Annotated in this window: 54 protein-coding genes (2 of these 54 cut by a window edge); 23 read left to right on the top strand and 31 right to left on the bottom strand. The window is 65.8% G+C overall.

All coding sequences use genetic code 11. The annotated features are described in order from the left end of the window. Window positions 1–74 carry the start of an ArsR/SmtB family transcription factor gene (locus D3I60_RS01210; protein ID WP_262774249.1) on the bottom strand. Its footprint begins 286 nt before the window's first position, so the window shows 74 of its 360 coding nt (coding positions 1–74); it begins with the start codon at window positions 72–74; its stop codon lies off the left edge, out of view. Between the two features lie 100 nt (window positions 75–174). After that, on the bottom strand, window positions 175–762 hold the full coding sequence (locus D3I60_RS01205; protein WP_262774247.1) for a peptidoglycan-binding protein: 588 nt from the start codon (window positions 760–762) through the stop codon (window positions 175–177). Between the two features lie 151 nt (window positions 763–913). On the opposite strand from D3I60_RS01205, the gene D3I60_RS01200 reads away from it, so the two are divergent. Then, window positions 914–1,180 carry a hypothetical protein gene (locus D3I60_RS01200; protein ID WP_262774245.1) on the top strand — a complete coding sequence of 89 codons (267 nt, stop codon included), beginning with the start codon at window positions 914–916 and terminating at the stop codon, window positions 1,178–1,180. Between the two features lie 76 nt (window positions 1,181–1,256). On the opposite strand, the gene D3I60_RS01195 is transcribed toward D3I60_RS01200, so the two are convergent. Further along, a complete protein-coding gene (locus D3I60_RS01195) occupies window positions 1,257–1,886 on the bottom strand; it encodes a GyrI-like domain-containing protein (RefSeq protein ID WP_262774243.1) in 630 nt (209 codons plus the stop codon). 98 nt (window positions 1,887–1,984) lie between these two features. Here D3I60_RS01195 and D3I60_RS01190 point away from each other — a divergent pair, with 98 nt between their 5' ends. From D3I60_RS01190 to D3I60_RS01175, 4 genes are all read left to right on the top strand, one after another. Then, complete coding sequence (locus D3I60_RS01190) at window positions 1,985–2,779, top strand: HEAT repeat domain-containing protein (protein WP_262774241.1); 795 nt, start codon at window positions 1,985–1,987, stop codon at window positions 2,777–2,779. Window positions 2,780–2,987: 208 nt separating this feature from the next. Next, on the top strand, window positions 2,988–4,079 hold the full coding sequence (locus tag D3I60_RS01185) for a MerR family transcriptional regulator (RefSeq protein WP_262774239.1): 1,092 nt from the start codon (window positions 2,988–2,990) through the stop codon (window positions 4,077–4,079). 129 nt (window positions 4,080–4,208) lie between these two features. Further along, window positions 4,209–5,666 carry an LssY C-terminal domain-containing protein gene (locus tag D3I60_RS01180; RefSeq protein ID WP_262774237.1) on the top strand — a complete coding sequence of 486 codons (1,458 nt, stop codon included), beginning with the start codon at window positions 4,209–4,211 and terminating at the stop codon, window positions 5,664–5,666. Between the two features lie 147 nt (window positions 5,667–5,813). Next, window positions 5,814–6,299 carry an SRPBCC family protein gene (locus tag D3I60_RS01175; protein WP_262774235.1) on the top strand — a complete coding sequence of 162 codons (486 nt, stop codon included), beginning with the start codon at window positions 5,814–5,816 and terminating at the stop codon, window positions 6,297–6,299. Window positions 6,300–6,406: 107 nt separating this feature from the next. On the opposite strand, the gene D3I60_RS01170 is transcribed toward D3I60_RS01175, so the two are convergent. Continuing rightward, a complete protein-coding gene (locus tag D3I60_RS01170) occupies window positions 6,407–6,976 on the bottom strand; it encodes a MarR family winged helix-turn-helix transcriptional regulator (RefSeq protein WP_262774234.1) in 570 nt (189 codons plus the stop codon). An 85-nt stretch (window positions 6,977–7,061) separates the two neighbouring features. Here D3I60_RS01170 and D3I60_RS01165 point away from each other — a divergent pair, with 85 nt between their 5' ends. Beyond that, complete coding sequence (locus D3I60_RS01165; protein WP_262774233.1) at window positions 7,062–8,009, top strand: hypothetical protein; 948 nt, start codon at window positions 7,062–7,064, stop codon at window positions 8,007–8,009. A 270-nt stretch (window positions 8,010–8,279) separates the two neighbouring features. Here D3I60_RS01165 and D3I60_RS01160 read toward each other — a convergent pair whose 3' ends face one another. Beyond that, window positions 8,280–10,229 carry an acetate--CoA ligase gene (locus D3I60_RS01160; protein WP_262774231.1) on the bottom strand — a complete coding sequence of 650 codons (1,950 nt, stop codon included), beginning with the start codon at window positions 10,227–10,229 and terminating at the stop codon, window positions 8,280–8,282. 104 nt (window positions 10,230–10,333) lie between these two features. Here D3I60_RS01160 and D3I60_RS01155 point away from each other — a divergent pair, with 104 nt between their 5' ends. Next, window positions 10,334–11,683, top strand: a complete 1,350-nt coding sequence (locus tag D3I60_RS01155) for a hypothetical protein (protein WP_262774229.1) — start codon at window positions 10,334–10,336, stop codon at window positions 11,681–11,683. Window positions 11,684–11,695: 12 nt separating this feature from the next. Here D3I60_RS01155 and D3I60_RS01150 read toward each other — a convergent pair whose 3' ends face one another. The 4 genes from D3I60_RS01150 to D3I60_RS01135 form a co-directional block, all read right to left on the bottom strand. Then, window positions 11,696–12,661, bottom strand: coding sequence for an NAD-dependent epimerase/dehydratase family protein (locus tag D3I60_RS01150; RefSeq protein ID WP_262774228.1), 966 nt, complete (start codon window positions 12,659–12,661; stop codon window positions 11,696–11,698). A gap of 62 nt (window positions 12,662–12,723) precedes the next feature. Next, window positions 12,724–15,573: an alpha/beta fold hydrolase gene (locus D3I60_RS01145; RefSeq protein WP_262774227.1), complete on the bottom strand. Its 2,850-nt coding sequence runs from the start codon at window positions 15,571–15,573 to the stop codon at window positions 12,724–12,726. 7 nt (window positions 15,574–15,580) lie between these two features. After that, the gene (locus D3I60_RS01140) at window positions 15,581–16,609 is read right to left on the bottom strand and encodes a 3-oxoacyl-ACP synthase III (protein ID WP_262774225.1); all 1,029 of its coding nucleotides are present in this window, start codon (window positions 16,607–16,609) and stop codon (window positions 15,581–15,583) included. Between the two features lie 124 nt (window positions 16,610–16,733). Beyond that, entirely contained in the window at window positions 16,734–17,759 is a 1,026-nt protein-coding gene (locus tag D3I60_RS01135; protein ID WP_262774223.1) for a hypothetical protein, read from the bottom strand. Between the two features lie 381 nt (window positions 17,760–18,140). On the opposite strand from D3I60_RS01135, the gene D3I60_RS01130 reads away from it, so the two are divergent. After that, complete coding sequence (locus tag D3I60_RS01130; RefSeq protein WP_262774221.1) at window positions 18,141–18,944, top strand: 3-oxoacyl-ACP reductase; 804 nt, start codon at window positions 18,141–18,143, stop codon at window positions 18,942–18,944. A 202-nt stretch (window positions 18,945–19,146) separates the two neighbouring features. Here D3I60_RS01130 and D3I60_RS01125 read toward each other — a convergent pair whose 3' ends face one another. After that, on the bottom strand, window positions 19,147–19,668 hold the full coding sequence (locus D3I60_RS01125; RefSeq protein WP_262774219.1) for a hypothetical protein: 522 nt from the start codon (window positions 19,666–19,668) through the stop codon (window positions 19,147–19,149). Window positions 19,669–19,968: 300 nt separating this feature from the next. Between D3I60_RS01125 and D3I60_RS01120 the strand changes: the two genes are divergently transcribed. After that, on the top strand, window positions 19,969–20,172 hold the full coding sequence (locus D3I60_RS01120) for a hypothetical protein (RefSeq protein WP_262774218.1): 204 nt from the start codon (window positions 19,969–19,971) through the stop codon (window positions 20,170–20,172). Between the two features lie 317 nt (window positions 20,173–20,489). Here the strand turns inward: D3I60_RS01120 and D3I60_RS01115 are convergent, their stop codons facing one another. The 3 genes from D3I60_RS01115 to D3I60_RS01105 form a co-directional block, all read right to left on the bottom strand. Beyond that, the gene (locus D3I60_RS01115) at window positions 20,490–21,059 is read right to left on the bottom strand and encodes a dienelactone hydrolase family protein (RefSeq protein WP_262774217.1); all 570 of its coding nucleotides are present in this window, start codon (window positions 21,057–21,059) and stop codon (window positions 20,490–20,492) included. Window positions 21,060–21,184: 125 nt separating this feature from the next. After that, entirely contained in the window at window positions 21,185–22,768 is a 1,584-nt protein-coding gene (locus D3I60_RS01110) for an FMN-binding glutamate synthase family protein (protein WP_262774215.1), read from the bottom strand. A 146-nt stretch (window positions 22,769–22,914) separates the two neighbouring features. Beyond that, window positions 22,915–23,298, bottom strand: a complete 384-nt coding sequence (locus D3I60_RS01105; RefSeq protein ID WP_262774213.1) for a TM2 domain-containing protein — start codon at window positions 23,296–23,298, stop codon at window positions 22,915–22,917. Between the two features lie 265 nt (window positions 23,299–23,563). Between D3I60_RS01105 and D3I60_RS01100 the strand changes: the two genes are divergently transcribed. Continuing rightward, entirely contained in the window at window positions 23,564–24,946 is a 1,383-nt protein-coding gene (locus tag D3I60_RS01100; protein ID WP_262774211.1) for an MFS transporter, read from the top strand. 107 nt (window positions 24,947–25,053) lie between these two features. Continuing rightward, the gene (locus tag D3I60_RS01095; RefSeq protein ID WP_262774209.1) at window positions 25,054–25,938 is read left to right on the top strand and encodes an enoyl-CoA hydratase-related protein; all 885 of its coding nucleotides are present in this window, start codon (window positions 25,054–25,056) and stop codon (window positions 25,936–25,938) included. 83 nt (window positions 25,939–26,021) lie between these two features. Here the strand turns inward: D3I60_RS01095 and D3I60_RS01090 are convergent, their stop codons facing one another. Then, entirely contained in the window at window positions 26,022–26,723 is a 702-nt protein-coding gene (locus tag D3I60_RS01090) for an NUDIX hydrolase (RefSeq protein ID WP_262774207.1), read from the bottom strand. Window positions 26,724–26,912: 189 nt separating this feature from the next. Here D3I60_RS01090 and cls point away from each other — a divergent pair, with 189 nt between their 5' ends. Beyond that, window positions 26,913–28,409, top strand: a complete 1,497-nt coding sequence (cls, locus tag D3I60_RS01085; protein WP_262774205.1) for a cardiolipin synthase — start codon at window positions 26,913–26,915, stop codon at window positions 28,407–28,409. Window positions 28,410–28,651: 242 nt separating this feature from the next. On the opposite strand, the gene D3I60_RS01080 is transcribed toward cls, so the two are convergent. Together D3I60_RS01080 and D3I60_RS01075 are read right to left on the bottom strand one after the other, a co-directional pair. Next, entirely contained in the window at window positions 28,652–29,092 is a 441-nt protein-coding gene (locus D3I60_RS01080; protein WP_262774203.1) for a hypothetical protein, read from the bottom strand. Between the two features lie 276 nt (window positions 29,093–29,368). Continuing rightward, window positions 29,369–30,403: an agmatine deiminase family protein gene (locus D3I60_RS01075; protein WP_262774201.1), complete on the bottom strand. Its 1,035-nt coding sequence runs from the start codon at window positions 30,401–30,403 to the stop codon at window positions 29,369–29,371. A gap of 228 nt (window positions 30,404–30,631) precedes the next feature. On the opposite strand from D3I60_RS01075, the gene D3I60_RS01070 reads away from it, so the two are divergent. From D3I60_RS01070 to D3I60_RS01060, 3 genes are all read left to right on the top strand, one after another. Further along, complete coding sequence (locus D3I60_RS01070; protein ID WP_262774199.1) at window positions 30,632–31,807, top strand: CaiB/BaiF CoA transferase family protein; 1,176 nt, start codon at window positions 30,632–30,634, stop codon at window positions 31,805–31,807. Between the two features lie 215 nt (window positions 31,808–32,022). After that, entirely contained in the window at window positions 32,023–32,811 is a 789-nt protein-coding gene (locus D3I60_RS01065) for a DUF5819 family protein (RefSeq protein ID WP_262774197.1), read from the top strand. After that, window positions 32,801–34,072, top strand: coding sequence for an HTTM domain-containing protein (locus tag D3I60_RS01060; RefSeq protein ID WP_262774196.1), 1,272 nt, complete (start codon window positions 32,801–32,803; stop codon window positions 34,070–34,072). The genes D3I60_RS01065 and D3I60_RS01060 overlap by 11 nt, the downstream gene beginning before the upstream one ends. A gap of 398 nt (window positions 34,073–34,470) precedes the next feature. Here D3I60_RS01060 and clpB read toward each other — a convergent pair whose 3' ends face one another. Both clpB and D3I60_RS01050 read right to left on the bottom strand, forming a co-directional pair. Next, window positions 34,471–37,077 (bottom strand): ATP-dependent chaperone ClpB, encoded by a 2,607-nt coding sequence (clpB, locus tag D3I60_RS01055; protein ID WP_262774194.1) that lies wholly within the window; start codon window positions 37,075–37,077, stop codon window positions 34,471–34,473. 187 nt (window positions 37,078–37,264) lie between these two features. Then, window positions 37,265–38,842: a Na+/H+ antiporter gene (locus tag D3I60_RS01050; RefSeq protein ID WP_262774192.1), complete on the bottom strand. Its 1,578-nt coding sequence runs from the start codon at window positions 38,840–38,842 to the stop codon at window positions 37,265–37,267. 108 nt (window positions 38,843–38,950) lie between these two features. Here D3I60_RS01050 and D3I60_RS01045 point away from each other — a divergent pair, with 108 nt between their 5' ends. Together D3I60_RS01045 and D3I60_RS01040 are read left to right on the top strand one after the other, a co-directional pair. Further along, window positions 38,951–39,730, top strand: a complete 780-nt coding sequence (locus tag D3I60_RS01045; protein WP_262774191.1) for an enoyl-CoA hydratase — start codon at window positions 38,951–38,953, stop codon at window positions 39,728–39,730. A 33-nt stretch (window positions 39,731–39,763) separates the two neighbouring features. After that, window positions 39,764–40,696, top strand: a complete 933-nt coding sequence (locus D3I60_RS01040; protein ID WP_262774190.1) for an NAD-dependent epimerase/dehydratase family protein — start codon at window positions 39,764–39,766, stop codon at window positions 40,694–40,696. A gap of 27 nt (window positions 40,697–40,723) precedes the next feature. Here the strand turns inward: D3I60_RS01040 and D3I60_RS01035 are convergent, their stop codons facing one another. The 7 genes from D3I60_RS01035 to D3I60_RS01005 all read right to left on the bottom strand — a co-directional run bounded on the left by D3I60_RS01035 (window position 40,724) and on the right by D3I60_RS01005 (window position 48,252). Then, a complete protein-coding gene (locus tag D3I60_RS01035; RefSeq protein WP_262774188.1) occupies window positions 40,724–41,563 on the bottom strand; it encodes an SDR family NAD(P)-dependent oxidoreductase in 840 nt (279 codons plus the stop codon). After that, window positions 41,560–43,362, bottom strand: coding sequence for an FAD-binding dehydrogenase (locus D3I60_RS01030; protein ID WP_262774186.1), 1,803 nt, complete (start codon window positions 43,360–43,362; stop codon window positions 41,560–41,562). The genes D3I60_RS01035 and D3I60_RS01030 overlap by 4 nt, the downstream gene beginning before the upstream one ends. Before the next feature lie 188 nt (window positions 43,363–43,550). Then, a complete protein-coding gene (gene pheA, locus D3I60_RS01025) occupies window positions 43,551–44,489 on the bottom strand; it encodes a prephenate dehydratase (protein WP_262774184.1) in 939 nt (312 codons plus the stop codon). Beyond that, the gene (locus D3I60_RS01020; protein ID WP_262774183.1) at window positions 44,486–45,343 is read right to left on the bottom strand and encodes a glycosyltransferase family 2 protein; all 858 of its coding nucleotides are present in this window, start codon (window positions 45,341–45,343) and stop codon (window positions 44,486–44,488) included. The genes pheA and D3I60_RS01020 overlap by 4 nt, the downstream gene beginning before the upstream one ends. Window positions 45,344–45,424: 81 nt before the next feature. Then, window positions 45,425–46,303, bottom strand: a complete 879-nt coding sequence (locus D3I60_RS01015) for a DUF5926 family protein (protein ID WP_262774181.1) — start codon at window positions 46,301–46,303, stop codon at window positions 45,425–45,427. A 129-nt stretch (window positions 46,304–46,432) separates the two neighbouring features. After that, a complete protein-coding gene (locus D3I60_RS01010) occupies window positions 46,433–47,347 on the bottom strand; it encodes a GTP pyrophosphokinase (protein WP_262774179.1) in 915 nt (304 codons plus the stop codon). A 110-nt stretch (window positions 47,348–47,457) separates the two neighbouring features. After that, window positions 47,458–48,252, bottom strand: coding sequence for an exodeoxyribonuclease III (locus tag D3I60_RS01005; protein WP_262774177.1), 795 nt, complete (start codon window positions 48,250–48,252; stop codon window positions 47,458–47,460). 155 nt (window positions 48,253–48,407) lie between these two features. On the opposite strand from D3I60_RS01005, the gene D3I60_RS01000 reads away from it, so the two are divergent. Further along, window positions 48,408–49,232 (top strand): thioesterase family protein, encoded by an 825-nt coding sequence (locus D3I60_RS01000; RefSeq protein WP_262774176.1) that lies wholly within the window; start codon window positions 48,408–48,410, stop codon window positions 49,230–49,232. Beyond that, window positions 49,229–50,005, top strand: coding sequence for an SDR family NAD(P)-dependent oxidoreductase (locus D3I60_RS00995; RefSeq protein WP_262774174.1), 777 nt, complete (start codon window positions 49,229–49,231; stop codon window positions 50,003–50,005). Before D3I60_RS01000 ends, D3I60_RS00995 begins: the two co-directional genes overlap by 4 nt. Before the next feature lie 645 nt (window positions 50,006–50,650). On the opposite strand, the gene D3I60_RS00990 is transcribed toward D3I60_RS00995, so the two are convergent. From D3I60_RS00990 to D3I60_RS00970, 5 genes are read right to left on the bottom strand one after another with little or no spacing between them, the layout of a single operon-like run. Next, the gene (locus tag D3I60_RS00990) at window positions 50,651–51,247 is read right to left on the bottom strand and encodes an alkaline shock response membrane anchor protein AmaP (RefSeq protein ID WP_262774172.1); all 597 of its coding nucleotides are present in this window, start codon (window positions 51,245–51,247) and stop codon (window positions 50,651–50,653) included. After that, the gene (locus D3I60_RS00985; protein WP_262774170.1) at window positions 51,244–51,819 is read right to left on the bottom strand and encodes a DUF6286 domain-containing protein; all 576 of its coding nucleotides are present in this window, start codon (window positions 51,817–51,819) and stop codon (window positions 51,244–51,246) included. The genes D3I60_RS00990 and D3I60_RS00985 overlap by 4 nt, the downstream gene beginning before the upstream one ends. Next, window positions 51,816–52,205 carry an Asp23/Gls24 family envelope stress response protein gene (locus tag D3I60_RS00980; RefSeq protein WP_262774168.1) on the bottom strand — a complete coding sequence of 130 codons (390 nt, stop codon included), beginning with the start codon at window positions 52,203–52,205 and terminating at the stop codon, window positions 51,816–51,818. Before D3I60_RS00980 ends, D3I60_RS00985 begins: the two co-directional genes overlap by 4 nt. A gap of 4 nt (window positions 52,206–52,209) precedes the next feature. Further along, on the bottom strand, window positions 52,210–52,392 hold the full coding sequence (locus tag D3I60_RS00975) for a DUF2273 domain-containing protein (RefSeq protein WP_135541803.1): 183 nt from the start codon (window positions 52,390–52,392) through the stop codon (window positions 52,210–52,212). A gap of 37 nt (window positions 52,393–52,429) precedes the next feature. Beyond that, window positions 52,430–52,900 carry an Asp23/Gls24 family envelope stress response protein gene (locus D3I60_RS00970; RefSeq protein ID WP_262774165.1) on the bottom strand — a complete coding sequence of 157 codons (471 nt, stop codon included), beginning with the start codon at window positions 52,898–52,900 and terminating at the stop codon, window positions 52,430–52,432. A 183-nt stretch (window positions 52,901–53,083) separates the two neighbouring features. Between D3I60_RS00970 and D3I60_RS00965 the strand changes: the two genes are divergently transcribed. The 3 genes from D3I60_RS00965 to D3I60_RS00955 are packed head-to-tail and all read left to right on the top strand — an operon-like array spanning window position 53,084 to window position 54,496. Then, window positions 53,084–53,647 carry an RNA polymerase sigma factor gene (locus tag D3I60_RS00965; RefSeq protein WP_262774163.1) on the top strand — a complete coding sequence of 188 codons (564 nt, stop codon included), beginning with the start codon at window positions 53,084–53,086 and terminating at the stop codon, window positions 53,645–53,647. Further along, complete coding sequence (locus D3I60_RS00960) at window positions 53,644–54,117, top strand: hypothetical protein (RefSeq protein WP_262774161.1); 474 nt, start codon at window positions 53,644–53,646, stop codon at window positions 54,115–54,117. Before D3I60_RS00965 ends, D3I60_RS00960 begins: the two co-directional genes overlap by 4 nt. Further along, on the top strand, window positions 54,110–54,496 hold the full coding sequence (locus tag D3I60_RS00955; protein WP_262774159.1) for a hypothetical protein: 387 nt from the start codon (window positions 54,110–54,112) through the stop codon (window positions 54,494–54,496). Before D3I60_RS00960 ends, D3I60_RS00955 begins: the two co-directional genes overlap by 8 nt. Before the next feature lie 433 nt (window positions 54,497–54,929). Here the strand turns inward: D3I60_RS00955 and D3I60_RS00950 are convergent, their stop codons facing one another. Beyond that, a complete protein-coding gene (locus D3I60_RS00950) occupies window positions 54,930–55,202 on the bottom strand; it encodes a GlsB/YeaQ/YmgE family stress response membrane protein (protein ID WP_262774157.1) in 273 nt (90 codons plus the stop codon). A gap of 326 nt (window positions 55,203–55,528) precedes the next feature. Here D3I60_RS00950 and pyrE point away from each other — a divergent pair, with 326 nt between their 5' ends. Next, window positions 55,529–56,092: the 5' portion of an orotate phosphoribosyltransferase gene (gene pyrE, locus D3I60_RS00945; RefSeq protein WP_062862586.1), read on the top strand. It continues 3 nt past the right edge of the window; the window shows 564 of its 567 coding nt (coding positions 1–564); its start codon is at window positions 55,529–55,531; its stop codon lies off the right edge, out of view.

Raw genomic sequence — 56,092 nt, 5'->3', positions numbered from 1 at the left:
AGATGGTCCTCGGGGTTGAGCAGGAGCTGCTCGACGTCGTCATTGAGGGGGACGGAATCGGGAATGGAAGCCATGAGTGCAGATTACCGGACAACCGGCGTGGTCATGCGATATCCGGCACCGTGGGGTGGCCGTGGCTGTCGCAGGGTTCGGGCGGTCGGGGCTGTCAGCGCTTCAGTCGAGGGCTTCGACGTCGGCCTGCGATCCGAGGAGGTCGTCGGCCAAGGTTTCCCACTGCCCGTAGGCGTCGGGAAGTGCCGACCGCTGCACGGACTGCGCCGCTTCGGTCGGTGACATCGAATCCCAGCCGTCGATCTGATTGAGACCGGGGTTCTCGACCTCGGGGTTGATCCCATAGAACGCCTTGGACGCGTAGATCGGATCGGTGAGCTGATGGGGCTCCCCCCAGCCCTGTGAAGGACGCTGCTGGAACAGGCCGACCGAATCACGGTCGCCGGAATCCAGATTGCGCAGCGAGGACTCCTGCAGTGCCGTCATGAGGGCGATCCGGATCGCATGGTCGTCGAAGTTGCCGCCTCGTCCGACGCCGATGATGAGCCGAGCATTGTCGATCTGCTGTTCGCTGAGCTGGTTGACCGAAGCCATCTGCATCTGCCTGATCTTCGTGGACCCGAAAGAAATGGGGGAATTGAGGATGACGACGGCGCCCACGACCAGTGCCACCACTGCTGCCCCGAGCCCGATGAGGGCACCGGTGAGCACGGACCGGCGGCCCTTGCGAGATGATGTCAGACGAGGCATGAATATAACGATAATGCAACAAACTTAAGAGTGCATGGGGCAACGCCGAGGTTTTTATCACAGGAAGGTCACGGCCGAGTGGCGGTGAGGGGGCGAGCGGAGCCGAGTGCGGACCGGTTTCGAATAACCCCGCACAGCTTAGGCTTGAACCATGGTGAGAATCGTTCGGCGCAACAACCGCCCACCTCTGATGACCTGCCTCATTGTGGTCTTCTCCTTCGTCGCTGTCGGCATCCTGACCGTTGCAGGCATCCTCGTCGCCGTCATCTTTCTGTCCTCGGAATCGTCGTCGACGGGTTCATCGCCGACCTCGGACTCCTCGTCGGTCGGTTCCTCACCCTCCGATTCCGACTCGGACGGCGGCCCCGGTCCGAGCACCACTGCCCCGGTGTCCGGAGGCTGGACGAACGGAGGCTGACTCTTCGGCAGCGGCTGAGTCCCTGGTAGGACGGGCGAGGAGCATCGTCGGCACCCGTCCAGATCACCGATCCGGATCAGCCTCGGTGATCCTGCGGGGCCACCGGCTGGCGGAGGACCGTGCGCAGCTTCTCCGGCGCGGTCCGGCGAACATCGCTGAGGTAGATCTCGTGATGCTTGCCCGCCATCGTCATCCCTAACTCGGGAACGACATCGGCGTGCATATGTTCGAGGACGGGCCCTTCGTCATCGAAGGGACCGATGTGCAGGGTCTGGACGCACGTTCCCTCCCACAGCGCGTCGAATCGGATCTCGCCGAGGCGGGGCGCCGATCCCTTCGCCCGGACCGTGTCGATGACGCCGTCGACGTGGTTGGCATCCAACCAGTCCGGGACGAGCAGCATGAGCGTGAAGTCCCACGCTGACTTGTCCCGAGCACTCGTGAACGCCGCCATATCATCGGCCCACCACAGCCCCTCGAGCGGAGGCACGACATAGTCGCGGCCGAGTTCGAGCTTGCTGAGGAACTTCAGCCCATAGGCGAGCGGATAGAGGCTCTTCAGCGCCGAAGCGAAATCCGGCGAGGTGTTCGGGTCCCCGTGGCCATCGATCATGAGGTACTGCGATTCCGGCACCTCGATAAGATCGAATCGCCCCTGCTTCGCGCGGAAACTCGGCAGCGATCTCTTGAAATCGATCTTGTCCATACGAGGCTCCGCTCCAGGGTTGGGAATGAGATGAGTCCGATCCGCTTGACCTTGACACGATGTCAGGGTCTTCACTGGGTGGCAAGGAGGTGGAGACCATGACACATCCACTCAAACACCACCATATTTCCGAACCGCCGCTTTCGACAGAGACCGACAGTCGCCGGAATGACTCCAGCGGCGGCAGGAGCGACACCAGCGATCGTCTGATCGAGCCCAGAGGCCGATGGAACGACACCGGCGACCCCATGGTCGGCGCGCTGAGTGCGTCGACCCCGCAGCAGCGCCTGCAAGCGGCGATGGCCATCGGCACCCGGGCCGAGCCCCGTGACCTCGACGTGCTCATCGCCCGATGCCGCATAGAACCGGACTTCTTCGTCCGCGACATGCTCACCTGGGCGCTCACTCGGCTGCCCGCCGACGACACCGTTGCCCGCCTCGTCGCCGAACTCGACTCGCCGCTGCCGCAGGCGATCAGCCAATCCCTGCACACCCTGTCGAAGATCGGTGACGTCCGCGCCTGGCCGGCCATGGACCCGGCCCGGATCGGCACCGCCCTCATCGCCCATACCGACACCGAGGTGGCCCGCAGCGCGTGGAGAGCCGCCGTTGCCCTTGTGCCCGGTGATGATCGTGAAGAGCTGGCATCCGCCCTGGTGACGCAGTTGGGGCGAGGGGATCTCGAGATGCAGAAGAGCCTCAGCCGAGCGATTGTGGCCCTCGGCGAGGATCTCGTGTCAGTGGTCGATGAGAGGCTTCACGCAGAGGACGACACAGTGCGGGCTCACGCCATGGCGACCCGGGATATGTTCGATGACCCGGATGCCGGCTTCGCCCACGCCTTGGACGCAGCCAAGCGGGTGGTCGCACTGGGGTCCGAGGCCACGGTCTAGATCGGCACAGGGAAGGTCCGATCGTGCGTGTGCCGACGGGTGGGGCAAGCCCGCCGGCACACGCCCGAGGTCTCGGATCCCTTCCTTCAGTGCGCGGTTCCAGCACCTGTGCGAAGTCTGCCTGCGGCCGTTGTGCGACGTCCGAAAGGTCCCAGGCATCGAAGAACTTCGGAACAATGCACCCGGATGGCCGCGATTGCGGCCTAGAGTGGCTGACAGCAGAGAAGAGGTGGCAATGCTCATCGGCGAAGTGGCCCGGCGCTCCGGTGTGAGCGCACGCATGCTGCGCCACTACGAATCAATGGGCCTCGTCTCGCCCAGCCAGCGGACGCCTGGCGGCTATCGCGAGTACTCCGATGCCGATATAGGGCGCATCTTCCACATCGAGGGTCTGCGCAAACTCGGGATGTCGCTGACTGAAGTCGGTCGGGTGCTGTCCGAGCCGGACTTCGACCCCGGCACAGTGCTCGGGGACCTCATCGACCAGGCACGTGAGCGGATCGCGGCCGAGCAGCGTCTGCTCGACCACCTCCAGTCCGTCGCTCGGCTCGGTCGAGCAGACGGCGAGTCGCTCCTGCACACCATCGATCTCATGCGCTCTCTCGAGTCCGGCGATGTCATCCAACGGCACAAAGCCGCACTCGGCAGCGGAGTCGACGGAGGAATGCCGATCGAGGCCCTGTCGCAGGCGGTCCTGCAGGAGACCGTGCTCAACGCGGCCGGGGCCATGCGGTGGGCGCTCGCCCAAGCCGGTGCCGAGGCCGTGCCTCATGTGGTGATCGGAATGGACGACGCATCTGCCCAAGTGCGTCTCAATGCACTGCTGGCCCTCGACGAGATCCGCAGGACCACACCTGATGAGAAACTCGACTCACGCTCGATTTCGATGATCCGGCAGGCACTGGACAAGGGACTCGACGATGTCGACCCTGATATCCGGAGCATCGCCGCACTCACCCTCGGCCGCTCAGGTGATGAGAAAGCTGTGCCCGTGCTGCTCGACATGGCGATGAACGGACCGAGGGACATCGAGGCGGCCGAGACCCTCGGCTTCATCGTCGACGCGACCGGACCGACTGCCGACATCAGCGAACGGGTCCTCACCGAACTGCATCGACAAGCGGACTCACACGATCCCCAGATACGGTTCCGGGTGCTGCAAGTCCTCCTCGAGATCTCCGGCGGCCGCAGCAGTGACCTCATTGCCGAGCTCAGCGACGACGACAGCCCGGAGCTCGCAGCCACCGCACTCGCCGCACTCGACCGCCGCCGGCGGGAGCAGACATCGGGCAAGGAGTGAGCCTGACCGATTTCGGTCGGGCCGCCTCGGTGAGGGGGCGGTGGGAATCCGCGTTCCGACCGCCTCGGCGAAGGGATGTCGGGTCTTCCTCATTCCGGTGGCTGAGCACGGATCACTAAACTGGCCCTCATGACGACGGGCGGGACGGATGCGGCCGGTGCGGCGGTCGGGCAGAAGCGGCGGCTGAGGCAGCCGTTCGTCTATCGGCGACACCACTTCACGCCCACCGGGGTGCTCGACTACCTGTTCTTCCTGTTCGCCGGTGCGGCCTCGACTTGGCTGGCGCTGCTCATCCTGCTCAAGGGATTCAGCCTCGGCTGGTGGCAGGTGCTCACGCTGCTCGTGTTCTGGGGAGTCGTGTCCTATCTGGCTCTGCCCAGGCTGCACCGCATCCTGTCCCAGATCTATGTGCCGAACTACTTCATCGGCCGCACTCGCACCTCTGACGGTCTGCTCGGCGATCCGGTCAATCTCGCCTGGCGCGGTGAGGAAGCGCAGATCCACCATGCGATGCGCGAAGCCGGATGGATCCTCGCCGACAGCATCACTCCCGCATCGACGTGGGAGATCATCCGGTCGACGGTGACGAAGCGCAGCTACCCGCAGGCGCCGGTGTCCCCGCTGCTGCTGTTCGGCCGCCGTCAGGACTTCGCCTACCAGCAGGAAGTCGATGGAGATCCGGGCCAGCGCCACCATGTGCGGTTCTGGAAATGCCCGCACGGATGGCTGCTGCCCGGCGGACACCAGGCCGATTGGCTGGCCGCCGGTACCTACGACAAAGCCGTCGGCATCTCCCTGTTCACCCTCCAGTTCACCCACAAGATCGAAGAGAACACCGACGTCGAACGCGACCACATCGTCGACACAGTCACCCGTGCCGATGAAGCGATCGCGGTCGATCGGATCAAGGACTTCTCCACCGGATACCACTCCCGCAACGGCGGCGGCGATGCGATCATCACCGACGGGCACCTGCCGATCGTCGACGTCACCGAGGTGGTCGCCGACGAAGCCGATCACCCCGAACGCCTGGAGCTGGCTCTCGACGCCACCCGCATCTATTCCGATTCACGCAGCGTGTCCGAAGTGACGAAGACGCTGTGGCGCCAGCGCCCGCTGCAGACCGTCGTCGGGGCCGCCCTCGTGCTTGTCCTGCTGCTCTTCCAAGCGTGGGATGTGATCAGTATGCTCCTCGATTGGAACGGACTGCGCTCCGAAGTCGTCGGCTACAGCTCGGACATCGCGGCGATCAGCGACGACACGGCCACGCGCATCGTCGCTGGAGTGCTCGTCGGCGTCAGCCTCCTCATCGGGTGTCTGCAGGTCATCGCCTCGACGTCGGTGTTCCGCGGCAGCAACAGGGCCAGGCTGTGGATCCTCACGCTCTCGACGATCTCCGTGATCGTGTCGATGACGAACTACTTCACCGGAGACCGCGACCTGGCGACGAACATGTATGCGCTGACGACCATCGCCATGCAGGTGGCGGTGCTGCTGGCGTTGTCGAGCGACTCCTCCCGGATGTTCACCCGCTTCAGCACGGCAGCCCTGCGTGCCGAGCGACAGGACCGCGCCCTTGAGGACTGACGCGGAGGGCCCCACATGCGAGGAACAGGGCGGCGGGTTTCCACCAGCGAGGCCCGGGGCGGCGAGTCCGTGTATTCTGACCGTGTCCGATCCACTCCGCACTTCAGCTCGACGCCGAGGCGGGACCACATACGAAGGCAGGACTCCATGACCGACCAGACCCCCGATGCTTCCGTCTTCGATTCGATCGATCCGGTCCTCAAGGTCGTCACCGCCGAGATCGAGATCTCAGCTCCCGCCGAGGCGGTCTTCGAACTCATCGCCGACCCGCAGCGACAGCCGGAATGGGACGGCAATGACAACCTCGGCTCGGCCGTCGAGGGGCAGCGAGTGCGCGGGACCGGGGGCTCGTTCGTCACGACTCTGACCAAGGGCGTGGACCGGGAGAACCACGTCGTCGACTTCGCCGAGGGCAGGCTCATCGCCTGGAAGCCCTCCGAAGTGGGTGGAGAGCCGTTCGGTCAGAAGTGGGTATGGGAGATCGAACCGACCGGGGACGACTCGGTCCTGGTTCGTCACATCTATGACTGGACCGAGCTGCGCGATCCGAAGCGTCTGTCGCGGGCGCAGTCGACGACGGCGGCGAATCTGCTCGCCTCGCTCAAGAGACTCAAGCAGCTCGCCGAAGGCTGAGATCCGGCGCCTGGCAGACAGCCGCGGCCGAGGCCTGACTGCTTACCGCGTCCGAGTGCCCGTCCCGCCGGGACAGCAGTCCGGTCAGAACAGACGGATAGAGGCACTCACTTCGGCCAGGCGTCGGCGAGGCGCGTCAGCAGCGATGCCAGCTGTGCCCGTTCGTCCTCGGTGAATGTGCTCAATGCCTGATCGACGTTGTCACGCTGGGCGCCGCGGAATCTGTTGGTGATCGCGCGGCCCTTGTCCGTCAGCGCGATGAGGGTTCGCCGGGCATCATCCGGGTCTGCTTCGCGACGCAGCAGGCCGAGCTCGACGCCTTGGGATACGAGTCTGGACGCGCGCGGCTGATCGACGCCGATCGCATCGCCGAGTGCGCTGACTCCCAGCGCCGTGCCCGCCTGGACGAGTGAGACGAGCAGACGGATGAGCGCACGCCCACGGCCGTGTGCGGCGAACGGCCCACCGGGATGACGCTTGCCGCCGAAGGGGAAGTCGTCTGAGCTCCGTCCGCCGCCGAATCCACCGCGTTCACCAAACCCCCCGCGCTGGCCAGGGCCGACGTGCTCACCGAACCCGCCGAAGGGGCCGAATCCGCGCGGACCGCCCGGCCCGCGCCGCCACTGCAGGCGGGTGAGCGCTTCGGCGATCGCCTGAATGTCATCGTTCGTGCTCATGGTTCGATTTTACATGCCACTTGACATGCAATCGAATTGCATGTCATTCTGCATGTACATGTCAGATGACAACTAAGGAGATGACATGACTGCACACAATGACTTCAATGACGACAACGACGACTTCACCACCCCGACCGGAGGAGCTGGCGCAGCAGGTGCCGATGACCGGACGGACTCGCCGAACACCGACGAGAACACCGTCGCCGGCAGCGCTTCGAGCCTCGACTCCGATCGCGAGCAGCCGGGCGAAGCGGACAAGACCGATGCGGCGGAGAAGGATTCGGCCGCACGCACTGAGCCCGTGAGCGGTGCCGATTCCGGCGACGGCAAGGGCGATGACACCGACACCGATCTGCCGCAGCTGCTGCGCGAGTTCAGCCACGTGCTGCGTCGCGAATTCCGCTCGGCTGCGGTCGACTCCGGATTCGATCCTCGCGACTTCGGGCGTATGCGGCGAGGACGTCGCCGCTGGGATTCCGATGAGGTCGTCGCCGACGGTGCCGCCTACCCGGAAGAGCCTGTGACCTACGGTCCGCCGCGTGGCCGAGGCGGATGGGGACCGTCGAAGAACATCGATCCCGAAGAGCTGCGCCAGCGCTTCCGCGATATGCGCGACGGAGTCGGCGATCGCATCGAAGAGGTGCTCACCTCCGAAGAGTTCGAAAACCTCAAGGCCTCGCTGTCGAAGATCGTCGACAACTTCGGTTCCGACCGCCGCGGCGACGACTCGGCCCGCCACAACGGACCGCACGACCGCGAACACCCCCACGACCACGACGATCACCGAGGCGGCCCTGACCGTCACGAGGCTCATGGACCCCGTGGTGGGAACGGCGACCGTGACCGCCGCCGCGGGGGAGGCCGCGGACGGCGCGGGTTCGGCCCGAACTTCGGTCCCGGCTTCGGCCCGGGCCGACGAGGATTCGACCCCTTCGGCTGGGCCGATGAGCGCCGCAGCCGCGAACAGGAGGTGCAAGAGGCCTTCGAGCGCGGATTCGCCGCGGGCTTCGAACAGGGACGCAACTCGTAAGCGACTCCGCCGGTCCGCCCGCTGATCCCGCAAGCACGGTGAGCAGAGTGCGGTTCCGACCACCCGAGAACGCGATGCGGGCCCGCACATCCGCGCTGTCCATCAACAGAACGGCACCGTGAAACATCGACGCGATCCGGTGCGAACCTCCAGGGTTCGCACCGGATCGCGTCTGCGTCTGTGCGCCGAGACTCCCGGTGCGGTGCACTTGCGTGCCCACGACTTCGCCGCGGGCGCAGCGATCATGCGGCAGCGCGGGCCGCTGAACGCTCAGCCGCGGGAGAGCACCGCCCCGAGGTCATCAAGCACGCTGCGATCCTCGATCGTCGACGGCACTGCCGGATCGTCGACGCCGTCGGCGATCTGCCGCATCGTCTTGCGCAGGATCTTGCCCGACCGGGTCTTCGGCAGACCCGCGACGATGTCGACGCGTTTGAATGCGGCGACCGGTCCGATCTCTTTGCGGACGAGCGTCACGAGCTCGTCGATGACGGTGTCCGGGTCGGCCGCCTCGGCGGAATCCCCGAGCACGACCAGTGCACGCGGGATCTGTCCCTTCAGATCATCGTGGACGCCGATGACAGCGGCCTCGGCCACGGCCGGGTGGGAGGCGACGACCGCCTCGATGATGCCGGTGGACAGGCGGTGCCCGGCGACGTTGATGACGTCGTCGGTACGACCCATGACGAAGACGTACCCATCTTCATCGAGATAGCCGGAATCACCGGTGAGGTAATAGCCGTCGAAGGCGGCGAGGTAGGAGGAGATGAACCGCTCGTCGTCACCCCACACCGTGGCCATGGTGCCCGGAGGCAGCGGCAGCCGGATGACGATGAGTCCTTCCTCCCCGGCTGGAACGGGCTGACCGCCGGGGTCGACGACCTCGACGTGGAAGCCGGGGGTCCGCTTCGTCGAGGACCCCGCCTTGAGCGGGAACCGGGTCAGTCCCAGCGGATTCGCCGTGATCGGCCAGCCGGTCTCCGTCTGCCACCAATTGTCGACGACGGGGACGTCGCGTCCGGTCGCCTCGGCGAGGATCTTCGTCGTCCACTCATATGTGTCGGGATCGAGGCGCTCGCCGGCGAGGAATTCCGCACGCAGACTCGACAGATCGTACTTCTTCATCAGCTCGCCGTTCGGGTCTTCCTTGCGCACCACGCGCATGGCGGTCGGGGCGGTGAAGTGGACGTTGACCTTGTGCTGCTCGATGGCGCGGAAGAAGGCTCCGGCATCGGGTGTGCCCACGGGTTTGCCCTCATAGAGCACCGAGGTGACGCCGGCCAGCAGGGGTGCGTAGATGATGTACGTGTGACCGACGACCCACCCGACGTCGGACGCGGTGAACATCGTGTCGCCCGGGTGGAGGCCGAAGACGGTCGGCATCGAGAAGGCTCCGGCCACCGCATATCCGCCGGAGTCGCGGACGATTCCCTTCGGTTTGCCGGTGGTGCCCGAGGTGTAGAGGACGTAGAGCTCGTCGGTGGCCTTCACGGTCACCGGGTCGATGCCCTCGGGCGTCTGGTCGAGCAGTTCGGCGTAGTCGAGGTCGTTCTCGCCGAGTTCGCAGCGATGCTCGTCGCGTTGGACGATGACGGTGAAGTCCGGCTTGTTCTCAGCGATCTCGATGGCCTCATCGAGCATCGGCTTGTATTCGAGGACTCGGCTCTTCTCGACTCCGCAGGAAGTGGAGATGACGGCCTTCGGGGCGGTGTCGTCGATGCGCACGGCGAGCTCGTTCGGAGCGAAGCCGCCGAAGACGACCGAGTGGATCGCGCCGAGGCGGGCGCACGCGAGCATGGCTACGGCTGCCTCGGGGATCATCGGCATGTAGATGACGACGCGATCGCCCTTGGTCACCCCTCTGTCCGCCAGAGCCCGAGCGAAGCGGGAGACCTCGTCGAGAAGCTCGGCGTAGGTGATCGAACGGACGGTGTCTGTGACCGGCGAATCGTAGATGATGGCGGCCTGGTCGCCGCGGCCGTTCGCGACATGTCGGTCGAGCGCGTTGTAGCAGACGTTGAGCTCGCCATCGGGGAACCAGCGATAGATCGGCGCATTCGAATCGTCGACGGCCTTCGTCGGTTCGGTGACCCAGTCGACGTGGTTCTTGGCCTGCTCGAGCCAGAAGCCGTGCGCGTCCTCGGCGATGCGGGCCACGATGTCGTCGTAGCTTTCAGCGGAGTTCTCGATGGTGGTGTTCATGCTCCTATTGTGACGCATGGCACAGGTGTGTGCCGAGGTGGGGCACATCCTCGGGGTTCGCCAACAGCACGAAAGTGGACCCATTTCCCTGCACTCGGACCAGGAGAGGGCACAATGGGGATATGAGATTCCTGGTTGCACTGATCCTCGGCCTCGCCGTCATGTTCGGTCTGAACGCCATCTTCGACTTCTTCGCGATGGCGCGACCGTGGGGTTCGATCCTCATGGGCGTCATCGTCGGGCTGACCATGCTGGTCGTCCTGCTCATCTGGGAGGCCGTGCGCCCGACCCAGCCGAAGGGCGAATCGGCGAAGGCCAAGGCCAAGGCGCAGAAGAGCGAAGACGAGCGGGCGAAGGCCCGTGCCGAACGACGTGCCCGACTCGCCGCCGAGGCGGGAGTGAGCCTCGAAGGCATCGACGGCGCCCTGCCGGGGTCGACCGCCCGATCGTCCGAGGCGGCCTCGTCCGATGGGTCCGCCGAGGGGGCTTCCGCCGAGGGGATGGCTGCAGCCGACGATTCCGCCGAGGCGGCGTCGGGGGAGGCGACCCCCGCCGAGGGTGCGTCGGCTCAGCCGACACCCACCGAGGCGGTTCCCACTGCGAGCGAGCCCGCCGGCAGTGCGACCGCTGAAGGCTCGGACGCGGCTGGGTCCGCGGCGACGACCGAGGACGAGGAATCGGCTGGGACCAGCGCCGTTGCTGACGGTGCGGCGAACGCCGGATCGGACGAGGCGATGACCGCCGGGTCGAAAGCATCTGAGGCCGACGCGGCCGCGCACGCAGATGAGCAGAACAGTGAGACGGAATCGTCGCTGGAGTCGGGCGGAACCGAAGGCGGAGAGGCCTCGAAAGATGAGGAACGACCCACGGACTCTGCGAAGCCCGCAGTGGTGGTGAAGCCCGCACAGCCGGCAGCACCCGTCGCTTCCGCACAACCACCCGCATCCGCGCCGTCCGCCGGCACAGCCGGTGTCGACGGTGAACCATCTCAGCGCGATGAGAAGCCTGCCGCGCAGTCAGGGGATTCGTCCGAACTGCCCCCGCCTCCACCGATGCCGCCGGCATTCCCGGCTCAGCCCACCGCCGCACCACCGGCTGCGGATACGGCTGCACCACAGGCTGCAGAGACGAGGAACGGCGACATGTCCGCAGTTCCGTCGCTGAATAAGGACGACGTCAGTGACAGCGGGTCCGCCTCGGCGTCCGACCCCGAACTCGAAGGACCCGCCGAAGACCCGGCGACGCTCGACCCGGAGGAATTCGACGAATCCGCCAGCGGCTCCTCGCTCGAGGCACCGCCGACCGGTGAACCCGGAATGTCGGCCGACGCGCTCTCCGGCAAGATTCCGGACGAGATCGAGGAGTCCGCAGTCTCGGCCGAGGAAGAGCCTGCCGAAGACGAAACCGCGGACGACCAGGCTCCTGAGAGCGAGGAACCCTCGGCCGAGGAGAACAACCAGTACCGGCTCTGAGCCGGCACACCCTCAGGCGTAGTGCGCGGCGAGGATCTGCAGGCCCTCTTCGATGCTGACGCGGGGAGTCCACCCGAGGACTTCCTGCGTCCGCCGCTGATCGAACCAATGCGCGGTCGACAGCTGTTCGGCGAGGAACCTCGTCAACGGCGGTTCGTCGTCATGCTCTCCGAGCTCCCACACCTTTTCGACCGCAGACCCTGCTGCCAGCGCCGGTGCCACCGGAATGCGCAGCTTCGGCTCCGCCGCACCGCCGGCGATCGCGATGCGTGACATCAGCTCACCGATCGGCCGAGGCTGACCGTTCGTCACCACCAATGCCTCACCATGGGTGGAATCGACCGCGGTCACCGCCGCGACGATCGCCTCCACTGCATTGTCGACGAACAGGGTGTCGACCAGCGCCGCTCCCGAACCGAGCACCGGCATCCGCCCCGATCGGGCCCGGTCGATGACCCGTTCAGTGAGCTGGGCATCACCCGGACCCCACATGAGGTGCGGACGCAGGACGAGCACCCGGAAGTCGGACGAGTCCGCGCCCAGAGCAATCCGCTCACCGGCGCCTTTCGTCCGCGCATACTCGCCGCGCGCAAACTCCGGAGACGCCGGTTCGGCACCGTCGCCGATGATCGACTCACCGGTATGTGCCACCGACGGCGACGAGATATGGACCAGCCGCTGTACGCCGGCGGCCCGTGTCGCATCGACGAGTGTCCGGGTCCCGCCGATGTTCACGGCCTCGAAATCCTTGGGATCACCCATCATGGACACCTTCGCGGCCAAGTGCACGACTGCCTCGGCGCCGGTGACGGCCTGATCGACGGCAGCCGCATCGGTTACCGAACCGATGACATCGACGGCACCGTCGACCCCTGAGGGGCGACGCTGCAGAGTGGTGACCTCGTGACCGCCGGTGACGAGCGCACGCGCGACGGACGAACCGAGCAGCCCGGAGGCTCCTGTGACGGTGATTCTCACTTCAGCTCCTCGTGAACGGGGACGACGCAGATTCGGGGGTGGCGCAGATATCGGCGATGCCTCTAGACGTTTCCCCGCACCGGCCCACCAGCCAGGACGCTGTCGGCCCAGGCGGCGAGGCGGGAGCGGTCGATCTTCGAATTGTGGCGGATGTCGGTGGGGAACTCGAGTGCCACGAGCACCGCGGTCAGATCATGACCGACCGCCTCGGCGACCTTCTCCCGCAGGCGCGCCGTCAGGTCCAAGGGCGCTAGACCGGGAGACAGCGAGGTGCCCTCGGCATCGAGCACCGCCACGAGTGCCTGGGTGCCGACGGGACCGATGCCGACGACGGAGCTGCGGCTGACCTGCGCATCGGCGTCGATGAGCGCTTCGAGGCCTCCGGGCCCGACCGGTCCGCGCGGGGTTGTGACGACATGCTGCAGACGTCCCTCGAGCCACACGCGACCGTTCTCATCGATGTGGCCGATGTCGTTCGTGCGATGCCAGGTCAGACCGTGCAGATCATCACGCGCCGAATCCGCGGTGGTGCGCCACAGATTGTCGTAGCCGGACTTGATGTGGGCGGCACTGACGACGAATTCGCCGAGGCGGCCCTGCGCGGCCGCGCCTTGGAGCAGCTCATCGGCCGAACGTCCCGACTCATCGATGGGGGCCAGAGCGAGTTCGACGCCGTCGATCGGCTGCCCCACACAGACCCCGAGACCACCGGTGGCATCGGCGGCGGCTACGCCGTCACGGTCGATGTCGGTGAGCAGGAGCCCCTCGGTCATGCCATAGGGGGAGTGGATGGACGCGTTCGGGAACACCTCGGCGACGGCATCCATAAGCTCCAGCGGCACGGGCGCACCCGCCGAGAGCACGAGTTCGACCCCGGCGCACGCTTCCCGCTGCTGCTCGTCGAGCTCGCCGGCGGTCGCGGCGACATTCGTGTATGCGGCCGGGGAGGCGAAGACCATGGTGGCCCGTCCGGCGATGATCGCATCGGCGATCGCAGTGGCCGTGAGCGTCTTCGGTTTCGTCACCGACATGTCCGGAGTCACCGAGGTGGCCCCGATGGCCGGCCCCAACAGGGCGAACGGTGGGAACCCAGCCACCAGACCGGTGCCTTCGGTGACGTTGAAGGTCCTGGTCAGCACGGCCGCCAGCGCGGAGATGTCCGCATGCGTATAGCGTACGCCCTTCGCCGGTCCTGTCGACCCGGAGGTGAAGAGGATCGCCGCATCGGCATCCGGTGACGGGGTCGGCAGCTCGGCCCGGTGCGGGGCGCGGGAGAGTTCGGTCAGGCTCGTCTCCGCCTTGAACACGCGCGAGCGCACGGGCCCGAGCGGACGCACTGAGATGCGCCGTCCCGGCCAGCCGAAGGCGCGGGCCAGAGCGAGTCCGGGCAGCTCGCCGATGATCCACTGCGGATCGGCCGAGGTGATCGCCCGAGTCATTCCCTTCGGGCCGAGTCCGGCATCGGCGACGACGGCGACCGCGCCGATCTTCAGGCACGCATAGAGGGCGGCGGTGAGATTGTTTCCCGGAGGCACAAGCATGGACACCCGGTCCCCGGGCTTCACGCCGAGGTCGAGCAATCCGTTCGCGATCGACGTGGTGACGTGCCACAGGTGGCGCCACGTGATCTGCTGCGCCGGATTCTGCGCGAAGTCGACCGAGGCGATCGCCTCGTCGTCACGGCGGGCATCGAGGATCGCCGTCACCGCGCGGACCTCCGCGGATCCGTTGCCGGTGGCGGAGTCATCCGCGACATCGGAAGTCGATCCCCTCGCCGAGGAGGGCGTTTCCGACCGTGCGGACGCTGAGCCGGCGGCGGCAGGGACCGACCCCGTCGCCGAGGCTGCCGTGCCCATCCGCTCGGATGATCTTTTCGCGGGGGCCGCCTCGGTGGGGGTGTTCGCGGTGGTGGGCGCATCGAACTGGGCGCTCAGCCAGTCGAGGACGAGACCGGGAACATCGTGATCTTCGCTGACGAGGTGGGAGGCCGTTTCGAACCGGTGCACATCGGCCTGAGGCAGGCGCTGGCGCAGGTCCCGCAGATAGCGTTCGAGGAACACCGGATCCTTCGGGCCCCAGACGAGCAGCGCCGGTTTGTCGAACGCAACGATGTCCTGGCCGATTCGCTGGAGTTCGGGATCGGAGGCATGAGTGTCATCGACGGGGATATCGGCGACGAAGTTGCCGATCGCCCACCTGTCCTCTGCCCTCCGGTACGGGGCATGGAAGGCGTTCTTGGTCTCGGCATCGAGATCGCCGAGGCCCAGGGTCACGCGCAGGAACCAGTCGGTGAGCACGGTGGCCGTCGGCAGCATGGGTCCGGCCAGGGTCGCGCGCAGCGGTGCTGGCACCGGGGCGTCCTCGGGCTGGTGGACGGCCGTGTTGAGACTGATCGCCGCGGACACCAGTTCGGTATTTCGGGCGGCCCAGCCGAGTGAGAGGACTCCGCCCCAGTCGTGACCGATCGTCACGATCGGGTGGGTGGCGGATCCGGTGGCGGCCACCTCGGCGAACAGGTTTGAGACGACCGCGTCGAAATCGTTGATGCGATCGGCGATGCGACGGACCTCATTGGATTTCGGCGCCGGCATCGACTCGTGGGCGAGCCGTTCGGAGAAGCCCATCTCGAGCTGGTCGGGGGCGATGAGCCGCCAGGCGCGGCCGCCCGACTGCGCGGCGTCGATGGTGGCCTGCGCCAGCCTGCGCCACAGATACGACCAGGTCGGGTTGCCGTGGAGGGCGACGATCGTGCCCGCCGGCTCCACCCCGGCAGCGGTCAGGGCGGGCAGTGTGTCGAGCACATGGAACGCATGCGTCCCATCGGAGGTTTCCGCCTCGACGATTCGGGACCAGGCGGGGTCCCACTCGGGCAGCTGCGGGGGAGTCGTGGCCGGCCGTGCAGGAAATCTCATGAAGTCTCTACCACTCGATCTCGGTCATGGCGGTGTTGAGGCCGGAGCCGACGCCCATGCACAGGATGCGGTCGCCGGGTTTGAGGTTCTCGGCCTCACGGGACAGGGTGATGGGCAGGGAGGCGGGGCCCACGTTGCCCAGCTCCGGATAGCTCACGGGGATCCGGTCGGGGTCGAGGTTCGCGGCCTTCGTGATCGAATTCGTGTGCACATCGGAGACCTGGTGCATGACGTAGCGGTCCATCTCCCGCCAGTCCCAACCGGTCTCGTGGGCTTCCTTCCACGCGGCGACGACGAGTTCCATGCCGCCGGAGAGCAGCCCCTTCGTGTCGGTGAACATTCCGTTGTGGTCGCCGACACACAGCTCGTGATGCTGGGTGGCCGCACGGGTGATCCCGCCGAGGATGCGGTGGCCCTCCGGATGTTTGTCGGCCGGGCCGAGGACGGCGGCGGCAGCGCCGGAACCCAGGGTCAGGGACGCGAATTCGTTGAGGTACTCCTCGCGGGTGATCTCCGGACGGTTGAGGCGGCGAAGCGTCGCGTCTTGGACGCGGGAGGCGTCTTCGCCGGCGACGATGAGGGCGTATTCGATCTGCCCGGCGTCGATCATGTTCGCGGCCAGGGTCATTCCGTTGACGAATCCGAGGCAGGCGTTGGCGATGTCGAAATTCATCGCCTGCGGGCCGAGCCCGATGCCGGCGTGGACGCCGACGGCCACGGACGGTTCCAGGTGTTCACGGGTCACCGAGGTGTTGACCATCAGTCCGATGGCGTCGGGAGGGACCCCCGCCTCGGCGAGGGCCCTCTTTCCGGCCGCGATCGCACCATCGGCGAACTGGTGGGGCTCATCCCAGTTGCGGCGGGCGTACACACCGGCGACGCGTTGGAGCAGACCCTGCGGCAGTTTGAGAGATGACAGCGTATCGGCGAGGCGGTCGTCGAATTCCTGCGAGGTCACTTCGTTCGGGGCCAGGGTCTCGGTCAGGCCGAGCAGGGCCACGTTCGAGTGCCGAAATGTTGCGTTGCCATTCGCCAATTGAAGTACTCATCCCTTTTCGGGTCGTTCGTCGGTGTCGATATCGGCCGCAGAGGCGCGTGCGTAACGCGTCACGACGGGGGAATTCCGGACCTATCTTACCGCCCGGTTTCTGAGATGTTCATCAGCGTGTGAACCAAGTGAAGCCGTCATAGAGCAATCCTGTGGCGGCGAGCACAGCGATGACGGCGAGAACGAGCGAGGTCACAGTGTGCGAGACCTTCGACGTCTGGAAGCGCACGGCGCGCGAATACGACATAGGACGATCGGTGACGTTGTGGCCGAACTGGGCGAAGATCCGCCAATCCATGACGTCGACGAGCGACTTCGCGGCGAGGGTGAAGACGATGATGCAGCCGATGCCCATGAACAGCAGGAACACGAAGCCGAAGAAGCCGAAGTCCTTGAAGAACGTCACCACCCGATCGCCGATGGCCACGGCGAAGGCGGAGAAGCCGTCGCCGAAGGGCAGGGCGTCGAACGAGTCGGTGATCGTGGACAGGCTGATGTTGTCGCGCACCGTCTGCACTGACCCGATGTACATGAAGATCGACGCGGCCAGGGCGACGAGCAGGTTGATGATCGAGATCGTCGCATTGTCCGGCCAGAAGTCCAGGTGCTTGATCGTATAGGTTGCCGACAGCGCCACGCAGATGATCGCGCCCGTCAGCGCGCCGATGGTGGCCGGCAGCAGCAGGTTGTTGAAGAACACGAAGGCGACGACGGCGATGAGAGCGGCGCCGAGGATGTAGGTGAACACTGCGACGGTGTCGCCGTTGGCCGCGGTGGCAGCCCGTCGGTTGGCCTCGATCATCTGGCCGGAGTGCTGGACGTTGGCGGCGAGTTCGTTCTTCGTCGCCCGCGGCAGATCGGCATCATCGTTGTAGCCCTGCGCGTTGTAGCCCTGCGCGTTGCTGGGAAGAACGCGGGTCTCATCCTCGCTGCTCCACGGGCGACCGGACTGGTTGTAGCCGGGTTGGCCGTAGGGGTTCTGACCGTACTGAGTCTGCGGGTAGCCGCCCTGGGCGCCGCCTCCGCTGGCGGGGTTCCTGGGCTGCCATCGTCCGAGCTTCGCTCCGATGAAGTAGATGACGAAGACGACGAGAGCCGCGAGGACTCCGATGGAGATGCCGGCGCCGAGCTCGTTCATGAGGGTGACTTCCTGGGGATGGACAACGGTGGTCTTCTTTTCAGTCTATGGACTCATGCCGCTCAGAGCACGTTCCGTGGCCCATGTGCGCGCGGTTCGGAGCGATTGTCGGGTCTGTCCACGGTGTTCTGGACGTCGAAAACGATCTGGATCGACCAGGAAATCGTTCCGGCGGTCCGCTCTTGCCGGATTTGAGTGCGGACACGGCCATCGCACGATTCTTGGGTCGCCCTACGGTGTTCTCTGAGCCGTGATATCACCGTGGATCGCCCCAACATCTGCCGCGCTGCAGTCCGTCTCGCGGCGCTCGGCCTCGGTGCTGGCGGTTCGTGGGTATGGTGGGGTCAGGATCCGCCCACCGACGTCCGAAGGAGACACGCGATGAGCAACCCACAGGCGTTCACCTCCGAGGCTCTGCCTCTCGATGAGCAGGTCGTGCTCGTCACCGGATCCGGACGCGGCCTTGGCGCTGCGATCGCGAAGGCCTTCGCTCCGGAAGGTGCGGCGCTGGTCATCAACTACCGGTACTCGGCCGAGGCCGCGGAAGAGCTCGCCGAGGCGGTCCGCGCTCGCGGTGGACGTGCCGTGGCCATCGAAGCCGATGTCACGGACTCCCGTGCCGTCGACGCCATGTTCGAAACCGCGGCCGCCGAGTTCGGTACTCCCGTGTCCACTGTGGTCAACAATGCTCTCGCAGACTTCTCGTTCAACGGCGATGAGCGCCAACCGGCCGACGAGATCGACTATTCGGATTTCGCCGACCAGTTCCGCGGTTCGGTCGAGGGTGCGGTCAACACGATCCAAGCCGCGATGCACGGTTTCCGTGAGCTCGGTTCCGGCCGCGTCATCAACATCGGCACCAACCTGTTCCAGGATCCGGTCGTGCCGTATCACGACTACACGGCCGGCAAGGCGGCGCTGCTGTCGCTGACCAGGACGTTCGCGAAAGATCTAGGTCCGGCCGGGGTGCGAGTGAACATGGTCTCCGGCGGATTGCTGCGCACCACCGATGCGTCCTCGGCGACGCCCGAAGAGGTCTTCGACCAGATCGCGGCCGCCAGCGCGCTGCGACGGGTGACGACTCCGGAGGACTTCGCCTCGGCGGTGGTGTTCTTCGCTTCTCCCGCTTCGCGTGCGGTGACCGGCCAGAACCTCATCGTCGACAACGGCCTCGTCATGGGTTGAAGCGGCCGACTGTGACAGGGTTGGCCACGCCGGCCAGCGTCGACGAGGGTGAGCGGCGTGCACTTCGCCCACCGCTCGACCCAGCGACGAGCGCGCACGTCTGCTCACTGTCACGTCGCCCACCGCTCGACTCAGCGTCGAGCGCGCGGCGTATAACCTGATACAGCGACGCTGAAGTGAGCGGTCGGTGGAGGAGCCGTGGTCATTTGCCGTGCTGATCGGGTTCGTTCTTCGCCAGCGTGTCGAGCTCGGCTTTGATCTTGATGAACTCATGTGGCCGGAACAGGTCTGCCCAGACGAGGTTGAAGATGCGGTACCCCGCGTTGAGCAGCTTCATGTGCCGTTCGTGGTTCTTCCTGCTGGCTTCGTCGGGGTTGTTGCGTCCCATGAAGTACTTGCCGACACCGTGGCATTCGACGATGAGTTCGAGTTTCTCATGTCGGAAGTCGTTGCGGCCGAGGAAATTTCCTGCCGAGTCGAAGGTCTCGACTTGGGGGACCATCCCGGTGATGTCGAAGCGATGGAACTTGACGGCAGTGATCGATTCTGCGGCCGACTCGTGGTTCTCATCCGCGAGGCTGATGGCAAGCGCGGCGGTGCGACAGCCGCGATGGGCGGGCGGCAGGGCGGCCCACAGTTCCTCTTTGCTGACAAGTCGTCGGCGAAGCGCGTCCGAGAGCAGTGGGACCGAGAACTCCGGCTCATAGTCGCGAGCAATGTCCACTAGGGTCCTGATCGGGGCGGTGACGGGGAGGCCCCCGACCGAACAGATGTCGCCTGGAGGAACGGTCCGATCGCGAATGCGGAGGGTAGTGCTGCTCCGGCGAGTTCCTGTCCGAATCATCTCGCATTTGTCGACTGCGGGGAAGGGCGGATCGAGGTCATGCAACAAGGCCGCTGACACATGGGAGAAGACGGCGTCGGGTAACCGGTCATCAGCGTACGACCGGATGAGGGACTTGAGGTCTTCGGAATTGTCTCGGATATCCCCAAAGACCTGAGGGTACGAAGTCGAGGATGCCGAGTGTACGTCTTGCAGCACGGCGTGAGCCTGCTGATCACACGTCTGGGTGAGAACGAATTGGCCACGACGAACCTTCTGCAGGCAGCAGCGCACAGCTTTGCGGATGTCCTTCTCTCCGAAGCCGAGACTGCGAAGTCGCTTGGAGCTGAAGACGGTCACCATGAAGATAGTCTGTATCAAAAAGAGTCAAATGCCAATAGTTGACAGCAAACTCCATTAAACGGCCTAGTGCGGAGAGCGGCCAATGGGTACCTGCCAAAGAGCCGTTTTTGCCGACCGCTCGACTTACCGCCGCTGTATCAAGGTATGCGTTGAGCGCTCGGCGCTAAGTCGAGCGGTCGGCGTCGTGACGGTGCGCTGAGCTGCTCGCTCGACGGTTACTTGAGCGGTCGGCAACGGGTTGAGCGGTCGGCGCTTTCACTGCTGGGCAACCTGAATGTGGGCCGCGCCCGCCGACGTCGACGGGGGCGGGCGGCGGGTGGCCTACGTGCAAGGGCGGTCCCGGAGTCGGGGAGTGGATTTCACAACCGCTCGAGGAAGGCCAAAGCCCGTTCGTAGAGCAGTTCTGCGCTGTCTTCGCGGTAGTCCGGGGTGGTCGGGTCGCTGAACAGGTGGGTGCTGCCCGGGTAGAGGAAGTACTCCGCCTGCGCACCCGCCTTCGTCGCGGATTCCATCAGCGTCTCGATCGTTCCCGGGCTGCGCCAGGAGTCATCGACGGCGAAATGAGCCTGCACCGGCACTCCCGCCTGCCAGCGGGTCGGCTTGGGGAAGCCGCCGCCGTGGAAGAGCAGGACGCCGCGGGCCCGCGGATCGTTCTTGCCCATCTGCTGAGCGAGCGCGGCTCCCAGCGAGAATCCGCCGAAGACGAGGTCGTCGCCGAGGTCCTCGCAGGCGTCCTTCACCCGATCCACGAGGGTCGAGAACCCGAGCCCCTGGGAGTGGGCGACTCCCGATTCTGCGTCGTCGAAGGTCCTGCCCGCGTAGACGTCGGGAGTGTGGACGGCATATCCGGCCAGGGCGAAGCGTTCGGCGATGGCATCCATCCCGGACGTCCGCCCCAAAGCCGAGTGGAGAAGGACAAGGGTGGTCATATGCGATCCTTTCGAGAGAGGACGGGCCGATCAGGTGGTCGGCTCCGGAGCAGATCAGGCGGCCGGAGCAGATCAGGCGGCCGGCGCCGACCATCCGGCCGGCGCCGAGCGACCGCCGCGGCGGCTCAGCGGCTGTGTCCGCGGGGGATGGCGAAGGTATCGGCGCGGGCCGTGGCCCAGTCGTCGGCCCACTCGGAGGGGGTGTCATCAAGGAGCTCGCCGGGCTTCAGCCAGTCGTAGAGGCGAGCATAGGACCAGGATTCCGAGGCTGAGACATTGCGTCGCAGCATCGTCGGCTCCAGCTCGTCCGGTGCGGCCGCCCCCATCGATGCCATGAGGCGGACCGCCTCGGCGACGACTCCGTCGTGGTAGTTGCGCACACGTTCGGCCTTGGTGGGCACGTCGATGGCGCGCGCTCGCCGCGGATCCTGTGTGGCGACGCCGACGGGGCATTTGCCCGTGTGGCAGGCCTGGGCCTGGATGCAGCCGACGGCCATCATCATCGCGCGGGCCGAGTTCGTGAAGTCCGCACCCTGGATGAGGCGCTTGACGATATCGGTGCCGGTGGCGATCTTGCCCGAGGCGCCGACCTTGATCTTCTTCCGCAGGCCCGCGCCGACGAGCGCGTTGTGGACGATCATCAGCCCCTGAGTCAGAGGCAGACCGACATTGTCCTCGAACTCCAATGGTGCAGCACCCGTGCCGCCCTCGGAGCCGTCGACGATGATGAAGTCCGGCAGGATCCGGGTCTCCACCATGGCCTTGACGATTGAGAGGAACTCCGTGCGCGAGCCGATGCACAGTTTGAATCCGGCGGGTTTGCCTCCGGAGAGTTCACGCATCTGCCGGATGAACTCGAGCAGCTCGATCGGAGTCGAGAATACCTTGTGTCCGGGAGGGCTGATGCAGGTCTGACCGACTGGGATGCCGCGGATCTCGGAGATCTCCTCGGTGACCTTCGGCCCTGGCAGAACGCCGCCGATGCCCGGCTTCGCACCCTGGGAGAGCTTGAGCGAGACCATCTTCACCTGCGGGTCCTGCGCCTTCTCGGCGAAGATCTCGGGGGAGAATTCTCCTTCGGGGGTGCGGGCCCCGAAGTATCCGGTGCCGAGCTCCCAGATGAGGTCGCCGCCGTGTTCACGGTGATACGGCGAGATCGATCCCTCCCCGGTGTCGTGGGCGAATCCGCCCAGCGCCGCGCCCTTGTTCAGGGCCCGGATGGCGTTGTTGCTCAGCGAGCCGAAGCTCATCGCCGAGACGTTGAGCAGTGAGATGTCGTAGGGCTGAGTGCACTCGTCACCGCCGACGCGCACCCGCGGTGGCCTGGGCGGATTGGGGATCGGCATGTTCGAGTGCATGAGCGCCTCGTAGCCGGCGCGGTCGACGTCGTGCTCGGTGCCGAACGCATGTTCGGAGTGAGTGCCTTTGGCTCGTTCGTAGATGGTGGTGCGGGTGTCGCGGCTGAAGGGGCGTCCGTCCCAGTTGCGTTCGATGAAGTACTGCTGGATCTCCGGCCGGATCGACTCCAACAGGAACCGGGCGTGCCCGGCGATCGGATAGTTGCGCAGGATCGAGTGCTTCTTCTGCGTGAGATCCCATGCGGCGAGTGCGCCGAGTCCGAGCGCCGAGGCGGCCGCCGCCGCTCCGGCGATCTGCTTGCCTGCCGATTCGCCGGTGACCATCCGGACAATGGGGAATTGCCGTTTCATTGTGCCTCCTTGAACTGTCCTGATCTCGAGCCTAGACCGAGAACGTGCAGTTTTCAGGAAAGGCAGACCGGAGACAGTCGTGAACAGGCGGCGAACCGTCCCAGAACAGGCTGCCGAGACGCATCAGAACAGGAGGCGGGACCGCCTCAGAAGAGGCTGCCGAGCAGCGTCGTGACGAGCTCGTCGACCTGCATCGAATAGGCGACGATGAGGGTGAACCCGGTGGCGATCCACGCGATCTCCTTGTCCTGCGCGTAACCGCGCAACGGCTCCCGCCGATAGCGCAGACCGCCGGCGAGGACGATGCCGAGATCGATGAGCCACCAGATCCCCAACCCGCCGAGGCTGAGCAGCTTGAGCGCGCCCGTGAGGTACCGGCCCGTGTAGAACCGATCAAGACCGAGGACCCCGAAGAGCATCGACAGCAGCCAGGTGATGACGAAGGAACGATTGCCGGGCACGTCCGTGTGTCGGCTATCGGTCGGCGCCAGCGATTCCAGGGACGAAGCAGAGACATCGGGGGAAGGCACTGCAGGGTTCTGTGGAGGAGCTGACGAGTCAGAGGGCGCGGCAGGGCGGTTCGCGTGGTCTGCGCTGAGTGCGGGAATCTCGCTGGTCGCCGTCATCGCTGGCACGTCCATTCACTGCTCGTCGAACTTCTGGTCTTCAGCCTAGAAGTCGCAGGACCGCCTCGGCGATGGGGTTATCCTCCACATCCCTGCGGTGTCCGGACTCACACGGTCCGGGACCCGGAACCGTTTGAGCCACGGATGCCGGAGGCATAGCGTAGGGCTCATGAGCACAGGTGAGCCGAGTCCGACGAGCACTCGGCGTACCGTAGCCGCGGTCTTCCTCGCGGGAGTCTCCGTCTTCCTCGTCCTCTACGAGACCCAGGGCCTGCTGCCGGCGATCCGGGAGGCCTACGGAATCGACGGTCCGACGGCGAGTCTGACCGTGTCCGCGACGAACGTGGCCATGGCCTGTTTCCTCATTCCGTTCTCGATGCTCGCCCCGCGCATCGGCCACGCCCGCCAGATCGGTGCCGGGGTGATCGTTGCAGCGATCCTCGCGCTCGTCCTTCCCTTCACTCCGACCCCGGAGCTGCTCATCGTCGTCCGGTTCCTCCAGGGCCTGGCGATCGCCTCGGTGCCGGCCACGGCCATGGCCTATCTCTCCCTGCGTCTGCCGCCGGCCGCGCTGCCCGGAGCGATCGGGGTCTACATCGCCGGCAACACGATCGGCGGGCTCTGCTCGAGGCTGCTCACCGGGCTGGCGTCGGAATTCCTCGGCTGGCACGGCGGGCTTGCGTTCACCGCAGCCGTGTCACTGATCTTCGGGCTCATCGTCGTCTGGCTGCTGCGCCACGATCTCTTCTCCACCGCCCGCAGCCGGGCCGTCCTCGATTCGGACGATTCCGCTCCGTCCGATACGGATCCCGCCCTCACCGAGGCGGCCGACCCTGACGCTGTCACCGCAGGTGACGGCAGTGCCAGCAATGCTCTCGCCGACGGCAATGACGTCGTGGCCGCCACCGATAGGTCCGTCGACGACGTTGCCGACTCTGCCGCCGACGACGGTGGGGCTGGGAGCGCGCAGCCGCCTCGGCGAGCGATTCCGCTGCGCGGAGGTCTGTGGAGGATCTACCTCACCGGGTTCCTGTGCATGATCGTCTTCGGCGGATCGTTCACGATGCTCGGCACCCGCCTGCAGCAGGATCCGTGGCACCTGAGCGAGGGCGCGGTCGCCCTGTTCTTCCTCATCTACCTCGTCGGCACCGTCGTCACCACATATTACGGCCGCCTGGCCACGAAGTCCTCACGCACTCGGATCACCCTGGCCGGAATGGTCATCGCGCTCGCCGGTGCGGGGCTGACTCTGGTCGATTCGCTCGTGGTGATCATCATCGGCATGTCGCTGCTCACCGCCGGATTCTTCCTCGGACATACGGGTGCTTCCGCGGCGGCGAGTGCCGCCCGGCCGGGAGTCGACTCGACCCGTTCTGCGGCCATCTACCTCACCGTCTATTACCTCGGTACGAGCCTCGGCGCCTGGCTCTCGGCGGTCCTCTTCGCCGACTTCGCCTGGCCGGGAGTCGTCGCCATGTGCGCGAGCTCCCTCATAGTGGTCTTCGTCTTGACCCTGACCGGTGCTCCGCTAGGCTTCAAGAAACGCAGCTGATCGCTCGTTCAGTGTCGCCGGCGTCGGTGGCCTGTCGCCTGCGGTTGCGTCGTGCTCCTCATCCGCCGGTGACATCCGCGCCGGCGTCGTCGTCGAAAGGCCAGTTCATGTCCGAGACCGCCAACTCGACCGTCGTCTACGCGATCACCGACGGCGTCGCCCACGTCGAGATCGACCGTGCCGACAAGCTCAATTCGCTCACCCGCGAGGTCTTCGAAGACCTCGTCGAGGCGGGTCTGGCACTGAAGGAGTCGAGCGAGGTCAAGGCCGTGGTCCTGTCCGGTCGCGGTCGTGCCTTCAGCGCCGGTCTCGACTTCACCGAAATGGCTCGGATCGCCGAGGCCGGAGCCGCGACCCGCTCATCCGCTGAGGAAGCGGCCGAGCAGGCCGCCGGTGCTGGTGAATCGGGTGCGGCGGATTCCGTGGCCACCGTCGTCGATATCGGTGAGCGACTCGGTTCGGCCCGGGCCCTGGCGCAGAAAGCCGTGCACGTGTGGTCACTCGTCGAGGTTCCGGTCATCGCTGCGGTGCGCGGGGCGGCGCTCGGCGGCGGACTGCAGATCGCCCTGGGCGCGGACATGCGTGTGGCCGGACCGGATGCGAAGCTCTCACTCATGGAACTCAATTGGGGGATCATCCCCGATATGTGCGGCACCCAGCTGCTGCCGCGACTCGTGGGACCGGCTCAGGCGAAGAAGCTCATCGTCACCGCCGATGCGATCGGTGCCGAAGAAGCTCTGCGCATCGGCCTCGTCGAAGAGGTCGTCGAGGACCCTCTGGCTCGTGCTCTCGAATTGGCCGGGCAGATCGCGGGCCAGTCACGGGCGGCGCTGGTGTGGGCGAAGCGGCTCGTCGACCTGTCCTATGACTCCGACTTCAGCACCGGACTCGACGCCGAACAGGAAGCGCTCGCGGCGCTGTTGGGCACCGACGAGCAGAAGCAGGTCGTCGCCACTCGCCTGGCCGCGATGAAGGCCCGCGCTAAGGGCTGAGGTCGGGATCGCCGGGGTCCTGCTGCGAACAGCGGGATCCTGGGCTCAAGCGAGGGAAGTCGGACGCAGGCGAATGAGGTGAACTAAGAACCGCGGTTCGAGGGGAACTCCGGGCGGACGGGATCGATGATCCTCTCGGCGGTGATCGCCTCGGCGACGGTGGAGAATTCCGCGAGCTCACGCAACAGCACGAACGTCGGACGCATGAGCTTCAGCCGTCCGGCTCCCTCATCTGCGAGGATCCCGGTCACCGAGCGCCACTCGCTCGTGTGCGCCTCCGTCGTCTGATGCTGGGCGGCGGCGAGCTCGGGAGCCGCGATCGTATAGAAGTACGTGTCGAAGCGTTTGGGCCGACCCAAGGGAGTCACCCAGTTCGCCCACGGCTTGAGCCCGGCCGGGTCGAGGACCGCGCCCGTCTCCTCCTCGACTTCGCGCACAGCAGTGGCGAGCAGGACGCGCCAACCCTCGGCATCCTCGGCGATGGTCGAATCGGACCATGCTGAGGTGTGCACCTGTGGATCGGGGACGGCGATGGTCGGTGCGGCGGTCGCATCGACAGGGTCGACGCGACCGCCGGGGAAGACGACGACGCCGGCGGCGAAATCCATCGTCGATACCCGGTGCTGGACGAACACCTCGATACCCTCGTCCCCGTCGCGGAGCATGAGCACGCTGACGGCGGGCCTGATCGGGACCGTCTCGGCGTCGGCGATATCGGGACCGCGGCTCGCGCTGTCGGCGGTATCCGAACGGTCGGAGCCTTCGGGGTTGATGTCTCGAATCACGTTCAGCACCTTCGCTCTCAGCAATTGATGTCTCCTTCCAGTATGCCCGGGCTCGGGCAGAGGGCTGACGGCGGGGTGGGGCGAGTGCGCGCGAGGCGGGCAGGATACGATGGGTGACAATCTGACATCCTCCATCTGAGGCCGATAACCCAACCGGTGACGAACAGGGCGGGGCTGAACGGGCACTATATGAGCAGTTTCGGGATCTATCCGTTCTTCAACATCAACCAGGCTTGGCCGAACTGGCTGATCATCATCCTGCTGTTGGTCGACATGATCATCCGCATCATCGCGCTCGGGTGGATTCCGCATAATCGCAGGCCGTCGGTCGCGCTCGGCTGGCTGCTTGCGATCTTCCTCATCCCGTATGTGGGCATTGCAGCGTTTCTGCTGCTGGGGTCGTCGAAGCTGCCGAAGCGGCGGCGGGACAAACAGTCGAAGATGAATGACCTATTCCGCGATCAGATCCGCCACCAGGCGATCGTCGGACGCCAGGACCATATGCCCGAACCGCTGAGCACCGCAGCGCAGCTCAACTTCGACCTCGGTGCCCTCCCGATGACCCACGGCAACTCCTTCGACCTCCACGTCGACAACCACGCCTGCATGGAGGCGATGGCCGATGCCGTCGACCGAGCACAGCGGTTCGTCCACTTCGAGTTCTACATCGTCGCCATCGATGACACGACGAGGCGGCTGCTCGAATCGCTGCTGGCCGCGCACCGGCGCGGTGTGAGTGTGCGAGTCCTCATCGACCATGTGGGATCGCTGGGCTACCCGGGCTATTCGGAGCTGGTGAAGAGGCTCGACGGTTCGGGCATCAGCTGGCGCCGTGCCCTGCCGATCCGCCCTTGGAAGGGCGAATACCAGCGGCCCGATCTGCGCAATCACCGCAAGATCCTCGTCGTCGACGGGGAGGTCGCGTTCACCGGTTCGCAGAACATCATCGACCGCACCTACAACAAGGCCCGCAATCGTCGGAAGGGCTTCCAGTGGAAGGATCTGTCGGTGGAATGTCGTGGGCCGGTCGTCGAAGAGCTCGATGCCGTGTTCATCACCGACTGGTATTCGGAGACCGACGAGATCCTCGACGAACCCGACAGCTTCGAGCTCGAAGCTCCCGAGTTCGGCGGCGTTCAGGCGCAGATCGTACCGTCGGGTCCGGGCTTCGAGGACGAGAACAATCTGCGCCTGTTCAACCACCTCATCTACAACGCGAATCGTCGCGTCGTCGTCTGCTCACCGTATTTCGTGCCCGACGAGTCACTGCTGCACGCGCTGACGACCGAGGCCAGATCGGGAGTCGATGTGCGTCTGTACGTCGGTGAGACGAGCGACCATTGGCTGACCCACAAGGCGCAGCAGTCGTACTATGACGAGCTGGTGCGCGCCGGGGTGCGGATCTTCATGTACCACGCTCCGACGGTGCTGCACTCGAAGTTCCTCATGATCGACGACGAGGTCTCGATCATCGGCTCGTCGAATATGGACGAACGGTCCTTCGCGATGAACCTCGAGGTCACTCTCTTCATCGTCAACAAGGAATTCACGCAGCGCATGTACGACCTCGAGGCCGAACGCTATGCGCCGAATTCGGTCGAGCTCGATGCCGAGGAATGGCAGGCGCGGCCGCTGCTGAAGAAGTATCTGGAGAACGTCGCCCGCCTGACGAGCTCGCTGCTGTAGGCGCGTGGGGACGTTTCCTGCTGCCGCGGTGGTACCTGCGAACTGGAGTGCCGTCGTCGTCGCGGCGGGTGGGAGCGGGTCGAGGCCGCGGACGTCGAATGCGGGGGAATCCGCAAACAGCACAGAAAAAGGTGTATGGCCCTGTTTCGAAACTGGGCCATACGCCTTTTTCGGGGCCGCGGCGAACTGAGCCGGGGTCGCGCTGTCCGAAGTGCGCGGCGACTCAGCCGGCCTGCCGACGCTCAGTCGTCGTCGGCGACTCCGGCCGGACCTTCGTCGTCGAGGTTACGCTCGGGATCGGTGATCGAATCCTGGGCCTTCGGCGACGGTTTGTGCTTAGCCGTGGTGTCCGACTTCGCTGTTTCCTGCGCGGCGGTGGTGCTCTTCGCAGTCGTGTCTGCCTTCGCACCAGTCGAGTCCTCGTCGCCGTCGAATTCGGAGACGGGAGTGTTCGTGGCAGCGGCGGCGTTGACCTTGTCGGCCGCGGTCTGAACGGCATCGGCGACGGCCGGCGACTTCTCGCGGATCGACTGGTTGGCTTTCTCGACGGTGTCCTGGACGCGCGGGTCGGTCCACAGCTCCTGAGCCTGGGCCTTCAGCCGTTCGTAGCTCTGGCGCCCGGTGCGTGATCCCAGAATGAATCCGACTCCGAGACCGGTCAGGAGAATCAATCTCTTCTTCATGGTCGTGCTCCTCTTCGCAACTCGACGTCACCGTATTCGGCTCTGCTGTGCGGCACAGGTCCGGGCAGCGATGTGGCAGCGCACGGGCACTGTGCCCTCGAGATCCAGCTTATACCGAGTCGGGCTCGTACGGGTATGGATTCATCCACGCCGTCATCGCAGATTCTCGACGATCCCGGGCTCGACACGCGGGAGCCCGGCTCGGCACTCGAGTCCCGGCTCGGCTCGCGGGTCCCGGGGTTGGAAGCCGGGACCTGCAGCAGGCTCCGGCTCGACTCAGTCGAGACTCGGCTGCTGCTGGGTGATGCAGTGGATTCCGCCACCGCGGGCGAAGAGCTCACGCGCATCGACTCCGACGACCTTCCGCCCCGGGTAGACGCGCTCGAGCACGGCTGCCGCCTCGGCGTCCATCGGATCGTCGAAGGTGCAGGCGATGACCCCTCTGTTGGTGACGAGGTGATTGACATACGAATAGTCGACCCACCCTTCCTCGTCACGCAGCACCGCGGGAGCCGGGATCGGCACCACTTCGAAGGGCGTTCCGTCGGCGGTGGTCTCGGCGGCGAACTGCTCCTTGAGCGCACGACTGAATTCGTAGTCCGGATGTTCGGGATTGCGCTGATCGTGGACGAGGACGACCCCGGGGCTCGGCATCGCGGCGACGATGTCGACGTGTCCCCGGGTGCCGAAAGTCTGATTGTCCCGGTGGAGTCCGCGGTCGAGCCAGATGACCTTCTTCGCCCCGATCGTGCGCGCGAATTCGGCTTCCACATCGGCTTCGGTCAGTCCCGGATTGCGGCCGGGATCGAGCTGGACGCTGCGCGTTGCAAGCACCGTTCCCTGACCGTCGACATGGAATCCGCCGCCTTCGTTGCGCAGATCCGAGGACACCACGGGAGTCCCGGCCAGGCCCGCGACGAATTCTCCGATGTGCTCATCGTGATCCCAGCTCGCCCATTCCTGCGCGCCCCAACCGTTGAACACCCAGTCCACCGCGTGCAGCACACCCGCCTCGTCGACGACGAAGCTCGGCCCGATATCACGCATCCACGCATCGTCGAGTTCGGCGTTGACGATCGTGATCTCGTGGTTGATCCCCTCGCCGAGGTGGCGCTTGGCATGATCGGTCTGTGCACTGGTCACCACGACCGTGACAGGGGTGAACTCGCTGGTGGCGCGGGCAACGGCGGCCCACGTGGCGCGTGCGGCCTCGGCCTCGGCTTCTGTGTCGCCGAGCGCGTAGCCGGAGGATGGGAACGCCATCCAGACTCGGTCCTGGGCGGCGGTCTCCGCCGGCATGTGCAACGTCATCCTTCGTCCCTTCGCTGGTGGACTGTCGCTGAGCCGAGTGTAGCCAGAATCTCGCCGGGGCGGTCGACGGATTTCGCAGGTCCGTCGACCCGAAAGCGCTCTGTCCTGATCAAAGAGTCCACGTAGTCATCTGGGACAGTCGGCTGCCACGGGAGTCCGTATAGTCTGGCAGGGAGTCAGGGATCTGGCGAGGAGCCAGCATTCGATCGTGTGCGAAGGAGGCAGGAAGTGGAAGACCAGGATCTGCAGGAGATATTCGGCAGGCGAGGGACGGGACCTCTGGCCGGAACCATCGTGGCCGATTTCTCCCGAGTCCTCGCCGGCCCCTACGCGACGATGATGCTTGCGGATCTGGGTGCCACGGTCATCAAGGTGGAGGGGAAGACCGGGGACGATACACGTCATTGGGCGCCGCCTCGGCGAGGGGACGATGCGACCTATTTCCTCACCGCGAACCGGAACAAGCACTCCGTCGTCCTCGATTTCAAGGACAAGGCGGACCTCGCCTGCGCCCAGCAGCTCGCCGCTCGCGCGGATGTGCTCGTGGAGAACTTCAAGGCCGGGGGACTGGAGAAGTACGGCCTCGACTATGAGACGGTCAGCGCCGCCAATCCGGGCATCGTCTACGCCTCGGTGACGGGTTTCGGTCGCGACAATCCTCAGCCGGGCTACGATCTGCTCATCCAGGGTCTGTCCGGATTCATGTCGGTCACCGGCTCCGAGGAGTCGGGCCCGGTCAAGGCGGGTGTCGCCGTCGTCGACGTGATCACGGGACTGCATACGGCGGTCGGCATCCTCGGCGCGCTCAACCACCGCAAGGACACCGGGATCGGTCAGCTGGTCGAGACGAATCTGCTGTCCTCGGCACTCTCCGGGCTGGCTAACCAGACCTCGGCATATGTGGCCGGAGGCGTGACCCCGCAGGCGATGGGCAACAAGCACCCCAGCCTCTACCCGTACCAGCCGATGCCCACTGCGGAGGGCCAGATCATCATCGCGTGCGGCAACGACAAGCAGTTCGCCCGGCTCGCCGAGGTGCTCGGCCACCCCGAATGGGCGGCCGATGAACGGTTCGCGAACTTCGCCGACCGCAACGTCAACCGCGATGACCTCGAACCCGAGCTCGTCGCCGCGCTGAGCGAGAAGACGAACCAGGAATGGTTCGACATCCTCACCGAGGCGGGGCTGCCCTGCGCGCCGATCAACTCGATCGCCCAAGGTGTGGACCTGGCATCGTCGCTGGGACTCGAGCCCGTCGCCGAGGCGGGTCAGGGCGATCGCGTCATCCCCACCGTCCGCAACCCGATCAGGCTTTCGGAGACTCCGACGAGCTATGAGCTCGCTCCGCCGACGCTCGGCGATTCCACGGAAGCGGTCAAGGCGTGGCTGCGTGCGGCCGAATAGACCTCGGGCGTGCGCCGCGAATCGGGAAGCCGGCGTGCGGAAGTCATCCTGCGTCTGATGACCGCGAATGATTCTGCCGCTGCCCGGGCGGGCAGCGCCACAGCTGAAGTACCCTATTGACTGTGCATTGTCACCGAGAGATCTGCCAAGCGACCGATGTGGCGCGGGACCTGCGGTGACGGCAGTCGTATTCCCAAGAGAATTCCGGAACCGAGATGGACAATGAGTCGACCGAGGTCACACCTCGGAGACGTTCGGCGGTGAAACGGACCCTGATGGTCATCGCGATGGCGATCACAGGGTTCCATATCTTCGCCAGCTTCCTGTGGATCGCCCCTGCCTCGACGGCGAGGGAGGTGATTCCCGGTGACCTGCTCTCCAAATACATGATCCCGCTGTGGGGACAGTCGTGGAGCGTGTTCGCCCCCGAGCCGATCAACGGCGACTACTACTTCGATGTGCGCGCGGTGATCAAGACCGACAGCGGCGAAGAGATCACTCAATGGGTGCGGGCCACCGATGTCGAGCTCGACCACTCGACGTACAAGCTGTTCCCGCCGCGGTCGGCGGGGCTGGGCATCGGAGTGGCCTCGGACATCAAGGGCTCGTGGGAAGAACTGCCCGACGATCAGAAGGCGATCGTCAAACTCGACTACTTCAAGGGCGACGATTCCGTCGACCGGCTGGAGACGAAGCTCAAGGAGTACGACGACCCGGAGAACGCGATTCCCGCGTACCTGGAGAGCGAACATCTGGCCACCGCGTATGCGACGCAGGTGGCGAAGGCCATCTGGGGCGACGACGTCCAGCGCGTCCAATACCAGGCCGCCCGTCAGAACGTCGTGCCTTTCGCCGAACGCAACGACAAAGACGCGAAGCGTCCGAACATCCAACCCGTCCCCGTGGGATGGCGCGCACTAGTCGTCGAAGACCATCAGTCCCAAGAGGAATTCACGAAGTATTTCTGTGCCTCGGACGAAGTGAGGTGCGTCGGTGAACAGTGATGACACGACCCGCACAGGCGGGGACGACCACGATGCAGAGGTCACTGACCAGCGGACCGGCACGACCGCCTCGGCGAGTGATTCGGCTCCTGAATTCGGGTTGGTCCCGGTGACGACCCTCGCGCGGACGAAGCTCGCGCAAGGATGGAACTGGCTCGAGGAGATGCTCACCGGCCGGTACCACGCGACGTACGGGCTGGCGGTGACGCGGATCCTCATCGGATTCACCGGACTCGGCCTCATCCTCACGAACTTCAACGCTCGGCATTACACCTTCGGTGTGGGATCGGCCTGGAATGGGGAGATCGCCGAACCCAAGAGCGACTTCCCGACCATCTGGCTCTTCTCCCTCTTCCACCGAGCGGTGACGACGCCGCCGCTGTTCACGGCGATGATGATCGGGCTCGCGCTGCTGGCGATCGTCATCATCCTCGGATGGCGAACGCGGATCATTCTGCCGATCTACCTGGTGCTGTGGGTGAGCTTCATCGAGCTCAACGACGGGGCAGGGGATCAGGGCGACAACGCCTACCGGATGTTCATGATCGCCATGCTCTTCGCCGACACGACCCGCAGATGGTCCCTCGATGCCAGGCGGCGCGCGCGGAACCCGGAATTCCCGGACAACGACGGCGGACAGTGGCGCTGGGCGCTCATCATGGCCAACAACCTCGCCATCGTCGTACTCGCATTCCAGGTGTGTGCGATCTACATGTCCGGCGGTCTGTACAAGGCCGGAGGTGAGGCTTGGCAGCACGGATTCGCCGTGTACAACCCGCTGCATACTCAGCAGTTCGGCACGTGGCCGGTGCTGTCGGACCTCATGACGGCGTGGGGCCCGATGGTCGTGGCGATCTCGTGGGGATCGATCCTCTTCCAGTGCGCCTTCCCGTTCATGCTGTTCAACCGCTACACCCGCATCATCGCGCTGCTGGGCATCCTGTCCTTCCACCTGGGCATCGCACTGCTCATGGGCCTGCCGTGGTTCTCGCTGACGATGATCGCCGTCGATGCGATCTTCATCCGCGACCGCTCATTTGCGAAGGTCAGCGCCTACCTGAGGCATTGGTGGACCTCATCGGCCCCGCGGGGTGCTGGTGGGGCTAGTGGCGGTGCAGCGGGTGGCCGCGGCGGTTCGGGTGCTCGCGGTGGTGTCGCGAAGGCTGGCTCCGCTGGTGGCGGCAGCGGTTCCAAAGGCACTGCTGCGAAGGCCGGGGCGAGTGCCAAGTCGAAGGCTTCCGCCGGGTCCCGCAAGAAGTAGCTCGCGTGTGCTTCGATGCCGCAGGCACCCGCGGTACCTAACCTGCGAGCACCAGCGAACCAGCGCACCAGCGAACCAGAGCACCAGCGAACCAGCGAACCAGCGCAGCGTCCTGTAGACGCAGAATGGGACATGTGTCTCTGAAATGCTCACTTTCTTCGGTGAGCATTTCAGAGAAACATGTCCTATTCTGCTCTGTGCCGCCTGAGGGTCTCGTGCCGCAGCAGTTGTCAGTCGGCCCCCATCTCGACGCAGACATTCGTGGTTCCTGCGGCCGGTCCGGCGGCGGACAGGGAAACGGCCCAGTCTGAGTCGGATAGCCCCTGTTCAAATAGGAGCTATCCGACTGAAACTGGGCCGTACCCCGCTGGCGCACCCGCTGGGTGCAGCCGGGAGCCTTACCGCTTGGGGCGCAGCTCCAGGCCGGTGGCCTCGGGGTCTTCGGGCAGGTCGACGACCACAGTGTCCCCGTCGACGATGTCCCCGGCGAGCAGAGCGCGGGCCAGCTTGTCGCCGATCTCGCGCTGGACCAGCCTGCGCAGCGGCCGGGCACCGAACGCCGGATCGTAGCCTTCGAGCGCCAACCAGTCTTCGGCCCCCTGAGTGACCTCGAGCGAGACTCGACGGTCGGAGAGCCGTCGCGACATGTGCGAGATCTGCAGATCGACGATCGACGCGAGCTCGGTCTGGCTGAGCGAGTCGAAGAGCACGATGTCATCGAGACGGTTGAGGAACTCGGGCTTGAACGTCGCATGCACGACATCGAGCACCTTGCTCCGCTGCTCCTCGGTCGACAGGCTCTTGTCGACGAGGAACTGCGAACCGAGGTTCGAGGTCAGGATCAGGATGGTGTTCCTGAAGTCGACCGTGCGCCCCTGACCGTCGGTGAGCCGACCGTCATCGAGGACCTGCAGCAGGATGTCGAAGACGGACGGGTGTGCCTTCTCCACCTCGTCGAGCAGGACGACGGAGTACGGGCGACGGCGGACCGCCTCGGTGAGTTGGCCGCCCTCGTCGTATCCGACGTAGCCCGGAGGGGCACCGACGAGGCGGGACACGGTGTGCTTCTCACCGTATTCGCTCATATCGATCCTGATCAGGGCCTTCTCGTCGTCGAAGAGGAAGTCCGCGAGCGACTTCGCGAGCTCCGTCTTGCCGACGCCGGTGGGTCCGAGGAACAGGAACGAACCGGTCGGACGATCCGGGTCGGCGACACCGGCCCGCGAACGGCGGATGGCATCGGAGACCGCGGCGACGGCGTTCTTCTGACCGATGAGACGCTCACCGAGGATGCCCTCGGCTCCCAGCAGCTTCTCGACCTCACCCTGGACGAGGCGTCCGGCGGGGATGCCCGTCCACGAGGAGACCACCTCGGCGATGTCGTTGCTCGAGACCTTGTCCGAGACCATCTGCTCGGATTCCGCTCCCGCCTCGGCCTGGGCCTCGGCGGCTTCGGCCTCGGCGATCTCCTTCTGCACGGCAGGGATCTCGCCGTAGAGCAGACGGGATGCGGTCTCGAGGTCCGTGTCGCGCTGAGCCTTCTCGGCGGCCGAACGCAGCTCGTCGAGCTTAGTCTTCAGCTCACCGACCCGGTTGAGGCCGGCACGCTGGGACTCCCAGGTCGCCTCGAGTCCGCGCAGCTCCTCCTCCTTGTCGGCGAGGTCGGCACGCAGGGCGCTCAACCGCTCGATCGATGCGGAGTCGGTCTCCTTAGCCAGGGCCATGTCCTCCATCTTCAGGCGGTCCACGGCACGGCGGAGCTCATCGATCTCGACCGGAGCCGAATCGATCTCCATTCGCAGGCGGGAAGCCGCCTCGTCGACGAGGTCGATGGCCTTGTCCGGCAGCTGCCTGCCGGTGATGTACCGGTTCGACATCGTTGCGGCCGCGACCAGGGCGCCGTCGTTGATCGAGACCTTGTGGTGAGCTTCGTAGCGTTCCTTGAGCCCACGCAGGATCGCGATCGTGTCCTCGACACTGGGCTCACCGACGAAGACCTGCTGGAACCGACGCTCCAGGGCGGGATCCTTCTCGATGTTCTCGCGGTATTCGTCCAACGTGGTGGCACCGATCATCCGCAGCTCACCGCGGGCGAGCATCGGCTTGAGCATATTGCCTGCGTCCATCGAGGAGTCTCCGCCGGCACCGGCACCGACGATCGTGTGGAGCTCGTCGATGAAGGTGATGATCCGACCGTCGGCGTTCTTGATCTCCTCGAGCACGGCCTTGAACCGCTCCTCGAACTCACCGCGGTACTTCGCGCCGGCGACCATGGCGGACAGGTCGAGGCTGATGAGCGTCTTGTCGCGCAGCGATTCGGGCACGTCTCCGGCCACGATCCGCTGGGCCAGGCCTTCGACGACGGAGGTCTTGCCGACGCCGGGCTCACCGATGAGGACGGGGTTGTTCTTCGTCCTGCGCGAGAGCACCTGGACGACGCGGCGAACCTCTTTGTCGCGGCCGATCACCGGGTCGAGCTTGCCTTCCCGGGCGACGGCGGTGAGGTCGATACCGAACTTCTCCAGCGACTGCATCGTCTCCTCAGGGTTCTCCGAGGTGACCTTCTTTCCGGCGCGCAATTCGGGCAGGGCCGCGAGCAGCGCGTCCCTGTTGGCCCCATTCGCGCGCAGCGCTTCTCCGGCTCCGTCCTTGCCGGCCGCAGCGGCCAGCAGCAGGTGTTCGGTCGAGACGAACTGGTCGCCGAGGGCCGTCATCTCCTCCTGTGCGAGGTTCATCATCTCCAGGCCGGCGCGGGAGAGCCCCGGCTGGCTGACGGTGGAACCGCTGACGGTGGGGAACCCGCTGATCACGGATTCGATGGACCGCAGTACGGTCTGCGGGTCGGCACCGACCTTCGTCAGCAGGGTCGCGGCGAGCGATTCGGGCTGGCCGAGCAGGGCCGCGACGAGGTGGGCCGGTTCGATCTGGTTGTTCTTCCGGGCGACGACGTCGTTGACCGCGGTCTGCAGCGCCTCCCGGGACTTGGTTGTCATCTGTGCGTCCATGTACGCATCTCCTTCTTACGATTCTGTGCTCATTTCAGCTCTCGAAGAGAACAACACCGACAAAGTTGAGTCTATTCCGCTCAACTTTGAAAATCGAGAAGGATTTCGCCGAGGCGGCCCGCCCGGATGCGTGTCCCTGCCCAACCTGGACCGGCCCGGAATTCCGTCCGGTCGGGACCACCCGGCCCTACCTCGTGATGACCGACTGGAGGTCGAAGCGGTGGAGCACGCGGTCGGCGATCTCCGGATCGGTGCCGCGTTCGCGCCGGGCCTTGAGCACCTCGGCGCGTGCGGACTGCATGGCCTTCTTCTGCATGGCCAGCATTTGCTCCCGGTGTTCCTTGAATGCCATCGCCTGTTCCGAGCTCGCCTGGTCATCGGTGGTTCCGCTGAGCTGATCGTGCAGGACTTTGAACTTCGCCCGCAGGGGTTCGATGACGTCGTCGGGCAGACTGTCATCGTTCTTGATCTCACGCATCGCAGCCTTGTAGGCACGCAGAGCGATGTCCCTGGTCGCCTGATGCTCCTTCTCCGCCTCGTCGTCGATGCCGAGGAGAGCGACAACGGTCGGGAAGCTCAAGCCCGCCAGCACCAGAGTGACCAGCAGGACCACCGCGGCCGCGACGACGACATAGGACCGCCCGGGGAACGGGGCACCGGAACTCGTCGTGGCCGGGATCGACAGCGCCAAGGCGACTGTGGCGAGGCCGCGCATCCCGCCCCAAGTCATCAGCGTGGCATCGCGGACGCTCAATGGCGCGGCATCCGGATCCTCCTCGCGTCGCTTGCGTTCGATGACAGTGCCCAGCAGCAGCCATACGAAGCGGACGGCCACGACGATGAGAGCGATGAGCGCGCCGACGAGCAGCGCTCGCCCGAGGTCGGCGTGTTCGGATTCGACGATGAGACGCAGATCGAGGCCGATGAGACCGAAGGCGATTCCGGTGATGAGCATCTCGAGGACCTGCCATGTCGAGTTCTGCGTCACCCGCTCCGCCGAGTTCCCCTCGACATCGCGGCGGCGCACTTCGAGGGCGGCCACGACGACGGCGATGACCCCGCTGGCGTGGAAGTGCTCGGCCACGAGGTAGACGCCGAAGGGCAGGACGAGCATGAGGGAGGAGCGCGCGATCGTGTGATCGATCTTCTCCATCACCCACCAGGCGGCGAAGGACAGCACCAGGCCGACGATGATCGCCACGACGGCGGAGACGACGAACGACACGGCCAGATCTGCGTAGTCCACCTCGGTGCCGGCCAATACCGCGGCCATCGCGGTCTGGAAGATGACCAGTGAGGCGGCATCGTTGAACAGGCCCTCGCTTTGCAGGGTCGACATGATGCGGCGGGGGATCGACACGGTGCTGGCCACGGCTTCGACGGCGACGGGGTCGGGCGGGGCGAGCATAGCGCCGAGCGCGATGGCCGCGGCGATGGTGATTCCGGGGATGAGGAAGACCGCGGACCCGGCGACGGCGGCCACGGTGACACCGACGAGAGCCACGGACATGCCGAGGATCGTGCGCCACCGGATCGCGAACAGCGCCCACGATGTCTTCTGCGCGGCGGCGAAGAGCAGGGGCGGCAGGAAGAGAGGGAGGACGAGCTCCGGATCGATGGCCACCTCGGCGAAGGTGGGGATGAACGCACCGGCGATGCCGATGAGGACCATGAGCGCCGGCCACGGAAGCTTGAGCTTCTGCCCCAATCCGACCACCACCGAGGTGGCGGCACCGAATCCGATGATCATCAGCAATGTGGTCATGCCAGTCCCTCCGAACCGCTCCCACCGGGGCGGATGTGTCCGGAGGCGGGCGGAAATCGTCTGCGCAGATTCCGCGCCGGGCCCGGCGACCTTTGGCAGAATGAGGCTATGTCGGAATCAATTGTATTCGCGCAGCTCGACGACGGAGTCGCGTCCGTGACGATCAACCGGCCGTCCACGCGCAACGCACTGTCGCTGACGGTCATGGAGGACCTCATCGACACCCTCACCGAGGTGGCCGACCGCACCGATGTGCGCGCGGTCATCCTCATCACCGCCGGACATGTGTTCAGCTCCGGTCATGACCTCACCGAGATCCGCGGGGCGGATCTGGAGATGCAGCAGATCACGTTCGACGCCTGTGCACGACTGATGCAGCTCATCCAATCCATCCCGCAGCCGGTCATCGCGCAGGTGCAGGGTGTGGCCACGGCGGCCGGCTGCCAGCTGGTGGCGACCTGCGATCTGGCCGTTGCCGCTGAGTCCGCGAGATTCGCAACTCCGGGAGTGAAGATCGGTCTGTTCTGTTCGACTCCGATGGTGGCGCTCTCCCGTGCGGTGCCGGCGAAGCAGGCGATGCGGATGCTGCTGACCGGTGATTTCGTGACCGCCGAGGATGCGCTGAAGATCGGTCTCGTCTCCGATGTCGTCGCCGACGCCGACCTCGAGTCCGCCACCTTGGAATTGGCTCTCAAAGTCGCGTCCGCCTCGTCGGCTACAGTTGCCCTAGGAAAGGCCGCGTTCTACGAACAGCGGGAGCTGCCTGTGGTCGACGCCTATGCGCGGATGTCGCAGGTGATGGCGGACAATGCCGTCGCGGCCGATGCGCAGGAAGGGATCGACGCCTTTCTGACGAAGAGGGAGCCGCAGTGGCAGCACCGCCGCTGAGGCGGTGGGTGTGAAGATGAGAGAGGGAACGTCGTGGCGGTGATAGTGACCGGAGCCAGCGGCTTCATCGGTGGTGCCATTGCACGGGCGCTCGCCGAAAGGGACGAAACGGTCTATGCGCTGTCCCGGCGTGATCCCGAGATCCCCGGGGTGAACTTCCAGCACTGGGACATCACCGAACCTGCGTCCGCGTCGGTGACCTCCCTGGCCAAGAATGTGACCGCGGTCTTCCACTGTGCCGGAATCGCCTCCGTCAGCGCCGATGACGACGCTCTCTACAACGTGAAGGTGACGGGCACACGTCATGTCCTCGATGCGTTTCCGAAGGCCCGCATCGTGCACGTGTCCTCGACGACGGTGTACTCCGAGTCCGAACCCCACGCCGAGCTGTGGGAGGAAGCCGGTCCGAAGGACCCCAACGACTTCGCCGACGCGTACTCTCGCACCCATGTTCTTGCCGAGCAGCTTGTCATGAGGCTCCGTCCCGATGCTGCGATCCTGCGTCCCGCGGCTGTCTACGGTCCGGGGGAGACGATGCTTATGCCGTTCCTGTCGCGGATGTCGAAGAAGGGTGCGCTGCGGCTGCCCGGCGGCGGACGCCAGAAGGTCACCCTGACGCATGTCGACAATGTGGTGCGGGCCGCGCTCGCCTGCCTCGACGTGCCTTCGGCGGCGGGTCCCTTCAATATCGGTGACCCGATTCCGTACCGGCTCAAAGAGGCTGTGGTCACTCACTTCGCTCGGATGGGCTATGACCAGGTAGTCATCGAGGGTGTCGCGAAAGACAAGGCGCTGGTGTCGGCGAAGCTCGGACTCAAGATCAAAGGCGTGTTCAAGCGCGGGGACCGCGCGAAGCTCTTCCTCGTCAGATACCTGCAGTCGGATCGGACGTACAACCTGTCCCGGCAACAGCGGGTGCTCGGCATCTCGACCACCCAACACCTCATCCCGTCCCGCTTGCAGTAGGGCGCCAGCGCTCAGAGGCGGTTCCGGTCACCGCTTGAGGCCATGCTGGGCGGCGACGATCTTCGACACCAGTTCGCGCGGGAGCGCACGCCCCAGCAGGAACGGCAGCGGTGCTCTGCTGCCGACGGCGTAGAACTCCCGCGGTCTCGGCGCGACGATCGCATCGACGATCGTGGCCGCAGCCTTGGCGGCCGGAATGCCGCCGCGCTCGTTGGCGTCGAGGTGCTCGAGCATCGTCATCACGTCGTGCGTATAGGGCGACCCCTCTTCGAGGTACTTCGTTCGCCGCAGCCCGATACCCGTGGCGATCGATCCCGGTTCGACGGTGCTCACCCATACGCCGAAGGGTGAGAGCTCCTGCCGAGCCGCCGTGGCGAAAGCGCGCAGAGCCGCCTTCGCCGCAGAATACGAACTGCGGTGGGCCAAAGGGAAGCTGGCGAGCATCGACCCGACCATGATGATGCGTCCCGCCCGCCGCGCACGCATCCCGGGCAGGACGAGTTGGCTCAGTCGAACTGGTCCGAACACGTTCGTGCGGAAGAGCCGTTCGATGGCCACGGCCGGCAGCTCTTCGAACGGACCCGACTGGCTCTCACCGGCATTGTTGATGAGCACGTCGATGCCGTCGAGCAGGCCGCGTTCTTCGAGCTCTGCGGCCAGTCGGTCGGGGCCATCCGGGTCGGCGAGGTCCAGCGGAAGATAGCTGACACCGGGGATTCGGTCGGCAGGGGAGATGCGGTCCGGGTTCCGGCTGGTTGCCAGCACCGTGCAGCCTTTCGCCGCCAGCGCCTCGGCGACGGCTCGACCGATTCCCGAGGTGCCGCCGGTGACTAAGACTGTGAGGGCAGAACGCGCGCTGCCGGTCACGAGTGCGTTGCTTCGCCTCGTGCCGACCCGCTTTCCGGCCGCACAGATGTCACCGCACGACTCGCCTCTTCGGCAGCGCGCCCGGCGCGCAGGCCGGAGAAGATGCACCCGCCGAGGAACGTTCCCTCGAGCGCGTTGTACCCGTGCATTCCGCCGCCACCGAAACCGGTGACCTCGCCGGCGGCGTAGAGGCCCGGAATAGTCTTGCCGGATCCTGCCAGCACCTGCCCGTCGAGGTTCGTCTCCAGCCCGCCGAGGGTCTTGCGCGAAAGCAGGCTCAGACGCACAGCAATGAGCGGACCGTGCGTCGGGTCGAGGATCTTGTGCGGTTTGACCGCACGCACGATCTTGTCGCCCAGATAGGACCGCGCATTGTGGATGGCCTGGACCTGCGCGTCCTTCGAAAACGCGTGTTCGGTCTGCCGGTCCCGCTGCCGGATCTGCTCAACGAGATGGTCGTGATCGATGACCGGCCCGCGGGAGCGTTCGTTCATTCCCGCCACCAGTTCCTCGGTGGTTTCGGCCACGACGAAGTCGGAGCCGTACTTCTTGAAAGCCTCGATCGGTCCCGGCGCATCTGAGGAGCGCACTCGATCGAGCGTGATCCGAATGTCCTTCTCCGTGAGATCCGGGTTCTGCTCCGAACCGGAGAGCGCGAATTCCTTGCGGATGATCGACTCGTTGAGCACGAACCACGAATAGTCGTGTCCGGTCTCAAGGATCGTGCGCATCGTCCGATTCGTATCGAAGCCGGGATAGTTCGGCGCCGGGAAACGATTGCCCTCGGCATCGAACCACATCGACGACGGCCCCGGAATGATGCGGATCCCGTGCCCCGGCCAGATCGGATTCCAGTTCACGATGCCCTCCGTATACGCCCAGATCCGGTCCCGGTTGACGAGGCTGGCTCCGGCATCCTCGGCGATCTGCAGCATCCGCCCGTCCACATGAGCGGGTACTCCGGCGAGCATCGTGTCCGGGAACTCGCCGAGGCGGTCGACCGGCCAGTACTTCTTCATCAGTTCGAAATTGTGTCCGATGCCGCCGGTGGTGACGATGACGGCGGGAGCGCGGAGTTCGAATTCGGCGAGTTCGTCGCGGTTCGATTCGACTCCGCGGGCGGTGTGGCTGGGGGCGAGCGTGCGCCCGCGGACCCCGACGACGGCCCCATTCTCGGTGATGAGTTCGTCGACGCGGTGACGGAAGGCGAACTCGACGAGTCCCGCGGCCTCCGCAGTCTCGACGGGTTCACGGAAGACTCGGACCACCTCGGGGCCGGTGCCCCAGGTGAGGTGGAAACGGGGCACGGAATTGCCGTGTTCGCCCGCCCCGGACCCGCCGCGTTCGGCCCAACCGACGATCGGGGTCAGGCGTAAGCCGAGGTCACGCAGGTAGCGGCGCTTCTCCCCGGCCGCGAACTCGAGGTAGGCCTCCGCCCATTTCCGGGGCCAATGATCCTCGTCGCGGTCGAAGCCCGCCGAGGTGGCCCAGTCGTCCTTGGCGAGCTCGAGCGAATCGTGGATGCGCAATCGCCGCTGTTCGGGGGAGTCGATGAGGAAGAGTCCGCCGAGGGACCAGAACGCCTGTCCGCCCAGGTTCGCGCGGTTCTCCTGGTCGAGGATGAGGACGCGCTTGTCGGCCTTGGTGAGCTCGTGGGCCGCGACGAGTCCGGCGAGCCCGGCCCCGACGATGATCGCATCAGGGGAGCGGCGATCCGGGGCGGAACGATCACCGGGTCCGGCGCTGTCTCCGCCGTCACCAGGTGCGTGGGACGAGCCCGTGCTGTCGAAAGAACTCATCGGCGACTCCTTTGTCGTCTGTGTCGGCTAGTGAACCGACGTCAAGTGTGCGCAGATTGCCCAAAACCGCCGCCGGATTCTGACAATCTGGACACACTTACCTACCAGTAGGTTTCAGTATTGCAGATCTTCCCAGTGTGAAGAGGCGCAGGCGGTCCGAAATCAGGCGCAATTTCGGTCGGTGTCCATCAGCCTTCGAGGGTGCGTTCCAGCCAATCGGCGGCTGCGGCGAATGACTCGTCCGTCGTCGTCGGGTCGACCGGCACCACTGCTCCGTCGGAGCTCGGGTAGCTGCCGAGGAAGTGCAGCTTGAGGGCCGCCCGGTGGACACCTTGCAGGGCCTCGGCCATGCGGGCCTCATGGATGTGTCCGAGCAGGTCGATGGAGAACTGGTAGAGGCCCAACCCGTCACCGGTCGGCCGGGACTCGATGCGGGACATATTGATCCCGCGGCTGGAGAACTGTTCGAGCAGTTCGAGTAGCGAACCCGCCCGGTCCGAGCGCAGGGCGGCCACGACGGTCGTCTTGTCCGCGCCGGTCGGGGCGGGCAGAGGACCCGGGCGGGTGACCACGACGAACCGGGTGACGGCGTCTTTGCGGTCGCCGATGTCCTCGGCGACGATCTCGAGTCCATAGCGCTGCGCGGCCAGGGCCGGGCAGACGGCGGCCATATGGTCGCCGGCGTCATTGGCCAGGTCCCTGGCGGCCGCGGCAGTCGAGGACGTCGGCAGGTAGACGGCTTCGGGAAAGTTCTCGTTCATGAACGCCCGCACCTGCGCCTCGCCGTGCGGGTGCGAACCGAAGGAGGAGATCTCCTCCCTGGTGGTGCCGGGCTTGACGGCGAGGACGAAGCGGACGGGCACGACCACCTCGGCGATGATCTGCAGACGCCCGTTCTCGGTGAGCGCATCGATCGTGGCGGGCACTCCGCCTTCCAGTGAGTTCTCGATCGGCACGACCGCGGCATCGCAGTCACCCTCGTGCACCGCGTCGAGCGCCGAGGGTGCATTGCGCATCGGATGAGTCGTGGCCTCGGCGCGCAGGTTCCGGGAGTCGAGGAAGCTGAGCAGAGCCGCCTCGGTGAAAGTGGCCTCAGGGCCGAGGTACGCGAAACGGTTGAGGCTCACTTGCCGGTCTCCTTGTGTGGATCGGAGGAATTCTGCGTGGATTCGGAAGACCCGGAATCGGCGGGGGTGGAGTCGGCTGACCCCGAGCCGCCGCCCGGCGTCCCGCCATTCCGCTTCGCGCGGAGGCGGCGGACGAGGATCGCGCGGGCGACGTCGCGGTACTGGGCAGCACGGTGCAGCTGGGCTTTCAGATCGCGACCGGTGACGCGATGGTGGAGGTCGCATTCGACCTCTTCCACGCGCAGCCCGGCGTTGACGACATCGATGGTCATGGCCGCCTCGACGCCCCATCCGGCGGCGAACGGCAGGGCCGCGTCGAAGGCCTCCCTCGACAGGCAGCGCATGCCCGACAACGGCTGGGTGGCGTCGAATCCGGAGAGTTCGGCGATGCCCTTCTTCGCCAGTCCGACGACGAAGCCGAAGCCTCCGCCCTTGCGCTTCTGCACGGGCAGGATCGCGATCGTCATGTCCGCCCGACCGGCGAGCACGGGCTCGGCCAGGGGCGCGGTGTTCATGGCGGAGTCCTCAAGGTCGCCGTCGATGAACAGCAGCGCCCGGTGGTGCGGGTCGACGCCCGGATCGGCGTCGGAGATCTCCCGATTGCGCAGTGCGAAGGCTCCGGTCATCATGGCCGCAGCCTTGCCCTTGTTCTTCGGGTGGGTGATGACCTCGGCGCCGGCCCGGCGGGCCAGGGTTCCCGTGTCATCGACCGATCCGTCGTCGACGACGAGGACCATGTCGACCCCGGGGATCTGCTTGGCCGCAGCGACGGTGGCACCGATCCGCTGGGATTCGTTCATCGCGGGGATGATGGCGGCGACCGCCTCGGGGGCGGGGTGCGGCTGTGCGCTCATGTCGGTTCTCCTGTCCGTCACCGGCACCGAGGCGGAGCACCCTTTTCGGGTCCCGCCTCGGTGATGGGGTGGTGACGGATATCAGTGGATGGTCAGCTGGCGGGACACGATGCCCGAGCGGACGCGGCGGGCCTCGGTGCTCATCGGCTCGGTCGTGTTCAGCGCTTCGTCGAGGCGCTTGCCGAACGCGGCGATGGGCTCTTCGACGTCGTCGACCTGGGTGCCGAACTCGAGTTCCCAGACGGGGACGATGATGCCGTGGGCGCGGAAGTAGCCGAGGAAGGTGCCGATTCCGCCGAGGTCGTTGGCGTTCTCGGCCTGCAGGCGGGCCATCGCATCGACGACGCGGTCCTCACCTTCGGGGCGGGCCCAGCGGACGTAGGTGCGGCCGGACATCTCGGTCCAGTAGGCGGAGTCGACGGAGGCGAGCTTCTCGGTCGGGGCCACGGAGTCGTTGGCCTGCTGGAGAGCGGCGGCGACGTCGGCATCGGACTCGGCTTCGGGCAGGACCCAGTAGTCGAAGGTCTCGAGCACGCGGACGTCGAACGGGTGCGAGGTGTCGAGGATGTCCTGCAGACGCGGGCCCTCACCGGGTTCGGTGGTCGCCTCGATGGAGGTGCCGGGTTCGGCGTCGACGGCGGCCAGCAGGCCGCGGGCGACGTCGCGGGAGGCGTCGGTCGAGGATACGGGCACCTGCATTCCGGCCAGGATCTCACCGTCGTCGCGGCGCCAGGCCTGCCATGCGGCGGGCAGCAGGGACGTGATGGTCACCTCGTGGCCGCCGTATTCCTCGGTGAGCTTCGCGGCCGCGGTGGCCGCGGGCACGAGTTCACGCAGGCAGATGAGGTCGGCTTCGAACGGCAGGTCCGCGAACGGACGCGCGACGAATGCCGTGGCCTGCGCCCTGGCGAGGCGTTTGGCGATGAGTTCTTCCTTGGAGCGCTTCGACTTCTTTCCCATGGGATGCAAGTCTAGTCGGTGCGGCGCCTGCCAGGCTGTTGGGTTCGCAGGCGGGCCTGTGGCGGCGGACTCAGACGCGTCGTCCGCGACTGAGCGCAGACTGTCCGGGCTGGGGCGCGACCTTCGGACTCAGCCGTCGTGGCCGACGGGAATGAAGTAGCGCGTGTTGTTCGACTCGTCCATGCGCACCTGCAGCTTGTCGCCCGGATGGGGGAACGCAGAGCGCTCCGGATTGTCGGGGGTCAGCCCGAGCGTCTCCAAGCGGATGATGCCATGGCGGCCCACCTCGTCGGCGGCGAGGACATAGGAGTGGTTGAGTTCGCGGATCGTGACCTCGATGGCCGGATCGGTCGGTTCGTCCGCCTCGGCGAAGGCTCGGGGCGGGGCGGAATTGCCCATGCCCAGATACGCGCCGACATCATCGGCGATGTAGCCGGCCACGGAGTCGGCCTGCGCCATCAGACCTGCGAGGATCACCGACAGCCGTTCCTGCTGGGCATCGGATTTCAGGGCCTGCCCGGGTTTGAAGAGGTGCTCCTCCGCGAGCACGCACCACGCGTCCTGCATGATCGTGCGCAGCTGGAGTTCGACGAGGACGGAAGGCTCGGAATCGAAGGGAACCTCGACGATGAGGTGGCGGCCGCGGTACCCAGAGGGCTTCGGGGTCGTGGAATAGTCGCGCACCTCGGCGATGGAGAGGTTCGTATCGTCACTCACCTCGGTGAGCAGGTCCCACAGGGCCGACTGTTCGCGTTCGGTGCGGCAGATGACGCGGGCGCCGACGACATCGATGACCTGGTTCTCGACCTCGACGGATTCGTGGATCTCGTCGTTGGCATCGGCGAGCTTGCGGCGCAGCTTCTCGCCCGTGCGCAGCCGGTCCTTGATCCGACCGTCGACGACGCGCACTCGATCCCCGGAGAGCAGTGCGGATGGAGCGCGGACGGACTCGACCCAGTCATTGACCGTCTCGAGGGCGGCTCTCCAGGTGGACTCACGCCGGTCGTAGGCTTCGTCGACCAATTCGCGGACAGTTGCTGACATCCTCGTCACCTTCCTAGCTCCTGATTCAACTTCACCAGAAGAGAGGGGAGATGTCTATGGCTTCGACGCTGAAGTTGCGCCGGGGTGCCGAAAGGTGAGACGAAGGTGCCTCAGAGGTCGTAGTCGACGATGACGGGAGCGTGATCGGACGCGCCTTTGCCCTTGCGCTCCTCACGGTCGATCTCGCCTGCGGTCGCTGTCTTAGCCAGCGCCTGCGAGGCGAGCTGGAAGTCGATGCGCATGCCCTGCTTCTTCGGGAAGCGCAGCTTCTGGTAGTCCCAGAAGGTGTAGACGCCGGGTCCGGGCGTGAATTGGCGGGTGACTTCGCTCAGACCCGCGCCGAGCAGATCATCGAAAGCGGCGCGTTCGGCATCGGAGACGTGGGTGGCGCCGTCGAATTCGGACATGTCCCAGACGTCCTCGTCGAGCGGAGCGACGTTGAAGTCACCGCAGAGGACGAGCTTCTTCTCCGGTTCGGCGCTCAACTGGGCGGCGATATCAGCCGTCAGCGCCTTGTACCACTCCAGCTTGTAGCCGTAGTGCGGGTGGTCGAGTTCGCGGCCGTTCGGCACATAGAGCGAATAGACGCGCACATCGTTGCAGGTCACCGACAGCGACCGGGCTTCGACGACGGGTTCTTCCGAGCCGAATGCAGGGATGTCCTTGAACCCGATCTCGGTATCGGCCAGTCCGACGCGCGAGGCGATGGCGACGCCGTTCCACTGGTTGAGGCCGTGATAGCTGACCTCGTAGCCGCGCTCGGTGAACAGCTCCTCGGGGAACTGCGAGTCCTTGCACTTGAGTTCCTGGATGGCCAGGACATCGACATCCGAACGATCCAGCCAGGCCCCGATGCGGTCGTGGCGGGCACGGATCGAGTTCACATTCCACGTAGCGATTCTCACCCTCCCACCCTAAGCCGTCCGCGCCGGAGGTGAAAGCGGGGTGTCGACGGCTCGGGTGGGCCGCCTCGGCGAGGATCTGCCGGAGCCGCACGGGACGGGTATGCGCTTCGCCCCTGCGCCGATCGCGGTGTCGACGGGTCGATAGAATCGGGACCATGCCTGAAGCTCCCAATGAACACCTCGGCCACGACGGTGCCGCCTACCCGGACTCCTACTATGTGCGGCTGTCCGAGGACCGCCTCGTCTCGACTCTGCACAGCCAGGGTGCTTGGCAGCCCGGCGAGCAGCACCTCGCGCCCGCCTCGGGGATAGTGCTCGCCGAGATCGAACGTCGACTGCCCAGCGACAAGCTCATCTCCCGGGTGACCTTCGACGTCCTCGGCGTCATCCACTCCGGCGAGTTCACCATCGATGTCGACGTCGTCCGTCCCGGCCGCACCATCGAACTCGTCGAAGCGCATATGCGTCACGGTGAGCGCACCAGCGTGACCGCTCGGGTGTGGAGACTGCAGGCCTCCGACACCGAGGCGGTCGCAGGCGACGAATGGTCGGCGATGCCGCCCGTGTCCGAAGTGCCCGAGATCCCCTTCACCCACCGTTGGGGCGGCGGCTACATCGCGTCCCTCGAGGGGCGCCAGGGAGCGGACGCCCACCCCGGCTACGCACGGTCCTGGGTGCGCAGTCCCTATCCTCTCGTCGACGGTGAGATCGATCCGCCGACCGCGGCCTTCGTCAAGTTCGTCGACACCGCCAACGGTCTGGCCGTCCGTGAGGATCCGAAGACGACGTTCTTCCCGAACGTCGACCTCTCCATCCACCTCGCTCGCGTGCCCGAGCCCGGCTGGGTCGGCTTCGACACCAAGGTGGCCTTCGGGCCGACCGGACTGGGGCAGACGACGAGCGTGCTCAGCGACGTCGACGGCCCCATCGGCACAGCAGTGCAGTCCCTGACCGTTCGTCGAGGTCAAGGCGCGGTATGAATCCGCGGCCGCGTGCCCTCATCACCGGGGCGAGCTCCGGGCTGGGGCGCGGCTATGCCCGCACCCTGGCCGCCGAGGGCTACGACCTCGTCTTGGTCGCCAGGGACGAGGACCGGCTGAATCAGCTGGCCGAGCAGCTGCGAACCACGCAGAATATCCACGCCGAGGTGGTCGTGGCCGATCTGTCGACCCGTGACGGTATCGACGCGGTCAATGAGATCATCGCGACGCAGCCGATCGATGTGGTCATCAACAATGCCGGCTTCGGGCTGCGCGGGACACTGCTGGATACCGATGCTGCTGATCTCGATGCGCTCGATCGGGTGCTCGCCGGGGCGGTGAGGGAGCTGTCTCTGTCGGCGGCTCGGCGCATGCAGTCCCGCGGTCGCGGGGGAATCATCAACGTGTCCTCGCTGGCGGCGGTGACGACGATGGGACAGTATGCCGCGTCGAAAGCCTCGACTCTGGTCTTCACCGAGGCGCTCGCCGGGGAGCTCAGGGGCGGCCCGGTGACGGTCACCGCCGTTCTGCCTGGCTTCATCCGGACGGAATTCCACAGCCGCCTCGGCGTGGAGCGTCCGGGACCCGGCCCGATCTGGCTCAGCGTCGATCAGGTGGTGCGGGAGTCGCTGCGTGATGCGCGGGCGGGGAAGGTCGTCTCTGTGCCGGGGTGGGGGTATCGCATGGCCGCGCTCGTTGCTCCGGTGGTGCCGCGTCCGCTCATGCGCTGGGGATCGGCCGGATTCTCCTTCGCCCGCACTCGCGATCGCTGAGTCGGGTTTCGACACGTGCGCTCGCCGGCATGACGTGTGCCAGCGGTGGTCGCCCGCACCCGCGATCGCTGAGTCGGGATCCGCGAGATGCGCCGGCGGTCATCGAATCGTGGTCGCATGCTCGCCGCGGGATGTGACCTATATGCAATTTTCGGCAGGGGAAGCACAACTGAGTTGAGGATTGAACTACCGGAGGCTGGGCCTGTGACCAGGGGTTTTATTCTGATTGCTTCTGTGCTATAGAACCCGACGGGATTCAAGACGGAGCGTGAGATTCTTTACAAGCGATACGAAAGTGTGGTCAAATTAATGTGTTCGCCCGGTGGGGATCGGGTGGACACAACGGACGTATGGGGATGCGTCCGGGTACTCGAGGGGAGTGCTGCGAGGACCCCGGGATGTCGCGATTACGCGCCCCGGGGTTCTTGTCATTCACAGCAGTGTTTCGCGACCGCCCGCCTGACTTCAGGTCACTATCGGACATCCGAACTCGAATCTAGGTCACTATCGGACACTTTTCGCGCCCAGAAGTATCCGATAGTGACCTAGATTCGGTGGCCGCATCCGAGGGTGACCTCGCCGTTGCCTGCTGCCGAGACTGAAGCTGCCGGCTTCTGCCGGCAGCGGCGCCATTGGTTGGCGGCGCTACTGGACGCTGACGCTGCGTTGGCGGCGCGAGCGAGTGCGGGCGATGCCGATCTCCAGCGCCACCGCGCTCAGCGGAGCACCGAGTGCCATTGCCGCATTGCCGGCGGCGCGCTCGGCGACTTCGGCGACGACGGCATCGATGTCCGCGCGTTCATCGGCATCGACGTGGATGAGCAGCTCCGGACTCCGCGCGGTGCCGCGCAGAATCACCGTGGCGTCGGATACTCCGTCGGTGGATTCGAGGTCGGCGGCGACCGCCTCGGCGATGACCTCCGCATTCACCGTGGTCAGACCCGTGCGGGCATCGGCCTGCATCCGGAAGGGCTTTGCGAAGTCCTTGCGCGGGACCTGCACGCTCAGCCAGCGGAGCCCGATGATCGCGAGGATGAGGGCCACGACCACGGCGATGAGCGCCGAATAGGGCAGCGCCAGCACCGAGGCGACCGGACCGAGATCCGCTCCCGCCTCCAGGGCAGGGTCGACCGGGGCGGTGAGACCGAACCCGATGGCGAGCACTGCCAGTCCGATGATCAGCGCGATGAGGCCGAGGATGATCAGTCCCGTGCGGTTGGCAGCGGCGGCCGTGCGTCTCATGACTGACTCCTTCTGGCCTGGACCTTCACCGTGGGGGTGCGGTCGAATGAGATCGAGGCGAAGCGTTCCCTGACGGCGGCTTCGACCTCGGCGCGGATCGGCTCAACGTCGCGGATCGGCGTCGAGAACGTCACGATCGTCGACCTCGTGTTCGACGAGGCCCTGACCCCGCTGACGCCGTCGACCCCATCGGCGGCCGCGGCCGCGATCTGCGACAGCGCCGAGGTGGGCAGGGCGACCTCGAAATCACCGATGTGTTCTGACCCAGCGGCTCTCACGCCGAGGATCCGGCGCGCTCCAGGGGAGACACCCAGGACGAAGGCGATGAGTCCGAGCAGAGCCAGGACGATGCCGACCGCGATGACGACTGCGGAATTCCAATGCAGGTTCCCGGCCGCCTCGGCGATGGGAGAATTCGGCGCCTCGATCAGTGCGGCTGCGACGGATCCGAAGCTCACGAATACGGCGATGCCGGCCCAGCCGAGCCCCACGGCGAGGAGCAGCAGGATGAGGGCGACGACCACGGCCGGACCGATGCGGGAGGGCCGCTTGCGCAGCAGTCGTGTGCTCATTGCAGGCGATTCCTTCCTCGATTCGCACCGGAGGATTCCGGGGCGAGCCACCGCACGCTGATGTCGACCTGACGGACGGTGACACCGGTGAGGCGTTCGACTTCGTGACTCAGGGTGGAGCGGACGTGTTCGGTCGTCTCGGCGATGGGGGTGGGGTAGGCCAGGCCCAGCTGGACGGCGAGCGTGCAGCTGCGCCCGGACAGGGTGACATCCACGGACGGGCGCGTGTCCAGGCTGGAACTCGCTCCGATTCCGAAGAGACCCGAGCTCGTGCCGCCGACGCCGGGCAGGTCTTTCAGCACCTGCCCGGCGGTGCGCTCCACGACCTTGTCCGCGATGGTCAGGCCGCCTCGGCGAGCTGGAGCGTCGTCGAGTGTCGGGGCCACGGCGCTACCTCCGCGTGGTCGAGCGCGAGCTCAGCGCGGACAGGTCGAGGCGTCCGTCGAGGACGAGGCCGACGGCCAGACCGAGCCCGCCGCAGATGGCGACGACGAGGAACGCGAGGAAACCGCCGAAGTAGGCGACGATTCCCAGCGTCAGGCCGACGAGGAGTCCGATGAGAGTTTTCGACATGGCATTCCTTCTGCCGAGGTGGTGCTGCGGATGAGGGTCAGTTGAGTTCCGGCGAATCCTTGGCCGGAGCCTCTTCGTCGTCCTCGGGCAGGTGGACGTCGGTGACGTCGATGTTGACCTCGACGACCTGGAGTCCGGTGCCCTGTTCGACGGCGCGGACGACGTTGCGGCGGATCGCCTCGGCGACGTCGACGATGGAGGTGCCGTATTCGACGACGATGGTGAGGTCGATGGCGGTCTGCTTCTCACCCTTCTCCACGGACACTCCGCCGGAAACGTTGGTCTGCGAGCCGGGGATGCGGTCGGTGAAGGTGTCGAAGGCGCGGCGTGCGGCATTGCCCATGCCGAAGACGCCGGGGACTTCGCGGGCGGCGATTCCGGTGAGCTTGGCGACGACGTTCTCAGCGATGGTGGTGGTGCCCATCTCGGTGACGAGCGGGCTGCGCACATCATCGATCTGGGTGGTCTGGGCCTTCTGGTTCGAATCGGACTGCTTGGGTTCCGGCATCGTTCTTCCTTTTCATTGGAGGGGCATGCGGTTCGCAAGTCCTTCGTCTGAAGGATGCTTACACAGGTACAGACGCAGCCTCGATGCAATCCTCACGCAGTGGTCGCAGAGATTTTTCGCCGGAGCGGATTTTTCGCCGAGGCGGCAAGCCGGTTCCGCGGCCTCGTGGCCTACGATGGGGATATGACAAGGGGAGATGATCGTCTCGACATCGTCACCCTGGTCGTGCGCGCTCGAGAGGGCGATATCGCCTCGTTCGAGGCCCTCGTCGACGAATACGAGCAGAAGCTGCTGCGTTTCGCCTGGCGTGCGCTCGGGGATCGACAGGATGCCGAGGACGTCGTTCAGGATACGCTCGTCAAGGCATGGCGATCGCTCGACGCCCTGGCCGAACCCGCGGCCTTCGGCACGTGGATCTACCGGATGGCCTCGAACCGCTGCACCGATATGCTGCGCCGCCGCACATCCCGGCCCTCCGACGCATCGGATCCGGAGGATCTGGGCCATCACGTCGACGGTGCCGCCTCAGTCGAGCGGTCCGTAGAGGCACGCACGGCGCTCGAGCATTTCTCCGGGATTCTGCAGACTCTGTCCTCGGAGCAGCGTGTAACGTGGGTGCTCCACCAGATGGAAGGTCTCAGCTACGCCGAGGTTGCCGAGACCTTGGGAATCAGCGAAGGCAGTGTGCGTGGACGCATCCACCGCGCCCGAACCGCCATCGCCGAGGGCATGGAGGGATGGGTATGAGCGACGAATCCGTCAACGCCACGGACGCTCACCTGCGCGGCATCATCGACGAATACATGGAGGCTTTCGAACCTGACCCCGCGGAGTCCATCGGCCTGCGCGAACGCATCCTCCAGATCGTGCGCGAGGACGCGGTTCTGGCACCGGCCACGAAGCTGACGACCGAGCGCGGCAACCCCTTCCGGATCTCGACGGCGGAGGTGCGCGGAATCATCCGCGAGGCCGTCGACGCAGTTCCCGGGATCCGCGCCCGCAGCGTGAATCTGACCCCCGCGGGCGAGCCGGAGGGCAGTGCCGTCGAGGTGGCGCTGACTGTGATGATGAGCGTGGGGACGGCCTTCGTCTCCGCCGCCGAGGATGTCCGCCGCAGCGTAGCCGGTGCCCTGATCGCGCAGGTGGGAATCCCCGCACTGCGAATCGACGTCACCCTCGAGGACGTCTTCGTCGATGAGGAGGCCGGCGATGACTGAGAAGCCGAGGGTTGTGAAGCCGAGGGTCGAAAGCGGGACCTCACGCGGATTCGACGAGGCGGCGGTCTCGGCCCGCCTGACCGAATCCGTCACCGGAGTCGACGGCGTCACCGGCCTGGCACCGGGGCTGCGCGGCATGATCGCCAACGCGGCCGCTCAAGTGATGCGCCGAACCGGATCCGAACCGCTGCGCGTCGAGGTCTGGCGCACAGGCGAGGATCTCGGCGTCCGGATCGATGCGCATCTCGATGACAGCCGGCCCGTGACCGAGATCGTCGACGAGCTCTTCGCCGTCATCGCCGTCGACCTGCAGGCGGCGGTCGACGGGCCCATCGGGGAGATCGACATCGACGTGCACATCGTCAGCCGCAGCCGCTGAGGTCGTGCGGCGGGCGGCGCTCAAGACGCGAACGGCACAGAAGAAGGCGAACAGCACATGTTTGAAACTGGGCTGTTCGCCTTTTTTCTGGGCTATTGCCGACGGTGCCGTCTGCGGTTGCTCGGCCCGTGCCGCAGAGCGGACGCGGTCTTGTGCGAGTCGGTCGTGGTCCTGCGGAAGACCCCCAGTCCCAGCGGATTCCGCTTTCGGTACACTTTGCTCTCAATTGCCCACTGAGGAAACTGTGCATTTCAGAGAAGGATGTTCCTTAAACGCGTTTCGGCCGTGACTGAAGCGGGTTCACATGCTTTCGGCACAGAGAAAGGTGGATAGCCCACGTATGAATCTGGGCTGTCCACCTTTTTCTGGGCTATTGCCGCCCGGTCGCAGCGGGGTGCCGCCGGGCAGTGGCTCTCTAGATTGCTGCAGTCGCTCAGTTGGCCTTGCTCTTCGAGCGTCCGGTGATGAGGCCCCAGATGATGAGCACGATCAGCGAGCCGCCGATAGCGCACAGCCAGGACGACAGTGAGAAGAACCTATCCATCTGGGCGCCGAAGATCATGCCGCCGAGCCAGCCGCCCAGCATGGCTCCGATGACGCCGAGGATGAGCGTGGCGAAGAAGCCGCCGCCCTGTTTGCCGGGCAGGATAGCTTTAGCGATGGCTCCGGCGATGAGTCCGAGGATGAGGTATGCGATGAAACCCATGTTGCTCACGTCCCTTCTGAGACAGTTGACCGGCCGGGTTGCACGGTGCTGTTGCCACTGTACAACCGAAAAGCAGGTTAAGTGCCAAGTCTTGTTGATCCTTTATGACATCTATACAGACGCAGAGCCAGCCGTATCCTCACGCCCTGGGTCAGCAGGACCAGCCGGATCCTCACGAAGATACTCACATCCGGTGTCAGCGGGCCGCGGCGAAAGGGCGGCTGGGCTCTGAGGCGGGAGGCATTCTGGTCGCTGAAGGGGAGTGCGCCTGGTCACTGAGACGGGGCTGAACGGGCGTGGTCCGACCGCCCAGTAGACTGGAGTTCATGACCGACAGCGCTGACACTCGCCGACAACTGCTCGACCTCATCGACGAACTCGCCGTGGTGCGCGGCAGAGTGACCCTCTCCTCCGGCAAGGAGGCCGACTACTACCTCGATCTGCGTCGGGTCACCCTCGACCACCGCTCGGCACCGCTCGTCGGCGATGTCGTCCTCGACCTCCTCGAGGCTCATGATCTGCTCGACAAGGTCGATGCCGTCGGCGGCCTGACGATGGGCGCCGACCCGGTCGGCACCGCCGTCATGCACCGATCGGTGGTGCGCGGCACCCCGCTCGACTCCTTCGTCGTGCGCAAAGAGGCGAAGAAGCACGGAATGTCCCGTCGCGTCGAAGGCCCCGACGTCGCCGGCAAGCGCGTCGTCGCCGTCGAGGATACGTCGACCACGGGCGGTTCCGTGCTCACCGCCGTCGAAGCGCTCAAGGAAGCCGGCGCCGAAGTGGTCGCCGTGGCCGTGGTCATGGACCGCGACACCGGTGCCAAGGAACGGGTCGAAGCCACGGGAATTCCGTACCTGACCGCGCTGACGACCGCGGATCTCGGACTCGAC

This window comes from Brevibacterium permense (genome assembly GCF_025506275.1).
Taxonomy (GTDB): Bacteria; Actinomycetota; Actinomycetes; order Actinomycetales; family Brevibacteriaceae; genus Brevibacterium; species Brevibacterium permense_A.
The sequence above is the reverse complement of the archived record's forward strand: the minus strand, read 5'-3'. Positions and strand labels throughout refer to the sequence as shown.

Bases quoted from the DNA above. Each gene is read 5' to 3' on its own strand.
- D3I60_RS01205 (WP_262774247.1), bottom strand. From the start codon at position 762: ATGCCTCGTCTGACATCATCTCGCAAGGGCCGCCGGTCCGTGCTCACC.
- D3I60_RS01200 (WP_262774245.1), top strand. From the start codon at position 914: ATGGTGAGAATCGTTCGGCGCAACAACCGCCCACCTCTGATGACCTGC.
- D3I60_RS01195 (WP_262774243.1), bottom strand. From the start codon at position 1,886: ATGGACAAGATCGATTTCAAGAGATCGCTGCCGAGTTTCCGCGCGAAG.
- D3I60_RS01190 (WP_262774241.1), top strand. From the start codon at position 1,985: ATGACACATCCACTCAAACACCACCATATTTCCGAACCGCCGCTTTCG.
- D3I60_RS01180 (WP_262774237.1), top strand. From the start codon at position 4,209: ATGACGACGGGCGGGACGGATGCGGCCGGTGCGGCGGTCGGGCAGAAG.
- D3I60_RS01175 (WP_262774235.1), top strand. From the start codon at position 5,814: ATGACCGACCAGACCCCCGATGCTTCCGTCTTCGATTCGATCGATCCG.
- D3I60_RS01170 (WP_262774234.1), bottom strand. From the start codon at position 6,976: ATGAGCACGAACGATGACATTCAGGCGATCGCCGAAGCGCTCACCCGC.
- D3I60_RS01165 (WP_262774233.1), top strand. From the start codon at position 7,062: ATGACTGCACACAATGACTTCAATGACGACAACGACGACTTCACCACC.
- D3I60_RS01160 (WP_262774231.1), bottom strand. From the start codon at position 10,229: ATGCGTCACAATAGGAGCATGAACACCACCATCGAGAACTCCGCTGAA.
- D3I60_RS01155 (WP_262774229.1), top strand. From the start codon at position 10,334: ATGAGATTCCTGGTTGCACTGATCCTCGGCCTCGCCGTCATGTTCGGT.
- D3I60_RS01145 (WP_262774227.1), bottom strand. From the start codon at position 15,573: ATGAGATTTCCTGCACGGCCGGCCACGACTCCCCCGCAGCTGCCCGAG.
- D3I60_RS01135 (WP_262774223.1), bottom strand. From the start codon at position 17,759: ATGAACGAGCTCGGCGCCGGCATCTCCATCGGAGTCCTCGCGGCTCTC.
- D3I60_RS01130 (WP_262774221.1), top strand. From the start codon at position 18,141: ATGAGCAACCCACAGGCGTTCACCTCCGAGGCTCTGCCTCTCGATGAG.
- D3I60_RS01115 (WP_262774217.1), bottom strand. From the start codon at position 21,059: ATGACCACCCTTGTCCTTCTCCACTCGGCTTTGGGGCGGACGTCCGGG.
- D3I60_RS01110 (WP_262774215.1), bottom strand. From the start codon at position 22,768: ATGAAACGGCAATTCCCCATTGTCCGGATGGTCACCGGCGAATCGGCA.
- D3I60_RS01100 (WP_262774211.1), top strand. From the start codon at position 23,564: ATGAGCACAGGTGAGCCGAGTCCGACGAGCACTCGGCGTACCGTAGCC.
- D3I60_RS01095 (WP_262774209.1), top strand. From the start codon at position 25,054: ATGTCCGAGACCGCCAACTCGACCGTCGTCTACGCGATCACCGACGGC.
- cls (WP_262774205.1), top strand. From the start codon at position 26,913: ATGAGCAGTTTCGGGATCTATCCGTTCTTCAACATCAACCAGGCTTGG.
- D3I60_RS01080 (WP_262774203.1), bottom strand. From the start codon at position 29,092: ATGAAGAAGAGATTGATTCTCCTGACCGGTCTCGGAGTCGGATTCATT.
- D3I60_RS01075 (WP_262774201.1), bottom strand. From the start codon at position 30,403: ATGACGTTGCACATGCCGGCGGAGACCGCCGCCCAGGACCGAGTCTGG.
- D3I60_RS01065 (WP_262774197.1), top strand. From the start codon at position 32,023: ATGGACAATGAGTCGACCGAGGTCACACCTCGGAGACGTTCGGCGGTG.
- clpB (WP_262774194.1), bottom strand. From the start codon at position 37,077: ATGGACGCACAGATGACAACCAAGTCCCGGGAGGCGCTGCAGACCGCG.
- D3I60_RS01050 (WP_262774192.1), bottom strand. From the start codon at position 38,842: ATGACCACATTGCTGATGATCATCGGATTCGGTGCCGCCACCTCGGTG.
- D3I60_RS01045 (WP_262774191.1), top strand. From the start codon at position 38,951: ATGTCGGAATCAATTGTATTCGCGCAGCTCGACGACGGAGTCGCGTCC.
- D3I60_RS01030 (WP_262774186.1), bottom strand. From the start codon at position 43,362: ATGAGTTCTTTCGACAGCACGGGCTCGTCCCACGCACCTGGTGACGGC.
- D3I60_RS01020 (WP_262774183.1), bottom strand. From the start codon at position 45,343: ATGAGCGCACAGCCGCACCCCGCCCCCGAGGCGGTCGCCGCCATCATC.
- D3I60_RS01015 (WP_262774181.1), bottom strand. From the start codon at position 46,303: ATGGGAAAGAAGTCGAAGCGCTCCAAGGAAGAACTCATCGCCAAACGC.
- D3I60_RS01010 (WP_262774179.1), bottom strand. From the start codon at position 47,347: ATGTCAGCAACTGTCCGCGAATTGGTCGACGAAGCCTACGACCGGCGT.
- D3I60_RS01000 (WP_262774176.1), top strand. From the start codon at position 48,408: ATGCCTGAAGCTCCCAATGAACACCTCGGCCACGACGGTGCCGCCTAC.
- D3I60_RS00995 (WP_262774174.1), top strand. From the start codon at position 49,229: ATGAATCCGCGGCCGCGTGCCCTCATCACCGGGGCGAGCTCCGGGCTG.
- D3I60_RS00990 (WP_262774172.1), bottom strand. From the start codon at position 51,247: ATGAGACGCACGGCCGCCGCTGCCAACCGCACGGGACTGATCATCCTC.
- D3I60_RS00985 (WP_262774170.1), bottom strand. From the start codon at position 51,819: ATGAGCACACGACTGCTGCGCAAGCGGCCCTCCCGCATCGGTCCGGCC.
- D3I60_RS00975 (WP_135541803.1), bottom strand. From the start codon at position 52,392: ATGTCGAAAACTCTCATCGGACTCCTCGTCGGCCTGACGCTGGGAATC.
- D3I60_RS00970 (WP_262774165.1), bottom strand. From the start codon at position 52,900: ATGCCGGAACCCAAGCAGTCCGATTCGAACCAGAAGGCCCAGACCACC.
- D3I60_RS00965 (WP_262774163.1), top strand. From the start codon at position 53,084: ATGACAAGGGGAGATGATCGTCTCGACATCGTCACCCTGGTCGTGCGC.
- D3I60_RS00960 (WP_262774161.1), top strand. From the start codon at position 53,644: ATGAGCGACGAATCCGTCAACGCCACGGACGCTCACCTGCGCGGCATC.
- D3I60_RS00955 (WP_262774159.1), top strand. From the start codon at position 54,110: ATGACTGAGAAGCCGAGGGTTGTGAAGCCGAGGGTCGAAAGCGGGACC.
- D3I60_RS00950 (WP_262774157.1), bottom strand. From the start codon at position 55,202: ATGGGTTTCATCGCATACCTCATCCTCGGACTCATCGCCGGAGCCATC.